This window comes from Streptomyces sp. NPDC058671, assembly GCF_042716475.1.
Taxonomy (GTDB): Bacteria; Actinomycetota; Actinomycetes; order Streptomycetales; family Streptomycetaceae; genus Streptomyces.
This window is the reverse complement of sequence record NZ_JBHXSA010000013.1, coordinates 85,096-140,902: the sequence shown is the minus strand read 5'-3', so window position 1 is coordinate 140,902 and position 55,807 is coordinate 85,096. Positions and strand designations below refer to the sequence as shown.

Sequence of the window (55,807 nt, the reverse complement as noted above, 5' to 3'; positions counted from 1 at the left end):
CCGCAACACCATCATCCAGTGGGTGCAGGCGAAGGGGACGGTCGACCCGGGCCTGTTCGCCACGGTGGACTGGCGGCTGACCCGGGACGGCGTGCCGGTCTTCTAGGGCCTCACTGCTGTACGAGGGGCGTCAGCTTCTGGCTCTGGGCCGGGATGCTCGGCGCCTCTCGTGTCTCCAGGCCGAAGCTGGTGAAGGCGGTGCGGCGGGGCAGCGGGTACGGCTCCTTGCCGGTGATCGAGTTGAGGATGGTCGCGCTGCGCCAGGCGGCGAGGCCCAGGTCGGGGGCGCCGACGCCGTGGGTGTGCTTCTCGGCGTTCTGGACGTGGACGGCGCCGGTGACGGACGGGTCGAGGACCAGCCGGTACCGCTCGTCGATCCGGGCGCGGCCCGCCGAGTCGTGGCGGAGGTACGGGTCGAGGCCGGCGAGCATCCGGTCCACCGGGCGCTCCCGGTAGCCGGTCGCGAGGACGACGGCGTCGGTGGTGAGCCGGGAGCGGGTGCCCTGCTGGAGGTGCTCCAGGTGCAGTTCGACCTGGGTGGTGGCGACCCGGCCGGCGGTGCGGACGCGGACGCCGGGGGTGAGGACGGCGTCGGGCCAGCCGCCGTGCAGGGTGCGCCGGTAGAGCTCGTCGTGAATGGCGGCGAGGGTGTCGGCGTCGATGCCCTTGTGGAGCTGCCACTGGCGGGGGACGAGGTCGCCGCGTACCGGCTCGGGGAGGGCGTGGAAGTAGCGGGTGTAGTCGGGGGTGAAGTGCTCGAGACCCAGCTTGGAGTACTCCATGGGGGCGAAGGCCTCGGTGCGGGCCAGCCAGTGGATCCTCTCGGCTCCGGCGGGGCGGGCCCGCAGGAGGTCGAGGAAGACCTCGGCGCCGGACTGGCCGGAGCCGATGACGGTGACGTGCCGTGCGGCGAGCAGCTTCTCGCGGTGGGTCAGGTAGTCGGCGGAGTGGTGGACGGGGACGCCGGGGGCGTCGGCGAGCGGCTTGAGCGGCTCGGGGACGTACGGCTCGGTGCCGACGCCGAGGACGACGTTGCGGGTGTACGCCCGGCCCAGCGCCTCGGCCTCGCCGTCCGTGTCGAGCTGGGTGAAGTCGACCTCGAACAGGCGCCGTTCGGGGTTCCAGCGGACCGAGTCGACCTGGTGGCCGAAGTGGAGTCCGGGGAGCCGCTCGCTGACCCAGCGGCAGTAGGCGTCGTACTCGGCGCGCTGGATGTGGAACTTCTCGGCGAAGTAGAAGGGGAAGAGGCGTTCTCTGCTCTTCAGGTAGTTGAGGAAGGTCCAGGGGCTCGCCGGGTCGGCGAGGGTCACCAGGTCGGCGAGGAAGGGGACCTGGAGGGTGGCGCCGTCGATGAGGAGGCCCGGGTGCCAGTGGAAGGCGGGCCGCTGCTCGTAGAACGCGGTGGCGAGGCCGCCGGGGACGCCCTGGGCGAGGGCGGCGAGCGAGAGGTTGAAGGGGCCGATGCCGACGCCCACCAGGTCGTGGGGGCGGTCGAGGTCGTCCTTGGGGGTGCTGCCGGTCATCGGTGCGTGCCGCCTTCCGCGAGGGTGAGGAGCTGTGCCAGGTCGCCGGGGGTGGCGTGGGGGTTGAGCAGGGTGGCCTTGAGCCAGAGGCGGCCGTCGGCCTCGGCGCGGCCGAGGACGGCGCGGCCCTCGGTGAGGAGGGTGCGGCGGATCGTGGCGACGGTCCGGTCGTCGGCGCCGCTCGGCCGGAAGAGGACGGTGGTGAGGGTGGGGCGGGCCCGCAGGTCGAGTCCCGGAGCCTTCTCCACCAGGTCGGCGAGGTCCTGGGCGAGGTCCATGCACGTGTCGACGAGGGCGCCGAGGCCGGTACGGCCGAGGGCGCGGAGGGTGACGGCCGTCTTGAGGACGTCGGGGCGGCGGGTGGTGCGCAGGGAGCGGCCGAGGAGGTCGGGGAGGCCGGCCTCGGTGTCGTCGTCGGCGTTGAGGTAGGCGGCGGTGTGGCCGAGGGCGGCGAGGTCGGCGGTGTCGCGGACGGCGAGGAGTCCGGCGGCGGCCGGCTGCCAGCCGAGTTTGTGCAGGTCGACGGTGACGGTACGGGCGCGGTCGAGGCCGTCGAGGAGGTGGCGGTGGGTCCGGCTGAGGAGGACGGGGCCTCCGTAGGCGGCGTCGACGTGGAGTTCGGCGCCGTGGGCGGCGCAGGTGTCGGCGAGTTCCGGCAGCGGGTCGATCAGTCCCGCGTCGGTGGTGCCGGCGGTGGCGGCGACGAGGGCGGGGCCTTCGGTGCGGGCCAGGGCCTCGGCGAGGGCGGCGGGTTCGATCGTGCCGTTCGGGGTGGGGACGGTGACCGGCTCGGGGAGGCCGAGGAGCCAGGCGGCGCGGTGGAGGGAGTGGTGGGCGTTCGCGCCGACGACGGTACGGAGGGCGGGGCCGTGGCGTTCTCTCGCCAGGAGCAGGGCGATCTGGTTGGACTCGGTGCCGCCGGTGGTGACGAGGGCGTCGGGGGCCGCCGCCGCGGGGAAGACCTCGGCGGCGAGGGCCGCCGTGACCTCCGCTTCGAGGACGGAGGCGGCGGGCGCCTGGTCCCAGGAGTCCATGGACGGGTTGAGCGCGGAGGCGGCGAGGTCGGCGGCGGCCGCGAGGGCGAGGGGCGGGGTGTGGAGGTGGGCGGCGCAGAGGGGGTGGGCGGGGTCGGCGGCGCCTTCCGCGAGGAGGCGGACGAGGGTACGGAGGGCCTCGTCCGGGCCGGTACCGCGCTCCGGCAGGGCCTCGCCGAGGGCCTCTCGCACCTGGCGCGCCACGGCTTCGGGGCCGCCGGCCGGGAGGGGGCCGCCCCTGGCCTGCGCTCCTTCGCGGAGGGCGTCGAGGGCGGTGCCCAGGTAGCGGCTGAGGGGGGTGGGGTCGACGGCGAGGGGTGGGGGTGCGGCACGCATGGACGACAGGGTGGCGGGCCGTGGTGGGGGCTGTCCGGAGAGTGGGGGGTTGTGACCCGAACGGGGGACACGGACCTGGCCGGGGCGCGTCGGTCCGTCCCGTGGGGCCGGTGGTGGAGTGCCCGGTGTGCGGCCCGGCCACCGGGCGGGTCGGCCGTCGCGCCCGCACCGTCGGGGCCCGGAAGACCCCTCCTCGTCCGAGACGATCGTCAGGGGCGACCGTGCCAGTCGAGGCACACCACCATGGCGTCGTCGTCCGCGTCGATGGGGCCGCGGTGGCCGGAGAGCTCCTGCAGGACGGCGCGGGGTACCTGAGAGGGCGGGAGGAGACGCGTGTTGGCCATCGCGCGGATCAGAGCACGTTCGCTGTACCGCTCTCCCGCCGGGGAGGCCACGTCGTAGACACCGTCACTCACGAAGAGCAGCCGGTCTCCCGGCTCCATCCGGAGGCGCTGCACGCTGTAGATGGAGTCTTCGAACATGCCCAGCGGAAGCTGCGCGTCGAGTTCGATCAGTTCTGCCCTGCCGTGCCTCAGGCGCCACATCTTGGGAGAACCGGCGTCGATGATCTCCGTCTCCCCGGTCTCCAGGTCGAACCTCAGATGGAGGACGGAGAGGTGCACGGCCCCGTGGTAGTGGCCGTAGACCGCCTGGTCGGCCAGGCACACCTGGTCGGTGAGCGAGAGGCCGGCGCGGCGGGCGTTGCGCAGGGAGTTGATGGCGAGGTTGGTGAGCAGGGCGGCCTCGATGCCCTCGCCCATGCCGTTGGTCACGGTGAGGGTCAGGTGGTCGGCGGAGGTCGACCAGTCGAAGTTGTCGCCGTAGATCGCGTACGCCGGTTCGAGCTGCGCCCCGAGTTCGTATTCGGGGCGGGAGCAGGAGCGGCCGGGCAGGAGTTGCCACTGCATCTCGGCGGCGAGGGTGAGGCGGTCCGCGCGGCGGGCCTGGAGGTAGAGGTCGGTGTCCCGCTCGGCGACCACGATCCCGTAGCCCAGTACTTCGGCGACGTCCTCCAGTTCCCGGGCGGTGTCCGCGTCGTAGGAGTCGGCCGGAAGCCGCACGCTGAGGATGCCGATGCGGTCGCCCCGCACGCTGACGGGCAGGTGGGCGGTGACCCGGTCGGTGCCCTTGACGGTTTCCACGTGGGGTTCCTGGGCGCCGAAGGCTCTGCCGGGCGCGCTGGTGTGGACGGGGATCGGCTCGGCGGTGTAGGGGAGGGCGCTGACGGGTTGCAGTATGGTCATCGCGTAGTCGGCCATGAGCAGGTCGACGGATTCGGCGGCGTAGTGGGCAGTGAGCGCGTCCTGCACCGCTTCGAGGAGGGCGTGGGGCGCGGCTCTGCGGAGGGAGCGTTCCACCGCTGTGAATCTGTCCACCGTTCGGTTACCACCTGTTCGGAAATAGCGGGAAAAAGAGCGGATGGTCTTTCATGGTTCAGCGACTGACAGGACCATTGCGAAGTGTCACAGTTGGGGACATGCATTCCCCACCTTCCCCGGGCGGCGATCGGGATGCTGCCGCGCAGGCGACGCGCGAGGTCATCGAGCTGCTGGAAGTGCTCTGGAGCCAGGCCCGGGACATGACGCCGACGGCCCCGGTGTCGCCGTCGCAGCTTCGGGTGCTGTACACGCTGGACCGCCATCACGGGATCAATCTGCGCACCTTGGGAGAGGCGCTCAGCTCGACGCCTTCGTCGGTGAGCCGGATGTGCGACCGTCTGCACGCCCTGGGATTCATCAAGCGGTCCCTCAGCTCCGCCAGTCGCCGCGAGCTCGAGCTGCGCCTGTCGAGCCGAGGGGAAAACTACCTCAGGGACCTGAGGGCGCGTCGCGAACACGTGCTTCTCGAGATCATCTCCGACATGACGGTGGAGGAACGGGCCGCGCTGACGAAGGGGCTGGCCGGTTTCAGCCGGGTCGCAGGTGACACCAGCCCGCCGGGCGAGGAGCCCGGGGACAACGCTGTGGAATCGGCCTGATCCCCTGCACGGCCGAGCGCGTCGACCGGATCACCATGCTCCTGGCTTCCCGCTGCCCACGCCTGCCCGGGGGGTGCACGCCCCGCGGGCGGCCTGCGCTGCGGCTCCGCCCCTGTCCGAGGGCGCATGTTCTCGCGATGCCGGGTTACCAAATCTCTGCGCGGCGGCCGGGGACGCACGGCCGCGCGGAGAGCGCCCCGCGTCCCCGCCGGCCGTCCCGTGCCGTGCCCATGCCGTGCCGTGCCGCAGCGCCCTCCGGGACCGGCAGCCTTTCGCTTGACACCACCGCTCCGCTAACATTTGTCGCGCAACAACAATTGCGAAGGCGGATTAGCGATGACCACCCCAGAACGCGAGGCCCGGCTCCGAGTAGGTGAGGCTCTGCGTACGCGGAGCGAGGCAGTGGCCGACCGGTGGGTGCAACTGCAGTGGGAACGGGCAGTCCTCGGAGCCGGCATCACCGAGGCCGAGCTGCGCGAGGAGGCGGACCTGCTCGTCGAGGCGCTGCGTGCCGCACTCGAGACCGACCAGCCGGCGGAGCGCGTCGTCAGCTCCCACCCGGGGCTGCGTCAGGCGATCACCGACCTCTCCCTGCGTCGTGCGCGCGGCGGGGCGAACCCGACGTCCACCTCGCTGGCCGTCCTCGCCCTCAAAGAGGCGCTGCTGGAAGCGGTGCAGCACGAGACCCGCGAGGGAGACACCCTGTTCCAGGCGGCGCTGTTGATCAACAGACTCCTCGACGCCGCCGGGGCCCTGTCCTTCTCCACCTATGTGGAGGGCCGCGAGGAGATCATCCGGCGCCAGAGCCGACAGCTCCTGGAGATCTCCACTCCGGTGGTCCGGCTCTGGGACAGGGTGCTGGCCGTCCCCCTGATCGGCACCCTCGACACCGCGCGGACCCAGATCGTCATGGAGAACCTGCTGGAGGCCATCCAACGGGAGGAGGCGCAGGTGGCGATCATCGACATCACCGGCGTGCCCACCGTGGACACCGCTGTCGCGCACCACCTGATGCAGACGGTCAACGCCGTCCGGCTCATGGGCGCGGACTGCGTGATCAGCGGCATCCGGCCACCGATCGCGCAGATCATCGCTCAGCTCGGCATCGACCTCTCCGCCATCCTGACCCGCGGGACACTCGCCGACGCCCTCGCCGCGGCCATCCCCATGACCAACCGCCCGACACCCCGGTCCCCCTACGCGGCCGCCCTGTGACGGGCGCCCCCAGCGGACGTGTCCCGATCCTGCGGCTGGGTGACGTGCTGGTCACCGGTCTTCTCGACGAGCTCGACGACAAGAGCGCCGTCGCCTTCACCGAGGAACTCACCGAGCGCATCGTCGCCGACCGAGCGCGCGGCGTCCTCGTAGACGTCTCACGGCTCGAGAGCGTCGACTCGTTCGTGGCGCGCACCCTGATGGAACTGGCCACGACCGCCCGCCTCCTCGGCTCGCGAGTCGTGGTGGCCGGCATGCGCCCGGCCGTGGCGATCACCCTGGTGGAACTCGGTCTGCGCCTCCCCGGCGTGGAGACCACCCTGAACGCGGAGCAGGGCATGATCGCACTCGGTTGGCGACAAGCCCCGTATCCCCCAGAGGGGGCCCCCGATGTCGCTCTACGGTGAGTCCCGCCTGACCCACCTCGTCTCCCCCCGCGCGTCCACCGGCGGCGAGAGGGACGAGGACGGAAGAGTGACGCGCGAGATCCGCGCCGAGGAGGACCTGCTCGCCGCCCGCCACGCCGTACGCGAGGCCACCGTGCGCGTCGGCTTCGGACTGGTGGACCAGACCCGTATCGTGACGGCGGCCAGCGAGGTGGCCCGCAACGCGTACGTCCACGGCGGCGGCGGCTCCCTCACCATCGAGACGGTCCACCAGGCGGGGCGGCAAGGGCTGAGGTTCTCCGTTGCGGACCAAGGACCCGGCATCGCCGACCTCGAAACCGCGTTCCTCGACGGATACACCACGGGCGCAGGTCTGGGCCACGGCCTCGGCGGGGCCCGTCGCCTCATGGACGAGTTCCACGTCCACACCGTCCCGGGCCAGGGCACGACCGTGACCGCGCTGCGCTGGAAGACCCGACCGTGATCGACGGCACCCTGCCGGGGACGCTCCACGTCCGCATCGACCACCACAGCGCCGTCCAGGCGGCTGCCGACCAGGCCCGCGCCCTCGCCGTGCACCTCCGTATGCCCGGGGCCCAGCCCGACCGGGCGGCCGTCCTCGCGAGCGAACTCGCCAGCAACATCAGCAAGCACGCGCACAACGGAGCGATCTTCCTCCAGCCGGCCCCCCTGGGGACCGGCCTGGACGTCATCGCCGTGGACCACGGCCCCGGCATCGGCGACATCGGCCTCAGCCTCACCGACGGCTACAGCACCACCAGGACGCTGGGAGCCGGTCTGGGAGCGGTACGCCGCATAGCCACCGACTTCGACATCCGCTCGGACCCCCGGCACGGCACCCTCGCGCACGCCCGGCTCATGCTTCCCGGGAGCCCGAGGCCGACCGTCGACATCGGTGCCCTGTGCCTGCCCGCCGACGGCCAGCCCGTCTGCGGCGACGGCTACGCGCTCGCCCACCACGGCGACGCCCGGACAGCGCTCGTGGTCGACGGACTGGGCCACGGGCCGGACGCGGCGGCAGCCACCCAGCGGGCCCTGCGAACCTTCCGGTCCTGCTCCGGCGCGCCGCTCCCCCACATCATCAGCGCCCTCCACAAGGCGCTGAGGCACACCAGGGGCGCGGCGGCGGCAGCCCTCAGGACCGCGTCCGGACGCGCCGAGTACTGCTGCGTCGGCAACATCCGCGCCGCGGTCCTCTCGCCCCGGGGAGTCCGGCAGCAGCTCACCGGACAGCCCGGCATCGTGGGGTACCACCACCCCCAGCCCCAGAGCCGGACCTTCGAGCTCACCCCCGGCACCACCGTGGCCCTCTACACCGACGGCATCGACCACCGGTGGACGCACGCTCCCTCCCCCGCCCACCTGAGCCTGCCCCCTGCCCTGCTCGCGGCCTCACTGGCCCACACACGTCGGCGAAGCCGGGACGACGCCACGGTCCTGGCCTTCGGCGCCTCCCTGGGGATCACATGAACAGCGACACCTTCCACACCCCGGCCGCTCTGCGGCGCGCCGTACGGAGCATCGCGCTCGCGCACCGGTTGCCCGCGGACGACAGGGCCCGTCTCGTCCTGTCCGTGAGCGAAGCGGCCGCCCCCTCGCTGAACGCCGGGCGCCACGTCGTCCTGACCCACACCTACGAACCGGCCGACGGCGACGGCTGCGGCCGGCTGACCGTCACCCTTCGCCTGCCCCGACGGACTCCCGCCGCCCCGAGGGCGGAGAAACGGCCTCTGCTGCCGGTCGAGATCACCGCCGACCACCGCATGCTCTGGCGCGTACCGACCCCCGCCGCCCCGGGCCACGGGCCCCCGACGGATGTCTACAGCGACCACGTGCTCGTCGAGGAGGAACTGCGCGCGGCGCTCGACAGGACCGACGGCCTCGCCGCGGAGCACCGCAAGCTCAAGCACGAACTGGCCGAGACCAACAGCGGCGTCCTGGCCCTCTACGTCCAGCTCGAAGAGCGGGACGAGGAGCTGCGCCGGGCCCACGGCCGCACCCTGCGCGCCCTGGAGGACGCCCTGCGGCCGCCACCCCTCCATGTCGACGGTCTCGAGATGGCCGTGCACTACGCCCCCGCCGGTGACGACGACCCCACCGGAGGGGACCTCTACGACTGGTTCGCCCTCCCCGACGGAACCATCCACATCACCGTCGTCGACGCCCTCGGCCACGGCGTCACCAGCACCCGCACCGCGCTGACCGTCACCCACGCCGTGCGCACCCTGGCCCTCGAGGGTCACCCCGTCGGCAGCATCGTCGCGCGCACCGACAGCATTCTCGCGCCCCTGGCCCACAGCGTCATGGCAACGCTCCTGCTGACCCGGGTGAACCCGTCGACCGGTGAGGTCGGCCTCGCGAACGGGAGCCACCCGCCGGCGCTCCTCGTACGCGCCGACGGCACCGCCGGCTACCTCGAAGCCCGCGGCCGGGGTGTCGGCTATCCCCTCCCCGGCAGCGAGCGCGTCGTCACCGCCACGCTGCGCCCCGGCGACCTGCTCGTCCTCTACACCGACGGCCTGACGGAGAGCCGCAGAGACACCTACGAGGGGGAGAGCCGGCTGCTCCGGTCCGCTCGCCGTCATCGAGGGCGGCCCACGGATCAGATTCCCGCCGCCATCGCCCGCGACATGCTCACCGACGTCCTCCACAAGGACGACACCCTCGCGATCGCCGTTCGCCTGCCCTGACGTTCCGTGCCCGGCCTGCGGCTCCGCCGACGTCCGCGTCAGGACGAACGGACCGCCAGCGCCCTTCGCAGGTCGTCGAGCTGGTCGACCAGCTTGCGGTGGAGGGCCGGGATCAGGGTGTCGTCCTTCAGGTGGTGTTCGCCCAGCGACAGGGATTCGGGGTCGATGGCGTACGCCGGGAAGGCGTAGCGGCCCGCCGCCTCGGCCATGGCGGGGCCCCGGCGGGCGCCCAGCGCGGTCGCGGCGGCGTAGAAGCGGGGCACGTACTCCCGTACGAGTTCGGTCTGTTCGGGCTGCCAGAAGCCCTGGGCGGTGGCGGTGAAGAGGTAGTTGGACAGGTCGTCGGAGTCGAAGAGCGCCGACCAGGCCTCGGCCTTCGCGTCCGGGGTCGGGAGGGAGGCCCGGCAGCGGGCCGCGCCTTCCCGGCCGGTGGCGCTGGGGTCCCGTTCGAGTTCTGCGGCGATCACCGTCTCGTCGGTGGCGCCGAGGACGGCGAGGCGGGCCAGGATGCGCCAGCGCAGCTCGGGGTCGAGTTCGGGGCCGCCGTGGACGGTGCCGTCGTCGAGCCAGGAGGCAATCTTGGCGGGGGTGGTGGCGCTGTCGACGAACGCGCGGACGGCGGTGAGGCGCAGGCCGGGGTCCTCGCCGTCCTCGGTGCGGCGGAGCAGGGCGCGGGCGATCTCGCCGATCCCGGCGAGGGCGGCGGGGCGCTCGTCCTCGGTGACGTAGCGGTCGGCGATCTGGGTGCGGGCGAAGCCGAGGACGCCCTGGACGATGGCGAGTTCGGTCTCGTCGGTGAGGTGGGCGCGGGCGATCTCCAGGTACGTGCCGGGTTCGAGGTCGCCGTCTCGGACCATGTCGCGCAGCGCGTTCCAGATCACGGCCCGGGTGAGCGGGTCCGGGACGCGGGAGAGGCCGCGCAGGGCGGTCTCCTCGGAGACGTCGTCGAAGCGGAGCTTGCTGTACGTGAGGTCGCCGTCGTTGAGGACGACGAGGGCGGGGCGCGGGCCGGTCAGCTCGGCGGGTGCCTCCTGCGGGACGTCGAGCGCGCGGCGCTCGCGCAGGGCGAGTTCGCCGTCGGGCTCCCGGTCGTAGACCCCGACCTCGACGCGGTGCGGGCGGCTGCCCTCGTGGTCGACGGTCAGCCGCCAGCGGGCGCCCTCTCCGTCGAGGCGGGGGGTGAGGGTGTCGACACCGGTGGTGCGCAGCCACTGTTCGGCCCAGCGGTGGACGTCGCGGTCGGTGGCGGCGGCCAGGTTGTCGATGAAGTCGGCGAGGGTGGCGTTGCCGAAGCGGTGTCGCTTGAAGTGGATGTTGATGCCGGCGAGGAAGTCCTTCTCGCCGAGCCAGGCGACGAGCTGGCGGAGGGCGGAGGCGCCCTTGGCGTAGGAGATGCCGTCGAAGTTGAGGAGCGCGGAGGCGGTGTCGGGGACGGCTTCCGGGTCGGGGGCGACGGGGTGGGTGGAGGGCCGCTGGTCGGCCTCGTACCCCCAGGCCTTCCTGGCGATGCCGAAGTCGACCCAGGTGTCGGGGAAGAGGTCGGCGCAGGCTTCGTTGACGGTCTGGAAGCCCATGTACTCGGCGAAGGACTCGTTCAGCCAGATGTCGTCCCACCAGCGGAGGGTGACGAGGTCGCCGAACCACATGTGGGCCATCTCGTGGGCGATGACCATGGCGCGGGTCTGCCGTTCGGTGACGGTGACGGCGGAGCGGAAGACGAACTCGTCGCGGAAGGTGACGAGGCCGGGGTTCTCCATGGCGCCCGCGTTGAACTCGGGGACGAAGGCCTGGTCGTAGGAGTCGAAAGGGTACGGCTCGTCGAACTTCTCGTGGTACCGGTCGTAGCAGGCCCTGGTGACGGCGAGGATCTCGTCGGCGTCGGCGTCGAGGTGGGGGGCGAGGGAGCGGCGGCAGTGGATGCCGAAGGGCAGCCCGGCGTGCTCCGTGCGGACCGAGTGCCAGGGGCCGGCGGCGACGCAGACGAAGTAGGTGGAGAGCAGGGGGGTGGGGGCGGCCTTCCAGCTGCCGTCGGTCCCCTGCTCGGTGACGCCGTTGGAGAGGACGGTCCAGCCGTCGGGGGCGGTGACGGTCAGCTCGAAGACGGCCTTCAGGTCGGGCTGGTCGAAGGCGGCGAAGACGCGCTGGACGTCCTCCATGAAGAGCTGGGTGTAGACATACGACTCGCCGTCGGTGGGGTCCGTGAACCGGTGCATGCCCTCGCCGGTGCGGGAGTAGCGCATGGTGGTGGTGACGCGCAGCTCGTGCTCGCCCTCGGTGAGGCTCAGCGGGAGCCTGTTGCCGGTGAGGGAGGCGGGGTCGAGGGCCTGTCCGTCGAGGGTGGCGGAATGCAGGGTGACGGGCTTGAGCTCGACGAAGGTGTCCCCGGCGGCGCGGGCGGCGAACCGGACGGTGCTGGTGGACTCGAAGGTCTCTGCGCCCGTGGTGAGGTCGATGTCCACCAGGTAGCGGTGGACGTCGAGGAGCTGGGCACGGGTCTGCGCTTCGTCGCGCGTCAGTACGGACATGGGCCCTATGCTGCCCGATCGTCCGGTCGGCGGGCAGGGGTGGTGCGGGATACGCCTCAGGCGAGGCCCGAGCCGTCCAGGTGGGCGAAGGCGGCCGTGATGCGGGGGCGGTCGTAACCGCTGGGGCCGGCCGCGCCGCTGGAGAGCAGGGTGTGGAGCAGGATCCGGGCCTTGGCGGGGTCGAGGGGGCCGGCGGGGATCAGTCCGTGGTGGAGCAGGTCGTACTCGGAGCCGGGGCCGCGGTAGGTGTCCGAGAGGGTCGTGCCGCCGCCCGTACGGGAGGCCAGGACGACCGGGATGCGGCGGGCGAGCTCGGCGAGCGGGCCGACGAGCCACGCGGGGGCGTGTCCGGCACCGAAGGCGGCGACGACGAGGCCCTGGAAGCGGTCGTCGACGGCGTCGAGGAGTTCGCCGCGGTCGCCCTGGGAGAGGGTGACGAGCGCCACCCGGACGCCGGGGTCGAACCGCAGGGGGCAGGGCGCGGCGGGGACGGCGGGGCGGAGCAGGATGCGGGGTTCGCCCTCGACGACGCTGCCGATGGGTCCGGCGCCTGGCGAGGCGAAGGTGGCGACGGAGGTGGTGTGGGTCTTGCGGGCGAAGCGGGCGGTGTGGATCTCGTCGGCGAGGACGACGAGGACGCCGAGGTTCCGGCAGGCCGGGGCGGCGGCGACCGCGAGCGCGGCGGCGAGGTTGGCGGGGCCGTCGGCGCCCGGCAGGTCGGGGCGGCGCATGGCGCCGGTGACGGCGATCGGCTGCTCGGTGGTGCAGAGCAGGTCGAGGAGGAAGGCGGTCTCCTCCAGGGTGTCGGTGCCCTGGACGACGACCACGCCGGAGCCGGCGGCGACGGTGGCGCGGACCTCGGCGGCGAGGGCGGCGAGGTCCTCGTGGCTGAGGGTGGAGCTGGGGACGCGGCGGAAGTCGTTCAGGACGACGTCGTGGCCTCCGCCGAGCTCGGCGAGGACCTCCTGGCCGCTCATGCGTGCCGCGTCACCGCCTCGTGCGGAGATGGTTCCCCCGAGGGTGAAGACCGTGACGCGGGCCATCAGCGTGCTCCGTCCGCAATCGTCTCGTGGTGGCGGATGACCTCGGCGATGATGAAGTTGAGGAGTTTCTCCGCGAAGGCCGGGTCCAGTTTCGCGTTCTCGGCGAGTTCCCGCAGCCGGGCGATCTGACGTGACTCGCGGGCCGCGTCGGCGGGCGGCAGCTGGTGCCTGGCCTTGAGGACGCCGACCTGCTGGGTGCACTTGAAGCGCTCGGCGAGCATGTGCACGACCGCCGCGTCGATGTTGTCGATGCTTTCGCGCAACCGGGTCAGTTCGGCCCGTACGGACTCGTCGATGGCGTGGGGATCGGTGGGGTCACTCATGATCTGCGAGCTTAGACGGATCCGGGAAGGATCGTGGGCGGGTGTTCGGGATCCGGAACGCGGTCGCTCCAGCCGCCGTGCACGGACCGTCCTTGCTGCTCACGGAAGCGGATGGGGGCGGTGCCGACCCGGCGGGTGAACAGGCGGGAGAAGTAGGCCGGGTCGTCGTAGCCGACGCGGCGGGCGACGGCGGCGACGGGCAGGTCGGTGGCGGCGAGGAGTTCCTTGGCGCGGCCGAGGCGGACGGTGAGCAGGTAGTCCTTGGGGCTGCATCCGGCGGCGCGGCGGACGGCGGTGCGCAGTTCGGCGGCGGTCATGCCGTGCCGGGCGGCGTGGTCGGCGACGGTGAGGGGCCGGCAGGCGTCGCGGGCGAGGGCGGCGAGGACGGGGTCGCCGTCGGCGTGGGCGTCGGTGCGGGCGCGGCGCAGGGCGACGAGGAGTTCGTGGACGGCGGCCCCCGTCTCGACTTCCAGGAGGGGGTTGCCGGGGCGGGCGGCGCGGGCGATCCGGCTGATGGCGGCGCGGGCGGGAGCGGCGTCGGAGAGGGGGACGACGGGCCGGTCGGGTTCGATGTAGCCGAGTTCGGTGTACGTGGTGGTGGCGGGTCCGGCGAAGTCGACGAAGGCCTCGTCCCAGCCGGTGCCGGGGTCGGCGCCGTAGTGGTGGGGGACGCCGGGGGTCAGCCAGAGCAGGGCGGGTGCGGTGACGGTGGCGCGGCGCCCGTCGGCGGCCCGGTACCAGCCGCCGCCGGCGGAGACGACGACGGCCACGTGGTGGTCGAGGGTGCGGGGGCCGACGGTGGGCAGGGTGCCGTGCTGGAGTCCGACGCCGAGGCAGACCAGGCCGAGGCGGTGGTGGACCGGGCTGGGCGTGAAGTAGCGCATCCAGGTGTGGTACATGCGGTGGGCCCCTTCCCGGGGCCCGGCGGGCGGGCGGGCCCTAACGTCCAAACTGCGACGATCTTTGTCCATGGACCGGTCCGCCGCCAAGGGGCGAGGGTGCTGCCATGAGCGTGTTCGCTGTGGGTGACGAGGACTTTCTGCTCGACGGGCGGCCGGTGCGGCTGCTGTCGGGGGCGCTGCACTACTTCCGGGTGCGCGAGGAGCAGTGGGGGCACCGGCTCGGGATGCTGCGGGCGATGGGCCTCGGCTGTGTCGAGACGTACGTGCCGTGGAACCTGTACGCGCCGGAGCCGGGCCGGTACGGGGACGTGGAGGCGCTCGGCCGGTTCCTGGACGCGGTGGAACGGGCCGGGATGCGGGCGATCGTGCGCCCGGGACCGTACATCTGCGCCGAGTGGGAGAACGGTGGTCTGCCGCACTGGCTGACCGGACCGCTCGGGCGGCGGGTGCGGACCCTCGACCCGGAGTTCCTGGCGCCGGTGGAGACCTGGTTCCGGCGGCTGCTGCCGCAGGTGGTGGAGCGGCAGGTCGACCGGGGCGGGCCGGTGGTCCTGGTCCAGGTGGAGAACGAGTACGGGAGTTACGGCAGCGACCGGGGCTATCTGGAGTGGGTCGCGGAGCTGCTGCGTGACTGCGGGGTGAGCGTGCCGCTGTTCACCTCGGACGGACCCGAGGACCACATGCTGACGGGTGGTTCGCTGCCGGGGGTGCTCGCGACGGCGAACTTCGGTTCGGGGGCCCGGGAGGGTTTCGCGACGCTGCGGCGCCATCAGCCCTCGGGGCCGCTGATGTGCATGGAGTTCTGGTGCGGCTGGTTCGACCACTGGGGCACGGAGCACGCGGTGCGGGACGCGCAGGACGCGGCGGCGGCGCTGCGGGAGGTCCTGGAGTGCGGGGCTTCGGTCAATGTGTACATGGCGCACGGGGGCACGAACTTCGCGGGCTGGGCGGGCGCGAACCGGGCCGGTGAGCTGCACGACGGGCCGTTGCGGGCGACGGTGACCTCGTACGACTACGACGCTCCGGTGGACGAGGCGGGGCGGCCGACGGAGAAGTTCTGGCGTTTCCGCGAGGTGCTCGCGGCGTACGCGGAGGGGCCGCTGCCGGAGCTGCCGGAACCCCCGGCGCGGCTCGGGGCCCCGGTGCGGGGCGCCTTCGACGGCTGGGCGGAGCTTGACGCGGTCCTGGAGGTGCTGGGCGACGAGGAGTCGCTGACGCCGGTGCCGCCGACCTTCGAGGAGCTGGGCGTGGACCGGGGTCTGGTGCGCTACCGGGTGGCGGTGCCGGGGCCTCGGCAGCCGTACCCGCTGGGGGTGACGGGGCTGCGGGACCGGGCGGTGGTGTACGTCGACGGGGCCCTGGCGGGGGTGCTCGACACGGAGGAGGCGGTGCTCGCCGAGCCGGTGCCGGGGTCGGTGACCGTCGACCTGTGGGTGGAGTCGCTGGGCCGGGTCAACTACGGTCCCCGGCTCGGGGAGTCGAAGGGGATCACCGGCGGCGTACGGCACGAGCGGCAGTATCTGCACGGGTTCCGGGCGCGGGGGCTGCGGCTGGACGCGTTCGGGGCGGCGGCGGTGGAGAAGGTGTCGTTCGAGCCCGCGGCGGACCGGGGCGGACCGGGCCTCTACCGGGGGACGCTGGAGGTCGCGGGCGCCGGGGACGCGGTCCTGCGGCTGCCGGGAGCGACCCGGGGCTTCGTATGGGTGAACGGTTTCTGCCTGGGCCGGTACTGGGCGGCGGCCGGCCCGCAGGAGACGCTGTTCGTGCCGGGTCCGGTGCTGCGGGAGGGGGCGAACGAGGTGTGGGCGCTGGAGCTGGAGGGGGACGGTGTGCAGGGCGTCGAGCTCGGCGTCCTGTGAGTTCGCGGGGCGGATGACGGGGTCACGCGCATGCGGGTGCCCCGGAGCCGAGGCCGCTCCGGGGCACCCGTCCACGTGTCGCCGTTACAGCGTGGCCGCGGCCGACTTGATCGCGGCGGCGAAGGTCGAGACCTCCGTGTAGACACCGGGGTAGCCGGCCCGGGCGCAGCCCTCGCCCCAGCTCACGATGCCGACCTGGATCCAGGCTCCGGCGTTGTCCTTGCGGAACATCGGGCCGCCGGAGTCACCCTGGCAGGTGTCGACCCCGCCCTGGTTGTAGCCGGCGCAGATCTCCTCGGAGGGGACGAGGTCGCTGCCGTACGACGCCTGGCAGGAGGCGTCGGAGACGAACGGGACGTTCGCCTTGAGCAGGTAGCGCTGCTGCGACCCGCCCTCACGGGCGGCGCCCCAGCCGGCGACCGTGAAGGTGCCGCTGTTGTACGCCGTGGTCTCGGCGATCTTGAGGTTGGGCAGCGACGTGATGGGGCTGGCGAGCTTGATCAGCGCCCAGTCCTTGCCCTTGCCGTTGTAGCCGGGGGCCTGGAGGACCTTGGTGGACCGGACCTTGATGGCGCTGCTGCTCTGCAGGTCCACGACACCGGCGGTGGCGGTGATGCTGGTGTTGTTGCCGGAGCCGTTCACGCAGTGGGCCGCGGTGAGCACGATCTGCGGGGTGATCAGCGAGCCGCCGCAGCCCATGGAGAGCCTGACCATCCAGGGGAACTCGCCCTGGGCGGCGCGGACGCCGCCGACGACGGGGGCGGGGGCGGCGGAGGCCGTGGTGGTGGGCTGGAGGCTGACGGCCGCCAGGACGACGGCGCCGGCCGCGGCGAGCTTCTGCAGCGCGCGGACCATTCTGTTCTGCTTCACGTGTCTGCCTTCTTTCATGGGGGGTTGAGCCGACGGGGCAATGACATGCGCCCGTCAAGTCATGTCGGATTATGGGCGGGGTCCAACTGCCGCCACAAGAAAGCCTTTTCGGCCAGATCCAGCGGCGGGACCGTACAGTGGAGGAGAGGGGGGAATCCGGCATGCCGAACCGTCAGGAGGGCGACAGCGTCGCCCACGGCTTTCCGCACCGCGCCAGGATCGGGGCCTCGCTCACGGCGCTCTACCGGCGCCTCTCGGCGGACGGCGTGCACCGCTGTCCGACGAGCGTGCCGGCCGCCGACGTGGCCTTCGACGGCACCGAGGACCTCCACCTCGGCACCCAGCGGGTGGCCAGCGCCCTCGTCCGGCACCTGCGGCTGCCCGAGGCACGCATGGTGGTGAGCTTCCGGCCGATGGAACACGCGGCGACCGTCGAACTCGCCGCGGGCCCCGAGTACTTCGTGGAACTCAACGACCGTTTTCGGACCCGTCGCCGAGACATCGGCGCCGCTCTCGCCCACGAGATCACCCATGTTCTGTTGCACCGGCTCGGACTCGGCTTCCCCGATACCGAGGAGAACGAGATCCTCACCGATGTCGTCACCACCTATCTGGGTGCCGGATGGCTGCTGCTCGACGCCTACCGCCAGGACGGCGTGGAGAGCCAGAAGCTGGGCTATCTGACCCCGGAGGAGTTCGGCTACGTCCTCGCCAAACGGGCCGACGTGTTCGGCGAGGACCCCTCGCCGTGGTTCACCAGCGCGGTGGCGTACGAGGCATGGGTACGGGGCCGGGCGGAGGCGGACCGGGAGCGGACCCCGCCGCCGCTCGCCGGGGCGGGCTGGGCGGAGCGCCGGCGCTACGGCAGGGAGCGGCGACGGGGGCGGGCGGCCCCCGGCGCCCCGTACGCCTTCGAGGGCGGAGCACCGGCGACCGGCGTCTCGTTCCCCTGCCCGGTCTGCCGCCAGCGCCTGAGAGTCCCGGCGGGACGGCCGCTGCGGGCCAGGTGCGGGGTGTGCGGCACGGTGCTGGAGTGCGTGGGGTAGAGCGTGCGTGCCGGGCGCCGCGAGCCGTGCGGGACCTTCCCCCTGGAGAACGAGGGCTCTGGTGGGAGAGAAGGTCCTCGGCGCCGCCCGGGATGCCCGGCATGCGCAGGACGGGGCCGGTCTCCCCGCGTCCGTGCCGTCGGCGGACGAGGCGGTGGCCACGGCCGCGCACCTGCGGGAATCCGGGGGACGTGGCGGGGAATCGGATTTGCGCCGGACCTGCACGGCGGGTCAGGGTCGGCGCATGAGCATGTTGTTCGACGCCATCCGCGACGGGGACGAGGACGGGGCCGTACGGGCCCTGAGGGACGGGGTCGACCCCGAGTCCCGGGAGGACGGGGAGACCGCCCTGTACCGCGCGGCCGTCGGCGACGAGGCCGGAATCGTACGGGTGTTGCTGGCCGCGGGGGCGGACCCGGGCCGGGGCAGCGGTGAGGACGGCGGCGACCTGCCGCTCTGCGGGGCGGCCGTCGGCGGGCACGCCGAGGTGGCGCGGGCCCTCCTCGCGGCGGGCGCGGCGGCGGACCAGGAGGAGGCGTACGGTTTCACGGCCCTCGCGTGGGCCCTGCGGCTCGGGCACGCCGACACGGCCCGGGTGCTCCTGGAGTTCGGGGCCGATCCCGACCGGCGCGGACCCGACGGGATCCTCCCGCTCGTCGCGGCCGCCCGGCGCGGCTCCACCGGCTGCGTCAGGGCGCTCCTCGACCACGGCGCGACGGCGCGGGAGGCGGCGCTGCGGGAGGCCCGGCGGTGGATCGGCGCGGACATCGCCGCCGAGCTGCGGCGAGGGCTCGTCGCCGGGAACGAGGGCGGGCAGACGTACGAGGCCGTGGTCCGCCGGATACGGGAGGACGGTGGCGTGACGGTCGTCGTGGACCTGCTGCGGGAGGACGGCTCCCCCGGGCGCGGCGACGACCGCCAGACCGGCCACGCGGCCATCGCCACGCTCCTGGAGTCGGCGCTCGGACTGCGCACGTCCCACGAGGAGCTGGCGGCGCGGGCCCTGCGCTGCGGCGACCCGGAGCTCGACGACTGGACGACGGCGGTGGCCGAACTGGCCGACCGCGCCGACGAGGAGACCTTCGTGGCGGCGGCCGCGTGGTGCGCCTACCGCGACCCGCTGCGCCGGGCCCTGGGCGCGCGGGTCCTCGGCGCCCTGCCCGGCTTCGCGGCGAGCGCGGTCCCCGTGCTGCGGCGGCTCGCGGCGGAGGCGGCGACCCCGGCGCGGGAGCCGGCGCTCTCGGTGGTGTCGGCGCTCGGAGAGTGCGGGGACCCGGCCGCCGTGCCCGACCTCCTCGCGGCGGCCGGGCATCCCGACGCGGCGGTACGGCGGGCCGTCGCCGGGGCCCTCGCCGGGATCGTGCCGGCCGGGCACGTGGAGGCGCTCGGAGTGCTGCTCACCCTGAGCAGGGACGGTGACGCGCGGGTCCGGGACTGGGCGACGCTCGCGCTGGCCGAACTGCCGGACGACACCCCGCTCGTACGGGAGGGACTGGCGGAACGGCTCGGCGACCCCGACCCGGAGACGGCGGCGGAGGCGGCACGAGGGCTCGCGATCCGTCAGGACCCCCGCGCCGTGGACGCCCTGGCGTCGGCCCTCGCGGACGGCGACCCGGAGGGCCCGGCACGGGAGACGGCCCTCGCCGCCCTCGAGTACGTCCACGACCCCCGGGTCAGGACCCGCCTGGAATGGACGACACCGCGACGCGCGTGAGAGCTCCGGGGGGGGAGGCGGCTGCCTGTGGGCGCGGGGGGGGCGGGACGCGGGGGCCCTCGTCGTCCGCTGTCGGGCGGGTACGGCCGTACCGGAGCCGGGAGCACTGCGAGCGGGCGCCGTACGGCACCACCGCGCCGTACCGCACCACCGCGCCGTACGGCACCGCCGGGGCCCTCGCGGGTCCCCGGCGGTCACCTCTCCCGTACTGCGGGAGTCTCCCTCGTTACGAGTCGGTCGACCTCGGTCGGGAGCTGCGGGTGGCGCCGGCGCTCCGTGCGCGGCCGGTACCCGAGGTCTGACGGCCCGCGCGACCGGCGCCGGCCGCGGTGCCGCGGCCGGCGCCCGTGCCGGAACCCCGGCCCGAGCCGGAAGCGCGCCCCGCACCCGCGGTGGAACCCGCGGCGCGGCCCGAACCCGTACCCGTGGCGCCGGAACGCCCGGAGCCCGAGGCCGTACCGGTCGTCCCGCCGGCCGGGGCCGGACGGCGTCGCCGACGGTTGCCACCGCCGCCGCCCGCGCCGCCGGACGCCGCCGCCTTGCGCGGCGGGGTCGGCTGCGGGGTCTCGATGACGATCGGGACGCCCGAGGGCACCCGCGCGCCCGTCAGCTCGGCCAGCTCGTCGTCGCTGGACTTGATCTGGGCCGTACGGGGGCTGATGCCCGCGTTCGTCATCAGGCGGCCCATGTCGCGCTTCTGCTCCGGCAGGACCAGGGTGAAGACGCTGCCGGACTCGCCGGCGCGGGCGGTCCGGCCGCCGCGGTGCAGGTAGTCCTTGTGGTCCATGGGCGGGTCGACGTTGACGACCATGTCGAGGTCGTCGACGTGGATGCCGCGCGCCGCCACGTTCGTCGCGACGAGGGCGGTCACCTGCCCGGTCTTGAACTGGTCCAGGGTCCGGTTGCGCTGCGGCTGCGAACGGCCGCCGTGCAGGCCGGAGGCGCGTACGCCGTTGGCGAGGAGTCGCTTGACCAGCCGGTCCACGGACCGCTTGGTGTCCATGAAGAGGATCGTCCGGCCGTCGCGGGCCGCGATCCGCAGCGTGACGGCCTTCTTGTCGGTCTCGTCGGCCACGTACAGGACGTGGTGCTCCATGGTGGTGACCGCGCCGGCCGAGGGGTCGACGGAGTGCACGACCGGGTCGTCGAGGAACATCTTGACGAGCCGGTCGATGTTCCGGTCGAGGGTGGCCGAGAACAGCAGCCGCTGCCCGCCCGGCTCGACCTGCTTGAGCACCTTCGTGACCTGCGGCAGGAAGCCCATGTCGGCCATCTGGTCGGCCTCGTCGAGGACGGTGACGGCGACCTGGTCGAGCCGGCAGTCGCCCCGGTCGATGAGGTCGTGAAGCCGGCCGGGCGTGGCGATGAGGATCTCGGCGCCGCGCCGCAGCGCGGAGGACTGCCGGCCGATCGACATGCCGCCGACGACCGTGGTGATCCGCAGCCGCAGCGCGTTGGCGTACGGGGTGAGGGCGTCGGTCACCTGCTGGGCGAGCTCGCGCGTGGGCACCAGGACCAGGGCGAGGGGCGCGGTGGGCTCGGCGCGTCGGCCCGCGGTGCGGGCGAGGATCGCGAGTCCGAAGGCGAGGGTCTTGCCGGATCCGGTACGCCCCCGGCCGAGCACGTCACGTCCGGCCAGCGCGTTCGGAAGGGTCGCGGCCTGGATCGGGAACGGCTCCGTGACGCCCTGCTCGCCCAGGGTCCGCAGCAGGCCCTCGGGCATGTCGAGGTCGGCGAAGGCGGCCACCGCGGGGAGCGCGGGCGTCAGCGTCTCCGGCGGCGTGAACTCGCTCGGCGGCGGGGGCGCGGTGGGGCGGCGCCCACCGCGCGGGCCCTTCGGCTGCGACGTGGACTTCGCCTGGGCGGTGCGGGGGCCGCGCTTGGGGGCGCGTTCGGAGCGGGTCATGCGTGCCTTTCTGGCCGGTGCTCGCGGCGCAGCGGGGGCCCGCACCTGCACGGTGCGGGCCCCGGCTGCTCTACCCGGAACACGCGATACGGGCCCCGGATGCCTCTCCCGGAACACGCGGTGCGAGCCCCGGACACTGCTCCCGGGGCACGTGATAGGGGCCCCGGCTGTTCTCCCGGGACGCACGATACGGATCCCGGATGTCTCTACAGGAACAATAGTGCGCGTCGGGAGCTTCCCGCCCCGCCCGACCGATGTCTGGACGGATCAGACCTGACCAGAGCCCCGCGACGTGGGCGACCTCACAGCCGTACGGCCGTCAGGAGGGGTGTCGTGCGGGTCGCACCTCTCAAATGACTCGGTGACGCGGCTTCCGGTGCCGGTCCTCCGGCAGGGGCTCCGGGCGCGGCGGGCTGTCGTCGTCGCCGCGCCGGAAGAGCCGCGTCGGACGCCCCCGCACCCAGCTGTGCAGGACGATCTCGTCTCCGTCCACCCAGGTCCGTACGACCTCGGTCGGCTCCACCCGGAAGAGGTGGAACGGCAGGGGCGCGCCCGCGTCGGCGGCGTACCGGTCCACGGTCCCGGGGTCGGTGACCTCGACCGCCCGTCCGGAGATCCGGACGTCGCCGCCGCCCATGCCGGTGCCGGAGCCCGGGTTGGCGAGCAGCGAGAACCGGGGGTCGCGGCGCAGGTCGAGGGCCTTGCGGGAGTTCGGCATCATGCCGAGCCAGAGCTCGCCGGAGCGGAAGTCGGCCTCGATGCCGCTGAGCCGCGGCGAGCCGTCCTTCCGTACGGTGGCGAGGGCGTGGTGGGTGTACTGCCCGAAGCGCTCGCGCACGGTCGCCGCGAGGTCGGGTTCGGCGGCCTCGAAGGCCGACCAGGTGGTTCCGGTGTCTCCCATGCGTCCAGGAAACACCGGATACCGGACAGCCACTGTCCGGATTACTCCGGACGTTCCGGCCGCCCGGATCCCTTGGGATCTCTCGGACGTCTCGGAGCCCTCACGCGGTGGCGGCGCGCTCGGCCGCGCTGCGCTCGACGCAGAACTCGTTGCCCTCCGGGTCCCCGAGGGTCGCCCAGCCGGTGCCGTCCGGGTTCCGCCGGTCGTCGAGCAGGGTGGCGCCGAGCCCGAGCAGCCGCTCGACCTCCTCGTCACGGGTCCGGTCCTGCGGCTGGAGGTCCAGGTGGACGCGGTTCTTGACCGCCTTCGGCTCCGGGACCTGGATGAAGAGGAGGTTCGCCCCGGCCGACTCGACGAGCGCCTCCTCGTCCCCGGGCAGATCGTCGTCGGAGACCTTGGCGTCCAGCGCCTGGGCCCAGAAGGTGGCCAGGGCGTAGGCGTCGGCGCAGTCGATGGTCACGTGTCGTACGAGAGAACTCATGGCGTCATGGTCCCCTGGCGGCCGGCCCGTCGGCCAGCGAATAACTCCCGGGCCGGGAAGGCCCGGTCACCTGACCGGCTGACCGGCCCGCACCCGCGCGGGAACGCGCCGCGGCGCCCACCCAGTCGTCCGGTCGGGGACATTCGGGGGGCGCCGCGCTCAGTTCCGCACGTCGTTGTACGGGACGTCTTGGTGATCCGTCGGGATCAGACCGTCAGGGAGCGGTCCGTCGGGCGGATCGGGGCCGGCAGGGAACTGGCGCCGGTCAGGTAGCGGTCCACGCCACGGGCCGCGGAACGGCCCTCGGCGATGGCCCAGACGATCAGCGACTGGCCCCGGCCGGCGTCTCCGGCGACGTAGACGCCGTCGACGTTGGTGGCGAAGTCCGCGTCACGGGCGATGTTACCCCGTTCGTCGAGGGCCAGACCGAACTGGGCGACCAGGCCGTTCTCGACGTCCGTGCCGGTGAAGCCCATGGCGAGCGTGACCAGCTGGGCCGGGATCCTGCGCTCCGTGCCCGGCTTCTGGGTCAGCTTGCCGTCGACGAACGCGACCTCGACGAGGTGGAGGAACTGGACGTTGCCGTCCTCGTCGCCCTCGAAGTGGGTGGTGGAGACGGAGTAGACCCGCTCGCCGCCCTCCTCGTGCGCGGAGGTGACCTTGTACAGCATGGGGAAGGTCGGCCAGGGCTGGCCGGCGTTCCGCTCCTCGCCCGGACGGGGCATGATCTCCAGCTGCGTGACCGACGCCGCGCCCTGGCGGTGGGCCGTACCGACGCAGTCGGCGCCGGTGTCGCCGCCGCCGATGACGACGACGTGCTTGCCCTCGGCGGTGATCGGCGGGGTCACGAAGTCACCCTCGACGACCTTGTTCGCGAGCGGCAGGTACTCCATCGCCTGGTGGATGCCGGCCAGCTCGCGGCCCGGGACGGGCAGGTCGCGGGCGGTGGTGGCGCCGGCGGCGATGACCACGGCGTCGAACCGCTTGCGCAGGTCCGTCGACGTCAGGTCGCGGCCGATCTCGATGCCGGTGCGGAACTTGGTGCCCTCCGCGCGCATCTGCTCGATGCGGCGGTTGATGTGCCGCTTCTCCATCTTGAACTCGGGGATGCCGTAGCGCAGCAGGCCGCCGATGCGGTCGGCACGCTCGTACACGACCACGGTGTGACCGGCCCGGGTCAGCTGCTGGGCGGCGGCGAGACCCGCCGGGCCCGAGCCGATGACGGCGGCGGTCTTGCCGGACAGGCGCTCGGGCACCTGCGGCTTGACGTCGCCCCCGTCCCAGGCCTTGTCGATGATGGAGACTTCGACGTTCTTGATGGTGACGGCCGGCTGGTTGATGCCGAGCACGCACGCCGACTCGCACGGCGCGGGGCACAGGCGGCCGGTGAACTCCGGGAAGTTGTTGGTGGCGTGCAGGCGCTCCTGCGCCGCCGACCAGTCCTCGCGGTAGGCGTAGTCGTTCCACTCGGGGATCAGGTTCCCGAGCGGACAGCCGTTGTGGCAGAACGGGATGCCGCAGTCCATGCAGCGGCCGGCCTGCTTGCTGATGATCGGCAGCAGGGAGCCGGGGACGTAGACCTCGTTCCAGTCCCGGACGCGCTCGGCCACGGGGCGGGTCTCGGCGACCTCGCGCCCTGTGGTCAGGAAGCCCTTGGGGTCAGCCATGGGTCGCCGCCTCCATCATCTTCTCGGTGGTCTCGGCCTCGGAGAGACCGGCGAGCTCAGCGGCGTCCTTGGCGGCGAGCACTGCCTTGTACGTGGTGGGGATGATCTTGCTGAACCGGTCGGCGTTGGCGTCCCAGTCGGCGAGCAGCTTCTCGGCGACCGTCGAACCGGTCTCCTCGTGGTGGCGGCGCACGACGTCGTGCAGCCACGCCTTGTCGGTGTCCGAAGGGGCCTCGATCGCGCCCAGGTTGCCGGAGTTGACGTTGTCCCGGTCCAGGTCGACGACGTAGGCGACGCCGCCGGACATGCCGGCCGCGAAGTTGCGGCCGGTCTCGCCGAGGACGACCGCGGTGCCGCCGGTCATGTACTCGCAGCCGTGGTCGCCCACGCCCTCCGAGACGACGAGGGCGCCGGAGTTGCGGACGCAGAAGCGCTCGCCGGTGCGGCCGCGGAGGAACAGCTCGCCGCCGGTCGCTCCGTACCCGATGGTGTTGCCCGCGATGGTGGAGTACTCGGCGAGGTGGTCGGCGCCCCGGTCGGGGCGGACGATCACCCGGCCGCCGGAGAGGCCCTTGCCGACGTAGTCGTTGGCGTCGCCCTCCAGGCGGAGGGTGACACCGCTCGGCAGGAACGCGCCGAAGGACTGGCCGGCCGAGCCGGTGAAGGTGATGTCGATGGTGTCGGCCGGGAGGCCGGCGCCGCCGAACTTCTTCGTCACCTGGTGGCCGAGCATGGTGCCGACCGTGCGGTTGATGTTGCGGATGGCGACCTGGGCGCGGACCGGCTGGGCCTCCTCGGCGGAGGCGGCGTTCAGGGCCTCGGCGGCGAGCTGGATCAGCTCGTTGTCGAGGGCCTTCTCCAGGCCGTGGTCCTGCTCGATCAGGGCGTGGCGGACCGCGCCCTCGGGCAGCTCCGGCACGTAGAAGAGCGGCTCCAGGTCGAGTCCCTGCGCCTTCCAGTGGGTGACGGCGCGGCTGGTGTCGAGCAGCTCGGCGTGGCCGACGGCCTCTTCGAGGGTGCGGAAGCCCAGCTCGGCGAGGAGCTCGCGGACCTCCTCGGCGATGAACTCGAAGAAGTTGACGACGAACTCGGCCTTGCCGGAGAAACGGTCCCGCAGGACCGGGTTCTGAGTGGCGATGCCGACCGGGCAGGTGTCCAGGTGGCAGACGCGCATCATGACGCAGCCGGAGACGACGAGCGGCGCGGTCGCGAAGCCGAACTCCTCGGCGCCGAGGAGCGCGGCGATGACGACGTCACGGCCGGTCTTGAGCTGGCCGTCGGTCTGGACGACGATCCGGTCGCGCAGGCCGTTGAGCAGCAGGGTCTGCTGGGTCTCGGCGAGGCCGAGCTCCCAGGGGCCGCCCGCGTGCTTCAGGGAGGTCAGCGGGGAGGCGCCCGTTCCGCCGTCGTGGCCGGAGATGAGGACGACGTCCGCGTGGGCCTTGGAGACACCGGCGGCGACCGTGCCGACGCCGACCTCGGAGACCAGCTTCACGTGGATGCGGGCGACCGGGTTGGCGTTCTTGAGGTCGTGGATCAGCTGGGCCAGATCCTCGATGGAGTAGATGTCGTGGTGCGGCGGCGGCGAGATGAGGCCGACGCCGGGCGTCGAGTGACGCGTCTTGGCGACCCACGGGTAGACCTTGTGGCCGGGCAGCTGGCCGCCCTCGCCGGGCTTGGCGCCCTGGGCCATCTTGATCTGGATGTCGTCGGCGTTGACCAGGTACTCGCTGGTGACGCCGAAGCGGCCGGAGGCGACCTGCTTGATCGCGGAGCGGCGGGCCGGGTCGTAGAGGCGGTCCGGGTCCTCGCCGCCTTCACCGGTGTTGGACTTGGCGCCCAGCTGGTTCATGGCGACGGCGAGCGTCTCGTGCGCCTCCTTGGAGATGGAGCCGTACGACATGGCACCGGTGGAGAAGCGCTTGACGATCTCGGAGACCGGCTCGACCTCGTCGAGCGGGATCGGCTCCCGGGCGGTGGAGAACCCGAAGAGGCCGCGGAGCGTCATGAGGCGCTCGGACTGCTCGTTCACCCGCTCGGTGTACTGCTTGAAGATGTCGTACCGCTTGTTGCGCGTGGCGTGCTGGAGGCGGAAGACGGTCTCCGGGTCGAACAGGTGCGGCTCGCCCTCGCGGCGCCACTGGTACTCGCCGCCGATGTCCAGGGCGCGGTGCGCCGAGGCGACGCCGGAGACGGGGTACGCCTTGGCGTGGCGGGCGGCGACCTCCTTGGCGACGACGTCGAGACCGGCTCCGCCGATCTTGGTGGCCGTGCCGTTGAAGTACGTGGCGACGAAGGTCTCGTCGAGGCCGACGGCCTCGAAGACCTGGGCGCCGCGGTAGGAGGCGACGGTGGAGATGCCCATCTTGGACATGACCTTGAGGACGCCCTTGCCGAGGGCGTAGATCAGGTTCCGGATGGCCTGCTCGGGCTCCAGGCCCTCGATGAAGGTGCCGGCGCGGACGAGGTCCTCGACGGACTCCATGGCGAGGTACGGGTTGACCGCCGCGGCGCCGTAGCCGATGAGCAGGGCCACGTGGTGGACCTCGCGGACGTCACCGGCCTCGACGAGCAGGCCCACCTTGGTGCGCTGCTTGGTGCGGATGAGGTGGTGGTGGACGGCCGCGGTGAGCAGCAGCGAGGGGATCGGCGCGTGCTCGGCGTCGGAGTGCCGGTCGGAGAGCACGATGAGGCGGGCGCCGCCCTCGATGGCGGTGTCGGCCTCGGCGCAGATCGCGTCGATGCGGGCGGCGAGGGCCTCGCCGCCGCCGGAGACCCGGTAGAGGCCGGAGAGGGTCGCGGCCTTCATGCCCGGCATGTCGCCGTCGGCGTTGATGTGGATGAGCTTGGCCAGCTCGTCGTTGTCGATCACCGGGAAGGGCAGGGTGACGCTGCGACACGACACGGGGGTCGGTTCGAGCAGGTTGCCCTGGGGACCGAGCGAGGAGCGCAGGGAGGTCACGAGCTCTTCGCGGATCGCGTCGAGCGGCGGGTTCGTGACCTGCGCGAAGAGCTGGGTGAAGTAGTCGAAGAGGAGCCGCGGGCGGGCGGAGATGGCCGCGATCGGCGAGTCCGTGCCCATGGAGCCGAGGGGCTCGCCCGCGGTGCGGGCCATCGGGGCGAGGATGAGGCGGAGCTCTTCCTCGGTGTAGCCGAAGGTCTGCTGGCGGCGGGTGACCGAGGCGTGGGTGTGCACGATGTGCTCGCGCTCGGGGAGGTCGGAGAGTTCGATCTCGCCGGTCTCCAGCCACTCCGCGTACGGGTTCTCGGCGGCGAGGGCGGCCTTGATCTCGTCGTCCTCGACGATGCGGTGCTCGGCGGTGTCGACGAGGAACATCTTGCCGGGCTGGAGGCGGCCCTTGCGGACGACCTTGGCGGGGTCGATGTCGAGGACGCCGACCTCGGAGGAGAGGACGACGAGGCCCTCGTCGGTGACCCAGTAGCGGCCGGGGCGCAGACCGTTGCGGTCGAGGACCGCGCCGACCTGGACGCCGTCGGTGAAGGTGACGCAGGCCGGGCCGTCCCAGGGCTCCATCATCGTCGCGTGGTACTGGTAGAACGCGCGGCGGGCCGGGTCCATGGTCTCGTGGTTCTCCCACGCCTCCGGGACCATCATCAGGACGGCGTGCGGCAGCGAGCGCCCGCCGAGGTGGAGGAGCTCCAGGACCTCGTCGAAGGACGCCGAGTCGGAGGCGTCCGGGGTGCAGATCGGGAAGATCCGCTCCAGGGGGCCCTCGCCGAGGACGTCGGAGGAGAGCTGGGCCTCGCGGGCCGTCATCCAGTTCCGGTTGCCCTTGACGGTGTTGATCTCACCGTTGTGGGCGACGAAGCGGTACGGGTGGGCCAGCGGCCAGCTCGGGAAGGTGTTGGTGGAGAACCGGGAGTGGACCAGGGCCACGGCGGTGGCGCAGCGGCGGTCCGACAGGTCCGGGAAGAAGGGCTCCAGCTGGCCGGTGGTCAGCATGCCCTTGTAGACGATGGTGCGGGCGGAGAGCGACGGGAAGTAGGTCGCGGCCTCGCGCTCGGCGCGCTTGCGCAGCACGAAGGCCTTGCGGTCCAGCGCGATGCCGGTGGCGGCGCCGTCGGCGTCCGCGACGAACAGCTGCCGGAAGATCGGCATGGTGGAGCGGGCGGAGGCGCCGAGCAGCTCGGGGGCGACGGGGACGTCGCGCCAGCCGAGGACGGTCAGGCCCTCTTCGGCGGCGATCGCCTCGATCTGCTCGACGGCCTGTGCGGGGCCGTCGGCGGGGAGGAAGGCGATGCCGACGGCGTAGGCGCCCGCGTCGGGGAGCGCGAAGTCGGTGACCTCGCGGAGGAAGGCGTCCGGGACCTGGAGCAGGATGCCGGCGCCGTCACCGGAGTCGGGCTCGGAGCCGGTGGCGCCGCGGTGCTCGAGGTTGCGCAGTACGGTCAGCGCCTGCTCGACCAGCGCGTGGCTGGCTACACCGGTGAGGGTGGCCACGAACCCGACACCACAGGCGTCGTGTTCGTTACGGGGGTCGTACATCCCCTGCGGAGCGGGGCGACCGTCCATGGGCGACCAGGCGTCGGAACGCATCGGCTCTCCCGTCGTCGTATTGGCATATGCAGCTGCCGAGGGACGACGTTGGCCCTCCGCGAAATTTCGTGCAGGTTACATGATGGCTGGCTTCTCGCGAAGTGGATAGCTCATTCCAGCATGCGGACACCGCGGACACGCAGCGGTGGTCGTGGTTCACCTGTGGAGTGCGGGCGCGCACGCCGTCCCGCGGGGGACGGATCGAGGTGGCCCGGACGATCTCCGGGTCTACGGCGACCCGTCATGAGTGGGCTTCGTTGCCCACTGACGCTCATGCCTCATTCCCGTTGGTCACGGGTTCGAAACCGCCGGGTAACCGGCTACCTATGTGGCGTCCTGCATAGTGTCTCATCGCCGCGGCGGATCGGACCAGGGATATACGTCACAGCCGTTCCGCGGCTTACCTGCCGATACGACGGTGGCCCCCGGCCAGGGGGGCCACCGCCTCACACGTACGAGCAGATCGTTCGCCCGGACGGACGCGTCAGGGTCACGGGGCTACAGCGCGGCCCCGAAGAACATGCCGAGCCCGTACGTGACGGCCGCGGCGGCTCCGCCGAGGACGAGCTGGCGCAGTCCGCTGAAGAGCCAGCCACGGGCGGTCACCCGGGCCACGAGCGCACCGCAGGCGAACAGGCCGACGAGCGAGAGCAGCACGGCGGGCCAGAGCGCGGTCGCCCCGAGCAGATAGGGCAGTACGGGGAGCAGCGCGCCGAGCGCGAAGGAGCCGAAGGACGAGACCGCGGCGACGGTCGGCGACGGGAGGTCGTCCGGGTCGATGCCGAGCTCCTCGCGCGCGTGGATCTCCAGGGCCTGCTCGGGGTCCTTCGACAACTGCATCGCGACCTCGCGGGCGAGCGCGGGCTCGACTCCACGGGAGACGTAGAGCGCGGCGAGCTCCTCCATCTCGTCGACGGGGTGCTTGCGCAGCTGGCGCCGCTCGACGTCCAGTTCCGCCTGGACGAGTTCACGCTGCGAGGCGACGGAGGTGTACTCGCCGGCCGCCATCGAGAAGGCACCGGCCGCGAGTCCGGCGAGGCCGGTGATGACGACGGTCCCCGAGGAGACCGCGCCGCCGGCGACACCCGTCATCAGGGCGAGGTTGGACACGAGGCCGTCCATCGCGCCGAACACGGCGGGGCGCAGCCAGCCGCCGTTCACGTCGCGGTGCGTGTGGTTGTCCCGGTGGGCCTCGTGCAGCGGTGCCTGGGCTTCGATGATGGACATGGCTCTCCCTCGTTCCGACGGGCCGGGTCTCACCCGCCTCCCCCAACACCTCGAAAATACGCGCGATGTAAGGGTCGTGCCAGCAAGGCAGGCCGTACTTACTAAGGTCTGCCTTGCTGCGTGAACCGGGTCCGGCGTGGAGTCAGGCGGGTGACAGAGACGTTTCTTCGGCGAGTTCGCGGCCCGTGGTGGCACAGATCCAGGCATCGGGGCGCCATGGGTGCGCCTCTCCCGAGGAAGGGGCCGCGCAATGGCGACCACCACGGCATGCGACACGCGTGAACGGGCGAGAGGGGCACTCCTCGGCCTCGCCGTCGGCGACGCGCTGGGCGCGCCCGCCGAGAACATGCGGCCGTCCGAGATCCGCCGCCGCTGGGGCCGGATCGAGGGCTTCGTGACGGACAGCCCGGCCGGCACCGACGACACCGAGTACGCCATCTTCTCGGCGCTGCTCCTCGCCCGGCACGGCTCCGCCCTCACCGTCCAGCACGTCGAGCGGGCCTGGCACCACTGGATCGCCGACCTCGACGAGGGCCCGTTCCGCGGTGCGGGCTTCTCGGAGCGCGGAACCCTCGAGAACCTCCGCCGGGGCCTCGCCGCCCCCATCTCCGCCCAGCACCGGCACGCCTGGAGCGACGGTCTCGCCATGCGCGCGGCGCCCTTCGGGGTGTTCGCCGCCGGACGCCCGGCGGAGGCGGCCCGACTCGTCGCGATCGACGGCAGCGTCAGCCACGACGGCGAGGGCATCTACGGCGGGCAGGCGGTCGCGGCGGGCGTCGCGGCTGCGATGACGGGGGCGGGCGTGACCTCGGTGATCGCGGCGGCCCTCTCGGTCGTCCCGATGGACTCGTGGACGGCCCGCTCGCTGCGCCGCGCGGTGGTGGCCGCCCAGCGTGTCCAGCAGGACCCGCTCACCCGTGAACGCCAGGTCCGCTCGGCGGTCGTCATCGGCGGCTACCCCTGGACGGACCTCGCCCCGGAGGCGGTGGGCCTGGCGTTCGGCGCGTTCGCCGCGGCGCGCGGCGACTTCCGCACGGCGGTCCTGACGGCCGTCAACATGGGCCGCGACGCCGACACCACGGCGGCGGTGGCGGGCGCGCTGGCCGGCGCGGCCGGCGGCCTGCGGTCGATCCCCGAGGACTGGGCCTCGGCCATCGCCCCGGTCACGGGCAGTTGCCTCCCGTCGATGCGCGGCTACCACGTCCTGGACGTGGCGGACCTCCTGACCCCGGACGGAGAGTCCTGATGAGCGGGGACACGACGACCGCCACGATGGACGACGCCCCCACCTCCGTGGGCCCTCGCTCCACAGGGCGGAACGACGGGGCACAGCACCCACCGCCGGATTCCGGCACCCGGTTCGGTACCCGCCAGGGCCTGGCGCCGCCGGTGCCGGACGCCGGCTCGCCGGACCTCGCACCGGAGGCTCCCGCCCCGCCCCACGCCACCGGTTCACGGGGCGGCGCCCCCGAAGCCCTGGCCCCACCCCCGGCGCAGGCCGCACAGACCCGGCCCGACCGGGACGCGATCGAAGGCCTCCTCCTCGGGCTCGCCGCGGGCGACGCCGCCGGGTGGCCCGCCGCCAGGCACCGCGCCGCCCGCATGCCCGAGTGGACCCGCCGTCTCACGCGCGAGCTCGACACCTTCGCCGAGCAGAACGCCACGACCACCCTCCCCGTCCCCATCGCCCTCAACCAGCCCCCCGAGCCCCTCCGTCTCGGCCCCTCCGACGACGCCGAATGGGCGGTCTTCACGGCCGAGGCGGTTCTCACCTCCTCCGGCCCGGTCTTCGCCGGCCTCCCCCCGGAGCGCCGTCTGCGCGCCGCCGTCGACCTCGCCTGGAACGCCCTGGCCGACCAGGTCGCCGCCGCCGCCGACCGCGCCCCCGAGGTCGAGTCGGCGATCCTCCCCCTCCGCGCCCGGATCTCCGTCCGCGCGGGCCTCGGCAACCTCGCCACCGGCCTGCGTCCCCCCGCCACCGGCCACGACAACCCGCACTTCTTCGACGACGCCGCCTGCGTACGGGCCGCGGTGCTCGCCCTCGTCCACCCCGGTGACCCGCGCGCCGCCGCCGCGCTGGCCGAGTTCGACGCCCGGTACACCCAGGACGGCGACGGCGTCCACGGCGCCCGCGCGGTGGCGGCGGCCCTCGCGGCGGCCTTCGGCGGGGCGACGGTCGACGAATGCGTCGAGGCGGCCCTCGACGAACTCCCGCCCGTCACGGAGATCGGCCGCAACGCCCGGTACGCGGTGAAGCTGGCCCAGACCGCCGGTTCGGCCTTCGAGCTCGTCCCGCTCCTGGAGCACCAGATCGTGGACCACGTCTACAGCTACGGCATCGCCGCCGCCGAGACCGTCCCGGTGGCGCTCGCGCTCGCCACCGCCGCGCGGGGCGAGATGACGGCCGCCGTACCGGCCGCCGTCTGTCTCTCGCGGGTCGCCGACTCCGCCCCCGCGCTCGCGGGCGCGCTCACCGGGGCGCTGGGCGGCGGCCGTTCGGTGCCGCCGACCTGGCGCGAGGCGTGCCGGACGCTCGCGGGCTGCGCGCTGCCGCGGCTCGCGGGGACGGATCTGGTCGAACTCGCCGGGCTCCTCGCAGCCACGGAACCGGCCGCCCCGGGTGGACAATTCCGACATGACACCCACACTGGATGACCGGATCACCGGCAGTCTCGTCGGGGCCGCCGTCGGCGACGCGCTCGGCGGCCCCGTCGAGGGCTACACCCCCGAGCAGATCCTGGAACGCCACGGCGGCCGCGTCACCGGGATCGTCGGCCCCTGGAACGGCGGCGAATGGCGCACCGCACGCCCCATCGCCCCGTACCACAAGGGCGACGGGCACGTCACCGACGACACCTTGATGACCCACGCCCTGATCCGGGTGTACGAGAAGGTCCGCGGCCACCTCGACGCGTACGCGGTCGCGGACCACCTCGTCCCCGAACTCATGGGATCCCCCGTCTGGATCCCCGAACTGGAGGCGGAGGCGCTGCCGCTCCAGCGGATCTTCCTGGCCGAGAAGTGGATCGTGACCCGGCTCCACTACGGCCATGTGGACCCGCGCGAGGCCGGCAGCGGCAACATCGTCAACTGCGGCGCCGCGATGTACATGGCGCCCGTCGGGCTCGTCAACGCCGCCCATCCGGAGGCCGCGTACGCCGAGGCCCTCGACGTCGCGGGCGCGCACCAGTCCTCGTACGGCCGTGAGGCGGCCGGCGTGTTCGCGGCGGCGGTGGCCGCGGCGTGCGCGCCGGGCGCCACGGCGTCCTCGGTGGTGGGGACGGCCCTGGCCCTGGCGAAGGACGGCACACGGTCGGCGATCGAGGCGGTCGCCGAAGTGGCCGGGCGGCACACGGACTTCGAATCGGCCCTCACCCCCCTCCGCAAGGCGGTGGCCCCCTTCGACTCGGTCGGCCCCGACTACCGCTCCCCCTCCCTCGGTGCCCGTCGCCCCTCCCGCCTGCACGCGATCGAGGAACTCCCCGTCGCCCTCGGCATGCTCCTCGTCGGCGAGGGCGACTACCGCCGCACGGTCCTCGGCGCGGTCAACTACGGCCGTGACTGCGACTCGATCGCCACGATGGCGGGTGCGATCGTGGGCGCGCTGCACGGCGAGTCCGCGGTGCCCGCCGACTGGACGAAGCGGGTGGCGGAGGCGAGCCGTCTCGACCTCCACGCCCCGGCGCGGGCGCTGACCGAGGTGACCCACGAGGTGTTCGCGCGGGACGCGGAGCGCCGCCGGGCCCATGAGTCGGCGTTCGCGGCGCTGACGAGCGGCGCCCGGTGAACCTCCGGCTGACGTGGGTCCAGCCGGAGGACCTGGTGGGCCACGAGCTGCGCCAGGCGGCGGAGGACGGCCGCGACGCGACCGCCCTCGCGGCCCGCTGGGCGGCGGCGGGCGGCCCTCCCGCCCCTGCGGCGGCCGGCGCGTCCGGGACACCCCGCCCGGACCTCCGCCCGCTGGCGACGGAACTCCTGGACGCCCTGGCGGCCCTGCCGACGCCCCTCGCGGGACGCGAACCGACCGCGCTCGCCGACATCCAGGACGCGACGACCCCCCACGCCGCTCCCGCCCCCGGCCCTGACGGGACCCGGACCTGCGCCCCCGCACCCCGGCCGCCCGGTGCCGGCCGCCGCCCCCCGCCCACAACGACCGGGCTCGGCGGGCCCCGGGGACTCGCAGGGCTCGGTCGGGGAGCCCCCGTGGGCCTCCGCGACCGTCTGCACGCCGCCTGGCTCGGCCGTGCCGTCGGGTGTCTGCTCGGCAAGCCCGTCGAGAAACTGCCCCTGTCGGCGATCCGCGACCTCGGCCGCGCCGCCGGCAACTGGCCCCTGTCCGGCTGGTTCACCGCCCGTGGCGTGCCCGCCGAACTGCTCGCCGCGCACCCCTGGAACCGTCGCTCCGCCACCACCTCCCTCGCCGAGAACATCGACGGCATGCCCGAGGACGACGACCTCAACTACCCCCTGCTCAATCTGCTGCTCCTCCAGCGGCACGGCCGCGACTTCACCACCGCCGACGTCGCCCGCCTCTGGCTCGACGAGCTTCCCGCAGGCCGCACCTTCACGGCCGAGCGCGTCGCCTACCGCAATCTCCTCGACGGCGTGGAACCCCCGCTGACCGCCGTCCACCGCAACCCCTTCCGGGAGTGGATCGGCGCCCAGATCCGGGCCGACGTCCACGGCTGGACCCGTCCGGGCGATCCGGTCGCCGCCGCCGGACAGGCCTACCGGGACGCGGTGCTCACCCACACCGCGAACGGCGTCTACGGCGCCATGTTCGTCGCCGCCACCCTCGCCACCGCCGCGACCGGCACCGCCGACGTCCACCGGTCGCTCGCCGCGGGCCTCGGTGTGATCCCGCCGCGCTCACGTCTGGCCGGGGCGGTCCGTCTCGGCATCGAGTCCGCCCGCCGCACGCCCGACTTCGAGGCGGTCGTCGACCGGCTGCACGCCGAACTCGGCGGGTACCACTGGGTGCATGCCGTCCCGAACGCCGCTCTGCTCGCCGCCGCTCTCACCCACGCCGACGGCGACTTCTCCCGTTCCGTCTGCGCGGCCGTCTCCGGCGGCTGGGACACCGACTCCAACGGCGCCACCGCCGGCTCCGTCGCCGGACTGCTCGCCGGTCACCCCGACCGTCTCCCCGAGCACTGGACCTCCCCCCTCAAGAACCGTCTCTCGACCTCGGTCCCGTCCTTCGACGGCATCGGCTTCGACACCCTGGCCGAACTGACCCACCTGGAGGCAGTACGCCCATGACCAGCATCGTCGTACTCGGCAGCACCAACATGGATCTCGTCGCCTACGTGCCGAGGGCCCCGGCCCTCGGCGAGACCGTCACCGGCCGTTCCTTCCGCACCGTCCCGGGCGGCAAGGGCGCCAACCAGGCCGTCGCCGCCGCCCGCGCCGGCGGTGAGGTGGCGATGATCGGCGCCGTCGGCGCCGACGACTTCGGGGTGCGGCTCCGGGCCACCCTGGAGCACTGCGCGGTGGACACCGACCTGCTGCGCACCGCCACGGGCTCCTCGGGCACCGCGCACATCGTGGTGGACGACGACGGCGGCAACGCGATCGTCGTCGTCCCCGGCGCCAACGGCACCGTCACCTCCCTGACCCACGGCGACGAGGCGCTGATCGGCACCGCGGACACCCTGCTCCTCCAGCTCGAACTCCCCCTCTCCGTCGTCGTGGAGGGCGCCGCGACCGCCCGCCGTCTCGGCGTCCGCACCGTCCTCACCCCCGCCCCCGCCCAGCCGCTTCCCCCCGAACTGCTCGCCTCCGTCGACCTGTTGGTGCCCAACGAGCACGAGGCCGCCGCGCTCACCGGACTGACCGACCCGCGCGAGGCCGCCCAGGCCCTGCTCCGGCACGTCCCCGAGGTGGTCGTCACCCTGGGGGCGGCCGGCAGCCTCTACGCGGCGCGCGGCGCCGATCCGATCGCGGTGCCCGCCCCCCGCGTCCGGGCCGTGGACACCACCGGGGCCGGCGACACCTTCGTCGGCGCCCTCGCCGTGGCCCTCGGCGAGGGCCGGCCCGCCCCCGAGGCCCTGGCCTGGGCGCAGGCCGCCGCCGCGCTCTCCGTGCGGCGCGAGGGCGCGTCGACCTCGATGCCGTACCGCGTGGAGATCGAGGCGACCTTCCTCTCCCCCGACACCCTGGAGGCCGACCCCGTATGACCGTCCCCGCACCGGCCACCGCGCCCGCCACCCCCGCTCCGCCCTTGCACGGGCTGCGCGTCCTGGATCTCGCGACCCTCTTCGCCGGCCCGCTCGCGGCCACGATGCTCGGGGACTTCGGCGCCGACGTCGTCAAGGTCGAGCATCCCCGCAAGCCCGATCCGTCCCGTGGCCACGGCCCGGCCAAGGACGGCGTCGGACTGTGGTGGAAGGTCCTCGGCCGCAACAAGCGGGCGATCACCCTCGACCTCTCCTCACCCGGAGGCCGTGACACCCTCCTGGCGCTCGCCGCCGACGCCGACGTGATCGTGGAGAACTTCCGCCCCGGCACCCTGGAACGCTGGGGTCTGGGCTGGGAGGAGCTGTCCACCGTCAACCCGCGTCTGGTCCTCGCCCGCGTCACCGGCTTCGGCCAGTTCGGCCCGTACGCCCACCGCCCCGGCTTCGGCACCCTCGCCGAGGCGATGAGCGGCTTCGCCGCCATCACCGGCGAGCCCGACGGACCGCCGACCCTGCCCCCCTTCGGTCTGGCCGACTCCATCGCCGCCCTGGCCACGGCGTACGCGGTGATGACCGCGCTCACCGCGAGGACGGCGACCGGCCGCGGCCAGGTCGTCGACATGGCGATCATCGAACCGATGCTCTCGGTCATCGGGCCCCACCCCCTCTGGTACGACCAGCTCGGCTACGTCCAGCCCAGGACCGGCAACCGCTCGCGCAACAACGCCCCGCGCAACACCTATCGGACCGCCGACGGCTCCTGGGTCGCCGTCTCCACCTCCGCCCAGTCGATCGCCGAGCGGGTGCTGCGGCTCGTCGGTCGCCCGGAACTGATCGACGAGCCGTGGTTCGCCGACGGGACGGGCCGGGCCGAGCACGCGGACGTCCTGGACGAGGCCGTCGGGACCTGGATCGCCCGTCACACCCGGGACGAGGCGATGGCGGCCTTCGAGAAGGCGGAGGCGGCCATCGCCCCCGTCTACGACATCCGGGACGTCGTCGACGACCCCCAGTACCGGGCGCTCGGCACGATCACCGAGGTGGAGGACCCCGAACTCGGCCCGATCAAGATGCAGAACGTCCTCTTCCGCCTCTCCGAGACGCCGGGAGCCATCCGCTGGCCCGGCCGCCCCCACGGCACCGACACCACCGCCGTCCTCACCGAACTCGGCCTCACCCCCGCCGAGATCGACCGCCTCCGCGACCAGGGGGCGGTATGAGCGCCGTGACGGAGATCGAGGGTCTCCACCGGGCCCGCACCCCCCTCACCTGGCTGTACGCCCCCGGCGACCGGCCCGACGTCGTCCGCAAGGCCCTGGCCTCCGGCGCCGACGTCGTGATCGTCGACCTGGAGGACGCGGTCGCCCCGCACCGCAGGGCGTACGCCCTCGACGCCACGGCCGATCTGCTCGCGGACCCCCACCCCGTCCCGGTCCACGTCCGCGTCCACTCCCCGCGCGACATCCCCACCCTGGCCCCCCTCCCCGGCCTCTGCGGTCTCCGGGTACCCAAGGTGACACACGCCACTGACATCCGCCGGATCGCCGGCCTCGCCCCGGGCGTCCCCCTCTACCCGCTCCTGGAGAACGCCCTCGCCGTGGAGCACGCCTACGCCATCGCCGCCGCCCACCCCGCCGTGCGCGGCATCGCGCTCGGCGAGGCAGACCTCCGCGCCGACCTGGGGGTACGGGAGGACAGCGCCCTCGACTGGCCGCGCGGCCGGGTGGTGGTCGCGGCCCGCGCGGCCGCCCTCCCGCCGCCGGCCCAGTCGGTCCACCCCGACATCGGCGACCTGGACGCGCTGGCCGCCGGCTGCGCCCGGGGCCGGGCCCTGGGATTCTTCGGCCGGGCGGCCATCCACCCCCGCCAGCTCCCGGTCATCGAGCGCGCCTACCTCCCCACCCCGGAGGAGATCGACGCGGCACGGGAGGTCGTCGCGGCGGCCGGCACCGAGCGGGGCGCGCTCGCCCTGCCGGACGGCCGGTTCGTCGACGCGGCGGTGGTCGAGGGCGCCCACCGGCTCCTCTCCCTCGCGTCCCGGACGGGCTGACGCCTCCCCCGCGACAGGCGAAAGGGCCGCCGGGACCTCATGGTCCCGGCGGCCCTCGGCCCGCTACGAACGGATCAGCTCTTGGCGGCGGACCCGGCGCCGTTGCCGGCGCCGTGCTCCGCGTCCTCGTCGGAGTCCGCGTCCGGCGTGACGTCCTTCGGCTCGGCGTCCTCGACGACCCCGTCCTTCTCGGCCGCGTCCACGCCCTCAGCGTTCTCCGCCGTGAGCGTCTTCCCGCCCTTGACGTCCTCGTCGGCCCTCGGCTCCACGATCTGCTCGCGGCCCGGACGCATCCGCGCCGAGACCACGATGTAGACGACCGCGAGGAGGAAGACGACGATCGCCGTCCACACGTTCAGCCGCAGGCCGAGCACGTGGTGCGCCTCGTCGACGCGCATGTACTCGATCCAGGCGCGACCGGCGCAGTACGCGGCCACGTAGAGCGCGAAGGCACGGCCGTGGCCGAGCTTGAAGCGGCGGTCGGCCCAGACGACGAGGAGGGCGACGCCTACGCACCAGAGCGACTCGTACAGGAAGGTCGGGTGGTACGTCCCGGCCGCGCGGTTCGCGCTCTCGGTGATCTCCAGGGCCCAGGGCAGGTCGGTCGGCCTGCCGTACAGCTCCTGGTTGAACCAGTTGCCCCAGCGGCCGATGGCCTGGGCGAGGACGATGCCGGGGGCGATGGCGTCGGCGTACGCCGGGAGCGGGATGCCCCGGCGGCGGCAGCCGATCCAGGCACCCACCGCGCCGAGCGCGATGGCGCCCCAGATACCGAGGCCGCCCTCCCAGATCTTGAAGGCGTCGACCCAGTTCTCACCCTCGCTGAAGTACAGCTGGTAATCGGTGATCACGTGGTAGAGGCGTCCGCCGACGAGGCCGAAGGGCACCGCCCAGACGGCGATGTCGGCGACGGTGCCGGCGGTGCCGCCCCGGGCGATCCACCGCTTGTTGCCGTACCAGACGGCGACGAAGACACCGATGATGATGCAGAAGGCATAGCCGCGCAGCGGGATCGGTCCGAGATTGATCACGCCGGTCGACGGGCTGGGAATATAGGCAAGGTCCATGGCAGGTCCGACGCTACCCTGCCGGGCGGGCGGGGCGGCAGCCCGCCCGGCAACGTCTGGGTAACTAACCCGCCGAGGGCGAGGCCGTACCGGGCTTCTTGCCCTTGTTGGCCTCGGTGACCCACTTCTTCAGGTTCTCCGGGGAGATCTGCTCGTTCCCCTTGGTCGGGAAGATCGATTCTCCGTTGAGCAGGACGGACGGCGTGCCACGGAACCCGGCGTTCTGGAAGGCCTCGTTCGACTTGCCCACCCAGGTGTCGTGCGTCCCGTCCTGGACACAGCTGCGGAAGGCGGGCGTGTCGAGTCCCGGCACCTTCGCCGCCAGCTCGATCAGCTTCTCGTTCTTGCCGAAGGCGTCGTCCGTCTCCTGCGGCTGGTTGATGTAGAGCGTGTCGTGGTAGGCGGTGAACTTCCCCGCGTCCTGGGCGCACGCCGCCGCGTTCGCCGCGCGCAGCGAGCCGCTGCCGCCCATGTTCCCGTCGATGAGGGTCGCGAGGTGGTACTCGGTCCTGAGGGCCCCGGACGCCTCCAGCTCGTGGATCGCGTCCCGCATCACGTTCTCGAACTGGGCGCACGCCGGGCAGCGGAAGTCCTCCCAGATCGCGAGCGTCGACGGCGCGTCCGCCCTGCCCGTCGGGATGGCGGGCTTGCCGTCCTCGTCGGTCGCCCCGGTCGGCGCGACGACCGGTCCCGCCTTGTCCGACCCGCTGTCCTTGTCGCCTCCCGCGGCGATCACCCCGACGACCGCGGCCAGGCCGAGGACGCCGACCACCGCCGCCGACACGATCAGGACGCGTCGCTGCTTCTCGCGGCTCTTCTCCCGCTCACGCTGCTGTTGGAGGCGCTCCCGCGCGCTCCGGTTACCGTCACCACGGTTGTTCTCGCTCACGCCTCAGGAACGAACCGGGGAGGCACGCGCGTGCCTCCCCGGTCGCAGTCCACCCGAACGGGTTACGGAACGCGGCGCACACCCTCGGCGAGTTCGGCCGCCAGTTCCCTTACGGCGGCGAGTCCCGCGGCCTCGTCGCCGTCGGCGTCGAGGATCCGCTTCACGAACGCGGAGCCGACGATGACGCCGTCGGCGAAGGCCGCGACCTCCTTGGCCTGGGCGGCGTCGGAGACACCGAGCCCGACGCAGACGGGAAGGTCCGCCGTGGCCCGGGTGCGGCGGACGAGATCGGCGGCCTGCTCACCGACCGACGCGCGGGTGCCGGTGACCCCCATCAGGGAGGCGGCGTAGACGAAGCCGGAACCGGCGGCCGTGATGGTGGCGAGCCGCTCGTCCTTGCTGCTGGGCGCGACGACGAAGACGGTGGCGAGACCGTGCTTGTCGGCGTGCTCGCGCCAGAGGGCGGACTCCTGGACCGGCAGGTCGGGCAGGATGCAGCCGGCGCCGCCCGCGGCGGCGAGCTCCTCGGTGAAGCGCTCGACGCCGTACCGGTCGATCGGGTTCCAGTACGTCATGACGAGGACCGGCTTGCCGGTGGCCTCGTGGGCCTCCTTGACCGTACGCATGACGTCGGCGATCTTGACACCGCCGCGCAGGGCGATGTCGTCGGCGGTCTGGATGACCGGCCCGTCGAGGACCGGGTCACTGTGCGGGAGCCCCACCTCGACGACGTCCGCGCCGCCGTCGAAGACGGCCTTGATCGCCGCGATGGCGCCGTCGACGGTCGGGAAGCCGGCCGGGAGGTACGCGATGAGCGCGGCCCGGTCCTCCGACTTCGCCTTGGCGAGGGTGTCGCTGAGCAGCTGGATGGTGCCGGTCACTTGGAGTCCCCCTCGATCTCGGCGGTGGCGGCGGCGTCCGCCGCGACCTCGGCGTCGGTGTCGTACAGCCCGAAGTACCGGGCGGCGGTGTCCATGTCCTTGTCGCCGCGCCCGGAGAGGTTGACGAGCAGCAGGGCGTCCTTGCCCAACTCCCGGCCGACCTCCAGGGCCCCGGCGAGGGCGTGGGCCGACTCGATGGCCGGGATGATGCCCTCGGTGCGGGAGAGCAGCCGCAGCGCCTGCATGGCGGCGTCGTCGGTGACGGCGCGGTACTCGCCGCGTCCGCTGTCCTTGAGGTAGGCGTGCTCGGGTCCGATGCCCGGGTAGTCGAGGCCGGCCGAGATCGAGTACGGCTCGGTGATCTGGCCCTCCTCGTCCTGGAGGACGTAACTGCGCGAACCGTGCAGGATGCCGGGCTCGCCCGCGGTGAGGGTGGCCGCGTGCTCGCCGGTCTCGACGCCGTGGCCGGCCGGCTCGCAGCCGATCAGGCGCACGTCGGCGTCCGGGATGAAGGCGTGGAAGAGGCCGATGGCGTTGGAGCCGCCGCCGACGCAGGCGACGGCCGCGTCGGGGAGGCGTCCGGTGCGCTCAAGGATCTGGCGGCGGGCCTCGACACCGATGACCCGGTGGAAGTCGCGGACCATGGCGGGGAAGGGGTGCGGGCCGGCCACGGTGCCGAACAGGTAGTGGGTGCGGTCCACGTTGGCGACCCAGTCGCGGAACGCCTCGTTGATGGCGTCCTTGAGGGTGCGGCTGCCGGACTTCACGGCGACGACCTCGGCGCCGAGCATCCGCATCCGGGCCACGTTGAGGGCCTGCCGCTGGGTGTCGATCTCGCCCATGTAGATGGTGCAGTCGAGGCCGAAGAGGGCGCAGGCGGTGGCGGTGGCCACGCCGTGCTGGCCGGCGCCGGTCTCGGCGATGACCCGGGTCTTGCCCATGCGCTTGGTGAGCAGGGCCTGACCCAGCACGTTGTTGATCTTGTGCGAGCCGGTGTGGTTGAGGTCCTCGCGCTTGAGGAAGATCCGGGCGCCGCCGGCGTGCTCGGCGAACCGGGGGACCTCGGTGAGGGCGCTCGGACGGCCGGTGTAGTCGACCATCAGATCGTTGAGCTCACGGGCGAACTCGGGGTCGGACTTGGCCTTGTCGTATGCGACGGCGACCTCGTCGACGGCGGCGACGAGGGCCTCGGGGATGAACTTGCCGCCGTAGGCGCCGAAGTATCCCTCAGGACTGGGGACCTGGCCCTCCAGGTCGGGGATGAAGAACTCGCTGGACATGCGGCTGCTCCTCGCGGGGCGGGTGCCCCGGGTGACGTGCGGTCGATGGTCACGTTACGCGCGCGAGCCACAACGGACGGCCCCTGCGGGGCCCGGGCACCCGCGCCCGCGCCCTGGTGCGGGTCGAGGCAGGGAGCGGAGGCGCCGCTGAGGACACCGTCCCGTGTGCCCCCTTCCCGCTGCGGGACGATCGTCCACACGGGGAGACGGGGGGAACAGGGCGTGGCGGTGTCAGGTGGCGTCGGGGGCCGTGGGGAGTGTGCGCGCGGGGCGCGGGCGCCATCGCATGCCGTTGACCTGGCCCGGCTCGGAGCCGATGACGTACCGGACCCGGCGGCCGTGGACACGGCGGGCGGGGGCTCGGCAGCCACGCGGCCGGCAGCCGCGGGCCAGCGGGGCGTGGGCGGGGACGGACGCGGCGGTACGCAGCATGCGGCGCCGGCCCCCGGGGTTCGCCGACGGCGCGCCGACCAGGCCCGGGGAGGTGCCCCGGGAGGTCGGCGTGGCGCGGCGGAGGGTCACGGCGCGGTCAGCTCCGGCCGTGCCGGAGCGCCGGGTGGGCGCCGGCGGCGACCAGGTCGGCGACGGCGGCCTTCGGGTCGCGGCCGGTGACGAGGGACTCGCCGACCAGGACCGCGTCGGCGCCCGCGTTGGCGTAGGCGATGAGGTCGTGCGGGCCGCGGACGCCTGACTCGGCGATCTTGACGATGCCCGCGGGGATCTCGGGGGCGACGCGCTCGAAGGTGGAGCGGTCGACCTTCAGGGTCTTGAGGTTGCGCGCGTTGACGCCGATGATGCGGGCGCCCGCGTCGACGGCCCGCTCGACCTCGTCCTCGTCGTGCACCTCGACGAGCGGGGTGAGCCCGATGGACTCGGCGCGCTCGATGAGGGAGACCAGCGCCTCCTGCTCCAGGGCGGCGACGATGAGGAGCACGAGATCCGCTCCGTACGCCCGTGCCTCCCAGAGCTGGTACGCGGTGACGATGAAGTCCTTGCGCAGGACCGGGATGTCCACCCGGGACCGGACGGCCTCCAGGTCCGCGAGCGAGCCGCCGAAGCGACGCTCCTCGGTGAGGACGGAGATGACGGCCGCGCCGCCCGCCTCGTAGTCCGCGGCGAGTCCGGCCGGGTCGGCGATCGCGGCGAGCGCGCCCTTGGACGGGCTGGAGCGCTTGACCTCGCAGATCACCTTGACGCTGTCCCCGCGCAGTGCGGCGACGCCGTCCTTGGCCTGCGGCGCCTTGGCGGCGCGCTCCTTGAGCTCGTCGAGGGTGACCCGCGCCTGCCGCTCTGCGAGGTCGGCGCGTACGCCTTCGATGATCTCGTCGAGCACACTCACGCGAGGGGCCCCCTTCCGGGACGGTGATGGTCTTGATGAAGCAGGTTCAGCCACTTCGATCCTATCCGCAGGACGGCTCCGTACTCGCATCGGCCGGAGTGGCGTCCCAATAGCTGGGACTCCCTTCGGGGTCCCCCCGGTGCCCCGAAGGGCCCTCAGGGGGCGAGCGCGGAGCCGAAGGGAAGGTTCCGGACCAGGGTGAAGAGGGCGAGGACGGCCCCGATCCCCCACCACAGGGCCGGGGGGACCGCGAGGCGCATGGGCACCCCGCGGACGGCGCGAATCAGCCAGAGGACGATGAGGACGCCGAAGAGTCCGTAGCCGACGACGGCGAGGGCGTTGGCGCCGAGGGCGGCCGGGAGGTCGCCGTGGACGAAGGCGTGGGCGCTGCGGAGCCCGCCGCATCCGGGGCAGTGGATACCGGTGAAGCGGAGCAGGGGGCAGACCGGGTAGTGCCCGGGTTCGTTGGGGTCGACGGTCCCGACGTACGCGAAGGCGGCGGTGACCCCGCCGAGGACGGCGACCGGCGCGACCAGCCGCCGCGCGAGCGGCCTGGCGGGAGGCGGCGGTGCGGGAGCGCCGGGCCACGCGTGCGGGTGCGCCGGCGGTACGGGAGCGCCCGGCCACGCGTGCGCGTGCGGCCGCGCGGGAGTGCCCGGCGGTTCACCCGGCGGGGCGGGTCGGCCCTGGCGGGTGGGGGAAGCGTCGGTCACGGCTCCGGCCGTCGGCTGCGGGTCCACCCGGTGATTCTCGCCCCGGACGCGCGAGAGCGCAGCCCGGCGCGGCGGCCGGACTGCGCTCTCGGATGCGTCGTGGCGCGTCAGGAACGGGCCTGCAGGGTCGCGGCCTCGCGGGCGGCGGCGACCGCCTCCGACTCCTTCGGCATGCCGAGGCCCGCGATCTTCATCGCGCCGCCGATGATGCCGCCGAGGACGACGACACCCATGCCGGCCCAGAAACCCGGCCCGTTGGCGGCCACCATGAAGACTCCGGCGATGCAGAAGCCGATGAAGGAGATGATGACACCGGTCCAGGCGGCCGGGGTGTGTCCGTGGGCGCTGCCCGCCATGAGTTGCTCCTCGTTGCAGTTGCTCGATGGTGAGGTCTCGCGTGCGCGGACACTCTGCGCTCATTGTCCCGCACGCGGGCGCGCGAGGATGAATCGGGGGTACCGGGACGATCACGCGTCGCGGTCGGTCCCCCGTCATGCTCCCCGGGTGGGGTCCTCGCCGCGGTCGAGGGCCTTCCACAGGTCCTCGGGTCGGTCCGGGTCGGCGGTGGGGGTCCTGCGTCCCGCGCGGGGGGCTCCGGTGCGCTCGTAGCGGCCGCCCATCGCGGGCCAGCTCTTGCCGAAGCGCAGTGCGAACAGGCCGGCGAGCAGGATCAGGACGGCGCCGGCGGCGGTCACGTACGGCCAGACGGTGTGGCTGAGGCCGGCCACGGCGGCGGCGGTGTCGCCGCTGATCCGGGCGGCCTCGGCGTCGAGCGCGGCGCTGTCGGACGCGCCGAGGACGGCGGCGAGCGCGGCGCCGGCGCCGCTGAGCGCGAGGAGCGCGGCGACGAGGGTGCGGCCGGTGCGGCGGACGGCGAAGACGGCGAAGAGCGCGGCGAGACCGACGATCGCGAGAGCGGTCGGTACGCCGGTCACGCTGCCGCCGTCGGCCTCGACGGGGACGGTGCCGCCGCCGACGGACGCGGTGCCCTCCGCCCAGATCTGGCCGGCGGAGAGCAGGACGACGGTGGCGCCGAGGGCGCCGAGGAGGAGGGCCGCGGCCAGGCTGCGGCGGCCGCCGGTGGGGACGGCCGCGCGGGCGGCCCGGGGCTGGGGTACGGGTACGGCACTCACGTACCCCACTATCCCCTACGTGCCGGGTCGCCGTTCATCCGGTTGGCGGTGTGGACGGCGCGGAGGACGGCCGCGGCCTTGTTGCGGCATTCGTTGTCCTCGGCGACGGGGTCGGAGTCGGCGACGACACCCGCTCCGGCCTGCACGTACGCGGTTCCGTCGCGGAGCAGGGCGGTCCGGATGGCGATGGCCGTGTCCGCGTCCCCGGCGAAATCGAGATAACCGACACATCCGCCGTAGAGGCCGCGCCGGGAGGGTTCGAGCTCCTCGATGATCTGCATGGCGCGGGGCTTGGGCGCGCCGGAGAGCGTGCCCGCGGGGAAGCAGGCGGTCAGGACGTCGAAGGCGGTCCTGCCTTCACCGACCTCGCCGGTCACGGTGGAGACGATGTGCATGACGTGCGAGTAGCGCTCGACGGACATGAAGTCGACGACCTCGACGGAGCCGGGGGTGCAGACGCGGCCGAGGTCGTTGCGGCCGAGGTCGACGAGCATGAGGTGCTCGGCGCGTTCCTTGGGGTCGGCGAGCAGTTCCTCGGCGAGGTCGTGGTCCTCCTGCGGGGTGGCGCCCCGGTGCCGGGTGCCGGCGATGGGGTGGAGCATCGCGTGCCCGTCCTCGACCTTGACGAGGGCCTCGGGGCTGGAGCCGACGACGTCGAATCCGTTCTCGAAGCGGAACAGGTACATGTACGGGGACGGGTTCGTGGCCCGCAGGACCCGGTAGACGTCGAGCGCGGAGGCGGTGCAGGGGGTCTCGAACCGCTGGGAGGGCACGACCTGGAAGGCCTCGCCGGCCCGGATGCGCTCCTTCACGTCCTCGACGGCGTCCTGGTAGGCGGGGCCGCCCCAGAGCGCGGAGAACTCCGGCAGCTCGGAGTCCGGGAGAGCGGTGGGCGCGGTGGCGACGGGGCGGGCAAGGTCGGCCTCCATCGCGTCGAGGCGGGCGACGGCGTGCGCGTACGCCTCCTCGACGCCGGTCTCCAGGTCGTTGTGGTTGATCGCGTTGGCGATCAGCAGGACCGAGCCGTCCCAGTGGTCGAGGACGGCGAGGTCGCTGGTGAGGAGCATGGTCAGCTCGGGGAGCCGCAGGTCGTCGCGGCCGTGCTCACCGATCTTCTCCAGGCGGCGGACGATGTCGTAGCCGAGGTAGCCGACCATGCCGCCGGTGAACGGGGGCATGCCGGAGGAGAGGTCGCGCGGGGTGTGGAGGGTCTCGACGGTGGTGCGCAGGGCCTGGAGCGGGTCGCCGCCCGTGGGAACGCCGACGGGCGGGGTGCCCAGCCAGTGGGCCTCGCCGTCCCGCACGGTCAGGGTGGCGTCGCTGCGGACGCCGATGAAGGAGTAGCGGGACCAGCTGCGCCCGTTCTCCGCGGATTCCAGGAGGAAGGTGCCGGGCCGTTCGGCGGCGAGCTTGCGGTAGAGCCCGACCGGGGTGTCGCCGTCCGCGAGGAGTCTGCGGCTGACGGGGATGACGCGGCGGTCGGCCGCCAGCTTGCGGAAGGTGTCGAGATCCATGGCGCCAGACCCTACTCGGATACGGGGAGCACGTCGGCGTCGAAGCAGGTCCGGGCGCCGGTGTGGCAGGCGGCCCCGACCTGGTCGACCTTGACGAGGACGGTGTCGGCGTCGCAGTCGAGGGCGACGGACTTGACGTGCTGGACGTGCCCGGAGGTGTCGCCCTTGACCCAGTACTCCTGGCGGCTGCGGGACCAGTAGGTGCAGCGGCCGGTGGTGAGGGTGCGGTGGAGGGCCTCGTCGTCCATCCAGCCGAGCATCAGCACCTCACCGGTGTCGTACTGCTGGGCGATGGCGGGGACGAGCCCGTCGGGGCCGCGCTTGAGCCGGGCGGAGAGGGCCGGGTCGAGATTGCTGCTCATGGCGCCATTGTGCCGCGCCCCGGGGTGGTGTCCGGTGGAGCGTCCACTGGGCGGACCGGCCGCGACCGCCGTACGCTGGCGGTCATGTCGACCCATGCCAAACGTGAACGGCTTCTGCTCGCCGACCTGTTGGAAGCGGCCGGTCCGGACGCTCCGACGCTCTGCGAGGGGTGGCGGACCCGGGACCTCGCGGCCCATGTCGTGGTGCGGGAGCGGCGGCCGGACGCGGCGGCCGGCTCCGTTGTACCGGCGCTGAAGGAGCGGCAGGACCGGGTGCAGGCGGAGTTCGCCGCCAAGCCGTACGAGGAGCTGATCCAGCTCATCCGCACGGGGCCCCCGCGGTTCTCCCCGTTCACCATCAAGCAGGTGGACGAGGGGGCGAACGTCGTCGAGTTCTACGTCCACGCCGAGGACGTGCGCCGGGCCCAGGCCGACTGGTCGTCGCGCGAGCTCGACCCGGTCTTCGCGGACGCCCTGTGGTCCCGGCTGGAGCGCACCGCGCGTCTCCTGGGCCGCAAGGTCCCGGTGGGCCTGGTGCTGCGCCGCCCGAACGGCCAGACGGTGGTGGCCCACCGGGGCACGCCGGTGGTGACGGCCTCCGGGGAGCCGGGTGAGCTGACGATGTACCTGTACGGGCGTCAGGCCGCGGCCAAGGTGGCGCTGGACGGGGAGCCGGAGGCGATCGAGCGGCTGAGCGGGACCAGGCGGCTGGGGCTCTGACCCCGGCCACGGCGTGACCCGCGGACCCCGGACTAGTGGGGCAGTTCGGCGCGGCGGAGAGCGGGGACCGCGAGGGCGTACACGCCGGAGAGGGCGCAGACCGCCGCGCTGACGACGAAGACCGGGCCGGGGCCCCACAGGCCGATGGCGGCGCCGGCCAGGGGGAAGCTCAGCGGGGCGATGCCGAGGCTGCCCAGGCCGGAGACGGCGCTCACCCGGCCCAGGTACGCGGGGTCGCACGCGGTCTGGACGAGCGCGCCGCACAGGACGCCGGAGAGTCCCGCGAGCAGACCGACGCAGAGGGCGAGGCCCACCGCGACCGGCAGTCGCGGGGCGTGGGCGAGTGCGCCGATCGCCACGGCGCCGAGGACGACGGTCCAGCCGAGGACGGTGCCGGCCCGGGGTATGCGGCCCTTGACGGTCAGCAGCAGGGACGCGGCACCCGCGCCCGTACCGAATCCGGCGAGGATCCAGCCGATGCCGGCGGCGCCCCAGCCGCGCTGGTCGGCGAGGATCGCGAGGCCGACGTTGAGGGGGCCGGCGAAGCCGAGGTCGCCCAGGAGCACGACGATCATCAGCGGGCCGAGGACGCGGTGGCGGCGGAGGTAGCGCAGGCCGTCGCCGAGGTCGCGCAGGGCCGTGCCGCCGGCGGTCGTCCGGTCCGGGCCGGGCAGCGGGCGGAGCCGGAGGGCGGAGAGCAGCGGCAGGGAGAGGGCGAAGAGGATCCCGGCGATGCCGAAGGCGGTGGCGGAGCCGCCCACGGCGACGGCGAGGCCGCCGAGGGGGGCGCCGAGGACGGGGCCGAGGCGCTGGGCGATGCCGCGCATGCCCTGGACGCGGGCGAGCTGGTCGCGGTCGGTGATCCGGGGCGGAAGGGCGCCGACGGCCGGCAGGAAGAGGGCGTCGACGACGCCGAAGACGAAGGCGACGGCGGCGAGGGCCCCCAGGCCGGGCGAGGCGAGGAACAGGGTCGCGGCGAGGCCGAGGGCGACGAGGCAGCGGACGGCGTCGGAGGCGATGACGACCCGGCGCGGGCCGAGACGGTCGGCGATCACTCCCCCGACGAGCATGAGCAGCGCGCGGGGTACGGCGGAGACGGCCATGACGAGTCCGGCCTGGGCCGGGGTGCCGCTGCTGACGGCGGCCCAGGAGAGGGAGAGGTAGTAGACGCTATCGCCGAGGGTGGAGGCGGTGTAGGCCCCGAGCCAGCGCAGGACCTGGGGGTCGCGGTGGGCGGGGCGGCTCGCCGGCGCGATCAGGGTGGCGGTCATGAGCGGTACGGGAAGGCGTGGAGGTGGACGGCGACGTTCTCGCGGCCTTCGGTGTCGCCGGCCGCTTCGGCGGCGCGGGCCGCCTGGTCGTACTTCGTGAGGACGGCTTCGAGCTCCTGGCCGAGGGCGGTGAGTTCGGCGGCGGTGAGGCGGGGCAGCCACTCGGCACTGACGGAGGCGGAGCGCCACTCACCGGACCAGGTGAGCCTCTCGTCCAGGAAGCGGCGGTGGAGTGCGACGCGCTGTTCGTTGACGGTCCGCCCGAAGGCGTCGCTCGCGGCGACCAGTTCGGGGGCGCCGCGGACGTCCTCCTCCTGGATGCTGAAGCCGTACGAGCTGGGCTTCCACCAGCGTTCGCGGCCGTCCGTCGACTGGGTCTCGGCCTCCTCGATCAGACCGTGGTCGGCGAGCTTGCGCAGGTGGTAGCTGACGAGGGAGACGGCTTCGTCGACCTGGTCGGCGAGCTGGGAGGCGGTGGCGGTGCGGGCCACGAAGAGGGCGCGGTAGAGGCGCATCCGCAGCGGGTGCGAGATTGCTTTGAGGGTGCCGAGATCGGTGATCCGGCGGTTCTCCGACGAGGTCATGCACCGACCCTAGATACAAAAGAAAAGTTGCGCAATGGAAATTGCACAAATAATCCTGCACGTCTTGCGGAGAAGAAGGGCCCCCGAAGGGGCCCTTCGGACGGCGTCGCTTAGCGGACCGGTCGGCCCGCCTCCCGCAGCGCGTCCTTGACCTGCGAGATCCGCAGATCGCCGAAGTGGAAGACGGAGGCCGCGAGCACCGCGTCCGCGCCCGCCGCCACGGCCGGCGGGAAGTCGGCGAGCTTCCCCGCGCCGCCGGAGGCGATCACCGGGACCGTGACGTGCTTGCGCACGGCCGCGATCATCTCGGTGTCGTAGCCGTCCTTCGTCCCGTCCGCGTCCATCGAGTTGAGCAGGATCTCCCCCGCGCCGAGCTCGGCGGCCCGGTGCGCCCACTCGACGGCGTCGATACCGGTGCCCTTGCGGCCGCCGTGCGTCGTCACCTCGAAGGAACCCGACGCGGTACGCCGGGCGTCCACCGACAGGACGAGCACCTGGCGGCCGAAGCGCTCCGCGATCTCCTGGATCAGTTCGGGGCGCGCGATGGCGGCGGTGTTGACGCCCACCTTGTCGGCCCCGGCCCGCAGCAGCCGGTCGACGTCCTCGGCCGCGCGGACCCCGCCGCCGACCGTGAGCGGGATGAAGACCTGCTCGGCGGTGCGGCGCACCACGTCGTAGGTGGTCTCCCGGTTGCCGGAGGACGCGGTGATGTCGAGGAAGGTCAGCTCGTCGGCGCCCTCGGCGTCGTACAGCTTGGCCATCTCGACGGGGTCGCCCGCGTCCCGCAGGTTCTGGAAGTTGACGCCCTTGACGACCCGGCCGTTGTCGACGTCCAGGCAGGGGATGACCCGTACGGCGAGACTCATGCCACGTCACCCCGGTAGGCCTCGACCTCGACCTCGACGACCAGGCTGGGGTCGACGAAGCCGGAGACGATGATCATGGAGGCGGCGGGACGGACGGCGTCGAACAGCTCCTTGTGCGCGCGGCCGACCTCCTCCACGTCCCGGGCGTGGGTGATGTACATCCGGGTCCGCACGACGTGCTCCGGGCCCAGGTCCAGCTGCTTCAGCGCCGCGAAGGCCACGGCGAAGGAGTTCATCGTCTGCTCGTAGGGGCCGCCCCCGGCGATCTGGCCGCCGACCACCGACGTACAGCCGGAGACCAGGACCAGACCGTTCGGCAGCTCCACCGCGCGGGAGTAGCCGAACTGGTCCTCCCAGGGAGCGCCGGTCACCACCTTGCGGACCCCGGAGGTCACGAGGCCACCGCCGCGAGCGCCTCTTCCAGGGTGAACGCCTCGGCGTACAGCGCCTTGCCGACGATCGCGCCCTCGACGCCCAGCGGGACCAGGCCGGACAGGGCCCGCAGGTCGTCCAGGGAGGAGACGCCGCCGGAGGCGACGACGGGCTTGTCGGTGGCCGCGCAGACGTTCTTCAGGAGCTCCAGGTTCGGGCCCTGGAGGGTGCCGTCCTTGGCGATGTCGGTGACGACGTACCGGGAGCAGCCCTCGGAGTCGAGGCGGGCCAGCGTCTCGTAGAGGTCGCCGCCGTCGCGGGTCCAGCCCCGCCCGCGCAGGGTCGTGCCGCGTACGTCGAGACCGACGGCGATCCTGTCGCCGTACTCGGCGATGACCTTGGCGACCCACTCGGGGGTCTCCAGGGCGGCGGTGCCGAGGTTGACGCGGGTGCAGCCGGTGGCGAGGGCGGCGGCGAGGGAGGCGTCGTCGCGGATGCCTCCGGACAGCTCGACCTTGATGTCCATGGCCTCGGTGACCCGGCGGACCAGGTCGCGGTTGTCGCCGGTGCCGAAGGCGGCGTCCAGGTCGACCAGGTGGAGCCACTCGGCGCCCGCGCGCTGCCAGGCCAGGGCGGCCTCGAGCGGGGCGCCGTAGGAGGTCTCGCTGCCGGACTCGCCGTGGACGAGCCGGACGGCCTGGCCGTCGCGGACGTCGACGGCGGGGAGGAGTTCGAGAGTGCTCACAGGGTTCCGATCCAGTTGGTGAGGAGCTGGGCGCCGGCGTCGCCGGACTTCTCGGGGTGGAACTGGGTGGCCCACAGGGCGCCGTTCTCGACGGCGGCGACGAAGGGCTCGCCGTGGGTGGCCCAGGTGACCTTGGGGGCGCGGATGTTCTTGTTGCCGACCTCCAGGGTCCACTCGCGCACCGCGTAGGAGTGCACGAAGTAGAACCGGTCGTCGGCGTCGAGGCCCGCGAACATCTCGGTGTCCTCGGGCGCGTCGACCGTGTTCCACCCCATGTGGGGGACGACGGGGGCGTTCAACGGTTCGACCGTACCGGGCCACTCGTCGAGGCCCTCGCTCTCCACGCCGTGCTCGATGCCCTGCGCGAAGAGGATCTGCATGCCGACGCAGATGCCCATCACCGGGCGGCCGCCGGAGAGCCTGCGGCCGACGATCCAGTCGCCGCGGGCCTCCTTGAGCCCGCGCATGCAGGCGGAGAAGGCGCCCACGCCGGGGACGAGGAGCCCGTCGGCGTTCATGGCCCTGTCGTAGTCGCGGGTGATCTCGACGTCGGCGCCCACGCGGGCGAGCGCGCGCTCGGCGGAGCGGACGTTTCCGAAGCCGTAGTCGAAGACGACGACCTTCTTGGGCGTGCTCACGGTGCTCATTCCCAGATTCCCTGGATCCGCAGGACGCCGGCGACCAGGCACAGCACGGAGGCGATGGCGAGGACGGCGATCACGCCCTTGGGCAGCTTCTGCTTGGAGAAGGAGTACACACCGCCGGCGAGGAAGAGCCCGACGACGATGAGGATGGTGGAGAGGCCGGTCATGGAGTTAGAGCGCGCCCTTCGTGGAGGGGAGGATGCCGGCGGCGCGCGGGTCACGCTCGGAGGCGTAGCGCAGGGCGCGGGCGAGGGCCTTGAACTGGCACTCCACGATGTGGTGCGCGTTGCGCCCGTACGGGACGTGGATGTGCAGCGCGATCTGGGCCTGGGCGACGAAGGACTCGAAGATGTGCCGGGTCATCGTCGTGTCGTACGAGCCGATCATCGGCGCCATGTTCTCGGGCTCCTCGTGCACGAGGTACGGGCGGCCGGAGAGGTCGACGGTGACCTGGGCGAGCGACTCGTCCAGGGGGACCGTGCAGTTGCCGAAGCGGTAGATGCCGACCTTGTCGCCGAGGGCCTGCCTGAAGGCGGCGCCGAGGGCGAGGGCGGTGTCCTCGATGGTGTGGTGCGAGTCGATGTGGAGGTCGCCGTCGGTCTTGACGGTCAGGTCGAACAGACCGTGCCGGCCGAGCTGGTCGAGCATGTGGTCGTAGAAGCCGACCCCGGTCGACACGTCGACCTTTCCGGTGCCGTCGAGGTCGATCTCGACGACGACGGAGGTCTCCTTGGTGGTGCGCTCAACGCGGCCTACGCGGCTCATCGCTCCTGCTCCTTCATCAATTCACGAACCGCGTCGAGGAACGCGTCGTTCTCTTCGGGGGTGCCGGCGGTGACCCGCAGCCACCCGGGTACGCCGTTGTCCCGGACCAGGACGCCCCGGTCGAGGATGCGCTGCCAGGCCGCGTGCGTGTCGGGGAACTTCCCGAACTGCACGAAGTTGGCGTCCGAGTCGGTGACCTCGCAGCCGATCGCGCGCAGCTCGGTGACGAGCCGGTCGCGCTCGGCCTTGAGCTGTTCGACGTACCCGAGGAGGGTGTCGGTGTGCTCGAGGGCGGCGAGCGCGGTCGCCTGGGTGACGGCCGAGAGGTGGTACGGCAGACGGACCAGCTGGACGGCGTCGACCACGGCCGGGTGGGCTGCGAGGTAGCCGAGGCGCAGGCCCGCGGCGCCGAAGGCCTTGGACATGGTCCGGGAGACCACCAGGTTCGGGCGGCCCTCGATCAGGGGCAGCAGCGAATCGCGGTGGCTGAACTCCACGTACGCCTCGTCGACGACCACCAGCGAGGGCTTGGCCGCCTGGGCCGCCTCGTACAGGGCGAGGACGGTGTCGGCCGCGACCGCGGTGCCGGTGGGGTTGTTGGGCGAGGTGATGAAGACGACGTCCGGGCGGTGCTCGGCGATCGCCTTCCCGGCCGCCGCCACGTCGATGGTGAAGTCCTCGCGGCGGGGGCCGGAGATCCAGCCGGTGCCGGTGCCGCGGGCGAGCAGGGCGTGCATGGAGTACGAGGGCTCGAAGCCGATCGCGGTCCGGCCGGGGCCGCCGAAGGTCTGGAGCAGCTGCTGGAGGACCTCGTTGGAGCCGTTGGCCGCCCACACGTTCTCGACGGCGACCGGGTGCTTGCCGGTGCGGGTGAGATAGCGGGCGAGTTCGGTACGGAGCTCGATCGCGTCCCGGTCGGGGTAGCGGTTGAGGCCGCGGGCGGCCTCGGCGACCCGCTCCGCGATCCGGGCCACCAGGGGCTCGGGCAGCGGGTAGGGGTTCTCGTTGGTGTTCAGCTGGACGGGGACGTCGAGCTGGGGCGCGCCGTAGGGGGACTTGCCGCGCAGCTCGTCCCGGACGGGGAGGTCGTCGATGCCGGTCACCGCTGCGGCACCTTCCATCCGAAGCGGGCCTTGATCGCGGCGCCGTGCGCGGGCAGGTCCTCGGCCTCGGCGAGGGTCACCACGTGGTGGGCGACGTCGGCGAGCGCGTCGCGCGTGTAGTCCACGATGTGCACCCCGCGCAGGAAGGACTGCACGGAGAGGCCCGAGGAGTGGCAGGCGCAGCCGCCGGTGGGCAGCACGTGGTTGGAGCCGGCGCAGTAGTCGCCGAGCGAGACGGGGGCCCAGGGGCCGACGAAGATCGCGCCCGCGTTGCGGACCCGGTCGGCGACCGCGGCGGCGTCGCGGGTCTGGATCTCCAGGTGCTCGGCGCCGTACGCGTCGACGACCTTGAGGCCGTCGGCGAGGTCGCGGACGAGGACAATCGCGGACTGGCGGCCGGCCAGGGCCGGGACGATCCGGTCGTCGACGTGCTTGGAGGCGGCGACCTGGGTCTTGAGCTCGGCCTCGGTGGCCTCGGCCAGCTCGTCGGAGTCGGTGACGAGGACGGAGGCGGCCATCGGGTCGTGCTCGGCCTGGCTGATGAGGTCGGCGGCGACGTGGACCGGGTCGGCGGTGGAGTCCGCGAGGATCGCGATCTCGGTGGGGCCCGCCTCGGCGTCGATGCCGATGCGGCCCTTGAGGAGGCGCTTGGCGGCGGCGACGTAGATGTTGCCGGGGCCGGTGACCAGGTTGACGGGGGCGCAGCCGTCCGGGCCCTCCGTGCCGTACGCGAACATGGCGACGGCCTGGGCGCCGCCGGCCGCGTAGACCTCGTCGACGCCGAGCAGGGCGCAGGCGGCGAGGATCGTGGGGTGCGGGAGCCCGCCGAACTCCTTCTGCGGCGGCGAGGCGAGGGCGACGCCCTCGACACCGGCCTCCTGGGCGGGGACGACGTTCATCACGACGGAGGACGGGTAGACGGCGCGGCCGCCGGGCACGTACAGGCCGACGCGCTCGACCGGGATCCACTTCTCGGTGACCGTGCCGCCGGGCACGACCTGAGTGGTGTGGGTGGTGCGGCGCTGCTCGCGGTGGACGAGGCGGGTGCGGCGGATGGACTCCTCGAGGGCGGCGCGGACGGCCGGGTCGAGCTCGTCGAGAGCGCGGGAGAGCTCCTCGACGGGG

At 73.2% G+C, this 55,807-nt stretch carries 53 protein-coding genes (2 of these 53 running past the window's edge); 18 read left to right on the top strand and 35 right to left on the bottom strand.

Annotation, left to right across the window (positions count from 1 at the left end):
* Window positions 1-106, top strand: partial view of a bifunctional metallophosphatase/5'-nucleotidase gene (locus ACFWV2_RS18365; protein ID WP_384406061.1) — the final stretch only. The gene continues 1,691 nt to the left of window position 1, outside the view; the window shows 106 of its 1,797 coding nt (coding positions 1,692-1,797); the start codon falls outside the window, past its left edge; its stop codon occupies window positions 104-106.
* Between the two features lie 4 nt (window positions 107-110).
* Here the strand turns inward: ACFWV2_RS18365 and ACFWV2_RS18360 are convergent, their stop codons facing one another.
* From ACFWV2_RS18360 to ACFWV2_RS18350, 3 genes are all read right to left on the bottom strand, one after another.
* Entirely contained in the window at window positions 111-1,523 is a 1,413-nt protein-coding gene (locus ACFWV2_RS18360) for a lysine N(6)-hydroxylase/L-ornithine N(5)-oxygenase family protein (protein WP_384406060.1), read from the bottom strand.
* The gene (locus tag ACFWV2_RS18355; RefSeq protein WP_384406059.1) at window positions 1,520-2,893 is read right to left on the bottom strand and encodes a pyridoxal phosphate-dependent decarboxylase family protein; all 1,374 of its coding nucleotides are present in this window, start codon (window positions 2,891-2,893) and stop codon (window positions 1,520-1,522) included. The genes ACFWV2_RS18360 and ACFWV2_RS18355 overlap by 4 nt, the downstream gene beginning before the upstream one ends.
* Before the next feature lie 209 nt (window positions 2,894-3,102).
* Window positions 3,103-4,269, bottom strand: a complete 1,167-nt coding sequence (locus ACFWV2_RS18350) for a PP2C family protein-serine/threonine phosphatase (RefSeq protein ID WP_384406058.1) — start codon at window positions 4,267-4,269, stop codon at window positions 3,103-3,105.
* A gap of 101 nt (window positions 4,270-4,370) precedes the next feature.
* On the opposite strand from ACFWV2_RS18350, the gene ACFWV2_RS18345 reads away from it, so the two are divergent.
* The 6 genes from ACFWV2_RS18345 to ACFWV2_RS18320 all read left to right on the top strand — a co-directional run bounded on the left by ACFWV2_RS18345 (window position 4,371) and on the right by ACFWV2_RS18320 (window position 9,183).
* Complete coding sequence (locus ACFWV2_RS18345) at window positions 4,371-4,871, top strand: MarR family winged helix-turn-helix transcriptional regulator (protein WP_384406057.1); 501 nt, start codon at window positions 4,371-4,373, stop codon at window positions 4,869-4,871.
* A 336-nt stretch (window positions 4,872-5,207) separates the two neighbouring features.
* Entirely contained in the window at window positions 5,208-6,086 is an 879-nt protein-coding gene (locus tag ACFWV2_RS18340; RefSeq protein WP_384406056.1) for an STAS domain-containing protein, read from the top strand.
* The gene (locus ACFWV2_RS18335) at window positions 6,083-6,493 is read left to right on the top strand and encodes an STAS domain-containing protein (RefSeq protein ID WP_384406055.1); all 411 of its coding nucleotides are present in this window, start codon (window positions 6,083-6,085) and stop codon (window positions 6,491-6,493) included. The genes ACFWV2_RS18340 and ACFWV2_RS18335 overlap by 4 nt, the downstream gene beginning before the upstream one ends.
* Entirely contained in the window at window positions 6,477-6,956 is a 480-nt protein-coding gene (locus ACFWV2_RS18330; protein WP_384406054.1) for an anti-sigma regulatory factor, read from the top strand. The genes ACFWV2_RS18335 and ACFWV2_RS18330 overlap by 17 nt, the downstream gene beginning before the upstream one ends.
* The gene (locus ACFWV2_RS18325) at window positions 6,953-7,963 is read left to right on the top strand and encodes a SpoIIE family protein phosphatase (RefSeq protein ID WP_384406053.1); all 1,011 of its coding nucleotides are present in this window, start codon (window positions 6,953-6,955) and stop codon (window positions 7,961-7,963) included. The genes ACFWV2_RS18330 and ACFWV2_RS18325 overlap by 4 nt, the downstream gene beginning before the upstream one ends.
* Complete coding sequence (locus ACFWV2_RS18320) at window positions 7,960-9,183, top strand: PP2C family protein-serine/threonine phosphatase (protein ID WP_384406052.1); 1,224 nt, start codon at window positions 7,960-7,962, stop codon at window positions 9,181-9,183. Before ACFWV2_RS18325 ends, ACFWV2_RS18320 begins: the two co-directional genes overlap by 4 nt.
* Window positions 9,184-9,221: 38 nt before the next feature.
* Here the strand turns inward: ACFWV2_RS18320 and pepN are convergent, their stop codons facing one another.
* From pepN to ACFWV2_RS18300, 4 genes are read right to left on the bottom strand one after another with little or no spacing between them, the layout of a single operon-like run.
* Window positions 9,222-11,708 carry an aminopeptidase N gene (gene pepN, locus ACFWV2_RS18315; protein WP_384406051.1) on the bottom strand — a complete coding sequence of 829 codons (2,487 nt, stop codon included), beginning with the start codon at window positions 11,706-11,708 and terminating at the stop codon, window positions 9,222-9,224.
* A gap of 56 nt (window positions 11,709-11,764) precedes the next feature.
* Window positions 11,765-12,751: an asparaginase gene (locus tag ACFWV2_RS18310; protein ID WP_384406050.1), complete on the bottom strand. Its 987-nt coding sequence runs from the start codon at window positions 12,749-12,751 to the stop codon at window positions 11,765-11,767.
* A complete protein-coding gene (locus ACFWV2_RS18305; protein ID WP_384406049.1) occupies window positions 12,751-13,074 on the bottom strand; it encodes a chorismate mutase in 324 nt (107 codons plus the stop codon). Before ACFWV2_RS18305 ends, ACFWV2_RS18310 begins: the two co-directional genes overlap by 1 nt.
* A gap of 11 nt (window positions 13,075-13,085) precedes the next feature.
* Window positions 13,086-13,973, bottom strand: a complete 888-nt coding sequence (locus tag ACFWV2_RS18300) for an AraC family transcriptional regulator (protein WP_384406048.1) — start codon at window positions 13,971-13,973, stop codon at window positions 13,086-13,088.
* Window positions 13,974-14,080: 107 nt separating this feature from the next.
* Here ACFWV2_RS18300 and ACFWV2_RS18295 point away from each other — a divergent pair, with 107 nt between their 5' ends.
* Window positions 14,081-15,835 (top strand): glycoside hydrolase family 35 protein, encoded by a 1,755-nt coding sequence (locus tag ACFWV2_RS18295; RefSeq protein ID WP_384406047.1) that lies wholly within the window; start codon window positions 14,081-14,083, stop codon window positions 15,833-15,835.
* Window positions 15,836-15,919: 84 nt separating this feature from the next.
* Here ACFWV2_RS18295 and ACFWV2_RS18290 read toward each other — a convergent pair whose 3' ends face one another.
* Window positions 15,920-16,690 (bottom strand): S1 family peptidase, encoded by a 771-nt coding sequence (locus ACFWV2_RS18290; protein ID WP_384406105.1) that lies wholly within the window; start codon window positions 16,688-16,690, stop codon window positions 15,920-15,922.
* A 176-nt stretch (window positions 16,691-16,866) separates the two neighbouring features.
* Here ACFWV2_RS18290 and ACFWV2_RS18285 point away from each other — a divergent pair, with 176 nt between their 5' ends.
* Together ACFWV2_RS18285 and ACFWV2_RS18280 are read left to right on the top strand one after the other, a co-directional pair.
* The gene (locus ACFWV2_RS18285; protein WP_384406046.1) at window positions 16,867-17,751 is read left to right on the top strand and encodes a hypothetical protein; all 885 of its coding nucleotides are present in this window, start codon (window positions 16,867-16,869) and stop codon (window positions 17,749-17,751) included.
* 244 nt (window positions 17,752-17,995) lie between these two features.
* Window positions 17,996-19,465 (top strand): ankyrin repeat domain-containing protein, encoded by a 1,470-nt coding sequence (locus ACFWV2_RS18280; RefSeq protein ID WP_384406045.1) that lies wholly within the window; start codon window positions 17,996-17,998, stop codon window positions 19,463-19,465.
* A gap of 226 nt (window positions 19,466-19,691) precedes the next feature.
* Here the strand turns inward: ACFWV2_RS18280 and ACFWV2_RS18275 are convergent, their stop codons facing one another.
* The 6 genes from ACFWV2_RS18275 to ACFWV2_RS18250 form a co-directional block, all read right to left on the bottom strand.
* Window positions 19,692-21,371 carry a DEAD/DEAH box helicase gene (locus tag ACFWV2_RS18275; RefSeq protein ID WP_384406044.1) on the bottom strand — a complete coding sequence of 560 codons (1,680 nt, stop codon included), beginning with the start codon at window positions 21,369-21,371 and terminating at the stop codon, window positions 19,692-19,694.
* Between the two features lie 349 nt (window positions 21,372-21,720).
* A complete protein-coding gene (locus tag ACFWV2_RS18270; RefSeq protein WP_384406043.1) occupies window positions 21,721-22,272 on the bottom strand; it encodes a pyridoxamine 5'-phosphate oxidase family protein in 552 nt (183 codons plus the stop codon).
* Window positions 22,273-22,372: 100 nt separating this feature from the next.
* The gene (locus ACFWV2_RS18265; protein WP_384406042.1) at window positions 22,373-22,753 is read right to left on the bottom strand and encodes a VOC family protein; all 381 of its coding nucleotides are present in this window, start codon (window positions 22,751-22,753) and stop codon (window positions 22,373-22,375) included.
* Between the two features lie 206 nt (window positions 22,754-22,959).
* Window positions 22,960-24,420: a glutamate synthase subunit beta gene (locus ACFWV2_RS18260; protein ID WP_384406041.1), complete on the bottom strand. Its 1,461-nt coding sequence runs from the start codon at window positions 24,418-24,420 to the stop codon at window positions 22,960-22,962.
* The gene (gltB, locus tag ACFWV2_RS18255) at window positions 24,413-28,978 is read right to left on the bottom strand and encodes a glutamate synthase large subunit (RefSeq protein ID WP_384406040.1); all 4,566 of its coding nucleotides are present in this window, start codon (window positions 28,976-28,978) and stop codon (window positions 24,413-24,415) included. Before gltB ends, ACFWV2_RS18260 begins: the two co-directional genes overlap by 8 nt.
* Window positions 28,979-29,476: 498 nt before the next feature.
* A complete protein-coding gene (locus ACFWV2_RS18250) occupies window positions 29,477-30,205 on the bottom strand; it encodes a VIT1/CCC1 transporter family protein (protein ID WP_384406039.1) in 729 nt (242 codons plus the stop codon).
* Between the two features lie 250 nt (window positions 30,206-30,455).
* On the opposite strand from ACFWV2_RS18250, the gene ACFWV2_RS18245 reads away from it, so the two are divergent.
* From ACFWV2_RS18245 to ACFWV2_RS18215, 7 genes are read left to right on the top strand one after another with little or no spacing between them, the layout of a single operon-like run.
* Window positions 30,456-31,451, top strand: coding sequence for an ADP-ribosylglycohydrolase family protein (locus ACFWV2_RS18245; RefSeq protein ID WP_384406038.1), 996 nt, complete (start codon window positions 30,456-30,458; stop codon window positions 31,449-31,451).
* Complete coding sequence (locus ACFWV2_RS18240; protein WP_384406037.1) at window positions 31,451-32,860, top strand: ADP-ribosylglycohydrolase family protein; 1,410 nt, start codon at window positions 31,451-31,453, stop codon at window positions 32,858-32,860. The genes ACFWV2_RS18245 and ACFWV2_RS18240 overlap by 1 nt, the downstream gene beginning before the upstream one ends.
* A complete protein-coding gene (locus ACFWV2_RS18235) occupies window positions 32,841-33,992 on the top strand; it encodes an ADP-ribosylglycohydrolase family protein (RefSeq protein ID WP_384406036.1) in 1,152 nt (383 codons plus the stop codon). The genes ACFWV2_RS18240 and ACFWV2_RS18235 overlap by 20 nt, the downstream gene beginning before the upstream one ends.
* Complete coding sequence (locus ACFWV2_RS18230; RefSeq protein WP_384406035.1) at window positions 33,989-35,467, top strand: ADP-ribosylglycohydrolase family protein; 1,479 nt, start codon at window positions 33,989-33,991, stop codon at window positions 35,465-35,467. Before ACFWV2_RS18235 ends, ACFWV2_RS18230 begins: the two co-directional genes overlap by 4 nt.
* A complete protein-coding gene (rbsK, locus tag ACFWV2_RS18225) occupies window positions 35,464-36,384 on the top strand; it encodes a ribokinase (protein WP_384406034.1) in 921 nt (306 codons plus the stop codon). The genes ACFWV2_RS18230 and rbsK overlap by 4 nt, the downstream gene beginning before the upstream one ends.
* Complete coding sequence (locus ACFWV2_RS18220) at window positions 36,381-37,604, top strand: CaiB/BaiF CoA transferase family protein (protein ID WP_384406033.1); 1,224 nt, start codon at window positions 36,381-36,383, stop codon at window positions 37,602-37,604. Before rbsK ends, ACFWV2_RS18220 begins: the two co-directional genes overlap by 4 nt.
* Entirely contained in the window at window positions 37,601-38,434 is an 834-nt protein-coding gene (locus ACFWV2_RS18215; protein ID WP_384406032.1) for an HpcH/HpaI aldolase/citrate lyase family protein, read from the top strand. The genes ACFWV2_RS18220 and ACFWV2_RS18215 overlap by 4 nt, the downstream gene beginning before the upstream one ends.
* Before the next feature lie 74 nt (window positions 38,435-38,508).
* On the opposite strand, the gene lgt is transcribed toward ACFWV2_RS18215, so the two are convergent.
* From lgt to hisI, 11 genes are all read right to left on the bottom strand, one after another.
* Complete coding sequence (gene lgt / locus ACFWV2_RS18210) at window positions 38,509-39,501, bottom strand: prolipoprotein diacylglyceryl transferase (RefSeq protein WP_384406031.1); 993 nt, start codon at window positions 39,499-39,501, stop codon at window positions 38,509-38,511.
* A gap of 64 nt (window positions 39,502-39,565) precedes the next feature.
* Entirely contained in the window at window positions 39,566-40,390 is an 825-nt protein-coding gene (locus ACFWV2_RS18205) for a DsbA family protein (RefSeq protein WP_384406030.1), read from the bottom strand.
* Between the two features lie 62 nt (window positions 40,391-40,452).
* Window positions 40,453-41,271: a tryptophan synthase subunit alpha gene (gene trpA / locus ACFWV2_RS18200; protein ID WP_384406029.1), complete on the bottom strand. Its 819-nt coding sequence runs from the start codon at window positions 41,269-41,271 to the stop codon at window positions 40,453-40,455.
* Entirely contained in the window at window positions 41,268-42,551 is a 1,284-nt protein-coding gene (gene trpB / locus ACFWV2_RS18195; RefSeq protein ID WP_384406028.1) for a tryptophan synthase subunit beta, read from the bottom strand. Before trpB ends, trpA begins: the two co-directional genes overlap by 4 nt.
* A gap of 231 nt (window positions 42,552-42,782) precedes the next feature.
* Entirely contained in the window at window positions 42,783-42,983 is a 201-nt protein-coding gene (trpM, locus tag ACFWV2_RS18190) for a tryptophan biosynthesis modulator TrpM (RefSeq protein ID WP_384406104.1), read from the bottom strand.
* 97 nt (window positions 42,984-43,080) lie between these two features.
* A complete protein-coding gene (gene trpC / locus ACFWV2_RS18185; protein WP_384406027.1) occupies window positions 43,081-43,890 on the bottom strand; it encodes an indole-3-glycerol phosphate synthase TrpC in 810 nt (269 codons plus the stop codon).
* 155 nt (window positions 43,891-44,045) lie between these two features.
* A complete protein-coding gene (locus ACFWV2_RS18180; protein WP_384406026.1) occupies window positions 44,046-44,630 on the bottom strand; it encodes a DUF2752 domain-containing protein in 585 nt (194 codons plus the stop codon).
* 80 nt (window positions 44,631-44,710) lie between these two features.
* Window positions 44,711-44,959: an HGxxPAAW family protein gene (locus ACFWV2_RS18175; protein WP_360783003.1), complete on the bottom strand. Its 249-nt coding sequence runs from the start codon at window positions 44,957-44,959 to the stop codon at window positions 44,711-44,713.
* Between the two features lie 135 nt (window positions 44,960-45,094).
* On the bottom strand, window positions 45,095-45,745 hold the full coding sequence (locus ACFWV2_RS18170; protein ID WP_384406025.1) for a TIGR02234 family membrane protein: 651 nt from the start codon (window positions 45,743-45,745) through the stop codon (window positions 45,095-45,097).
* Entirely contained in the window at window positions 45,745-47,250 is a 1,506-nt protein-coding gene (locus ACFWV2_RS18165; protein ID WP_384406024.1) for an anthranilate synthase component I, read from the bottom strand. The genes ACFWV2_RS18170 and ACFWV2_RS18165 overlap by 1 nt, the downstream gene beginning before the upstream one ends.
* 11 nt (window positions 47,251-47,261) lie before the next feature.
* A complete protein-coding gene (gene hisI / locus ACFWV2_RS18160; RefSeq protein WP_384406023.1) occupies window positions 47,262-47,612 on the bottom strand; it encodes a phosphoribosyl-AMP cyclohydrolase in 351 nt (116 codons plus the stop codon).
* Window positions 47,613-47,696: 84 nt separating this feature from the next.
* On the opposite strand from hisI, the gene ACFWV2_RS18155 reads away from it, so the two are divergent.
* Complete coding sequence (locus ACFWV2_RS18155; RefSeq protein ID WP_384406022.1) at window positions 47,697-48,332, top strand: TIGR03085 family metal-binding protein; 636 nt, start codon at window positions 47,697-47,699, stop codon at window positions 48,330-48,332.
* Window positions 48,333-48,364: 32 nt separating this feature from the next.
* Here the strand turns inward: ACFWV2_RS18155 and ACFWV2_RS18150 are convergent, their stop codons facing one another.
* The 10 genes from ACFWV2_RS18150 to hisD all read right to left on the bottom strand — a co-directional run.
* The gene (locus ACFWV2_RS18150; RefSeq protein ID WP_384406021.1) at window positions 48,365-49,603 is read right to left on the bottom strand and encodes an MFS transporter; all 1,239 of its coding nucleotides are present in this window, start codon (window positions 49,601-49,603) and stop codon (window positions 48,365-48,367) included.
* Window positions 49,600-50,187: an ArsR/SmtB family transcription factor gene (locus tag ACFWV2_RS18145; RefSeq protein ID WP_384406020.1), complete on the bottom strand. Its 588-nt coding sequence runs from the start codon at window positions 50,185-50,187 to the stop codon at window positions 49,600-49,602. The genes ACFWV2_RS18150 and ACFWV2_RS18145 overlap by 4 nt, the downstream gene beginning before the upstream one ends.
* A 110-nt stretch (window positions 50,188-50,297) precedes the next feature.
* Complete coding sequence (hisF, locus tag ACFWV2_RS18140; RefSeq protein ID WP_360783023.1) at window positions 50,298-51,053, bottom strand: imidazole glycerol phosphate synthase subunit HisF; 756 nt, start codon at window positions 51,051-51,053, stop codon at window positions 50,298-50,300.
* Entirely contained in the window at window positions 51,050-51,448 is a 399-nt protein-coding gene (locus tag ACFWV2_RS18135) for a RidA family protein (RefSeq protein WP_384406019.1), read from the bottom strand. Before ACFWV2_RS18135 ends, hisF begins: the two co-directional genes overlap by 4 nt.
* Window positions 51,445-52,170 carry a bifunctional 1-(5-phosphoribosyl)-5-((5-phosphoribosylamino)methylideneamino)imidazole-4-carboxamide isomerase/phosphoribosylanthranilate isomerase PriA gene (priA, locus tag ACFWV2_RS18130; protein WP_360783029.1) on the bottom strand — a complete coding sequence of 242 codons (726 nt, stop codon included), beginning with the start codon at window positions 52,168-52,170 and terminating at the stop codon, window positions 51,445-51,447. The genes ACFWV2_RS18135 and priA overlap by 4 nt, the downstream gene beginning before the upstream one ends.
* Entirely contained in the window at window positions 52,167-52,817 is a 651-nt protein-coding gene (gene hisH / locus ACFWV2_RS18125; RefSeq protein WP_384406018.1) for an imidazole glycerol phosphate synthase subunit HisH, read from the bottom strand. The genes priA and hisH overlap by 4 nt, the downstream gene beginning before the upstream one ends.
* Window positions 52,814-52,981 (bottom strand): hypothetical protein, encoded by a 168-nt coding sequence (locus ACFWV2_RS18120; protein ID WP_360783035.1) that lies wholly within the window; start codon window positions 52,979-52,981, stop codon window positions 52,814-52,816. Before ACFWV2_RS18120 ends, hisH begins: the two co-directional genes overlap by 4 nt.
* 4 nt (window positions 52,982-52,985) lie before the next feature.
* Complete coding sequence (gene hisB, locus ACFWV2_RS18115) at window positions 52,986-53,579, bottom strand: imidazoleglycerol-phosphate dehydratase HisB (RefSeq protein WP_360783038.1); 594 nt, start codon at window positions 53,577-53,579, stop codon at window positions 52,986-52,988.
* Window positions 53,576-54,682: a histidinol-phosphate transaminase gene (locus ACFWV2_RS18110; protein ID WP_384406017.1), complete on the bottom strand. Its 1,107-nt coding sequence runs from the start codon at window positions 54,680-54,682 to the stop codon at window positions 53,576-53,578. Before ACFWV2_RS18110 ends, hisB begins: the two co-directional genes overlap by 4 nt.
* Window positions 54,679-55,807: the 3' portion of a histidinol dehydrogenase gene (gene hisD / locus ACFWV2_RS18105; protein WP_384406016.1), read on the bottom strand. It continues 203 nt past the right edge of the window; the window shows 1,129 of its 1,332 coding nt (coding positions 204-1,332); the start codon falls outside the window, past its right edge; the stop codon is at window positions 54,679-54,681. Before hisD ends, ACFWV2_RS18110 begins: the two co-directional genes overlap by 4 nt.

Coding starts and splice junctions, on each gene's coding strand:
- ACFWV2_RS18245 (WP_384406038.1), top strand. CDS start 30,456: ATGGCGACCACCACGGCATGCGACACGCGTGAACGGGCGAGAGGGGCA.
- ACFWV2_RS18295 (WP_384406047.1), top strand. CDS start 14,081: ATGAGCGTGTTCGCTGTGGGTGACGAGGACTTTCTGCTCGACGGGCGG.
- ACFWV2_RS18215 (WP_384406032.1), top strand. CDS start 37,601: ATGAGCGCCGTGACGGAGATCGAGGGTCTCCACCGGGCCCGCACCCCC.
- ACFWV2_RS18145 (WP_384406020.1), bottom strand. CDS start 50,187: ATGACCTCGTCGGAGAACCGCCGGATCACCGATCTCGGCACCCTCAAA.
- ACFWV2_RS18320 (WP_384406052.1), top strand. CDS start 7,960: ATGAACAGCGACACCTTCCACACCCCGGCCGCTCTGCGGCGCGCCGTA.
- ACFWV2_RS18175 (WP_360783003.1), bottom strand. CDS start 44,959: ATGGCGGGCAGCGCCCACGGACACACCCCGGCCGCCTGGACCGGTGTC.
- hisH (WP_384406018.1), bottom strand. CDS start 52,817: ATGAGCACCGTGAGCACGCCCAAGAAGGTCGTCGTCTTCGACTACGGC.
- hisF (WP_360783023.1), bottom strand. CDS start 51,053: ATGAGTCTCGCCGTACGGGTCATCCCCTGCCTGGACGTCGACAACGGC.
- ACFWV2_RS18250 (WP_384406039.1), bottom strand. CDS start 30,205: ATGTCCATCATCGAAGCCCAGGCACCGCTGCACGAGGCCCACCGGGAC.
- ACFWV2_RS18305 (WP_384406049.1), bottom strand. CDS start 13,074: ATGAGTGACCCCACCGATCCCCACGCCATCGACGAGTCCGTACGGGCC.
- ACFWV2_RS18265 (WP_384406042.1), bottom strand. CDS start 22,753: ATGAGTTCTCTCGTACGACACGTGACCATCGACTGCGCCGACGCCTAC.
- hisB (WP_360783038.1), bottom strand. CDS start 53,579: ATGAGCCGCGTAGGCCGCGTTGAGCGCACCACCAAGGAGACCTCCGTC.
- rbsK (WP_384406034.1), top strand. CDS start 35,464: ATGACCAGCATCGTCGTACTCGGCAGCACCAACATGGATCTCGTCGCC.
- trpB (WP_384406028.1), bottom strand. CDS start 42,551: ATGTCCAGCGAGTTCTTCATCCCCGACCTGGAGGGCCAGGTCCCCAGT.
- ACFWV2_RS18330 (WP_384406054.1), top strand. CDS start 6,477: ATGTCGCTCTACGGTGAGTCCCGCCTGACCCACCTCGTCTCCCCCCGC.
- pepN (WP_384406051.1), bottom strand. CDS start 11,708: ATGTCCGTACTGACGCGCGACGAAGCGCAGACCCGTGCCCAGCTCCTC.
- ACFWV2_RS18240 (WP_384406037.1), top strand. CDS start 31,451: ATGAGCGGGGACACGACGACCGCCACGATGGACGACGCCCCCACCTCC.
- ACFWV2_RS18155 (WP_384406022.1), top strand. CDS start 47,697: ATGTCGACCCATGCCAAACGTGAACGGCTTCTGCTCGCCGACCTGTTG.
- ACFWV2_RS18150 (WP_384406021.1), bottom strand. CDS start 49,603: ATGACCGCCACCCTGATCGCGCCGGCGAGCCGCCCCGCCCACCGCGAC.
- ACFWV2_RS18275 (WP_384406044.1), bottom strand. CDS start 21,371: ATGACCCGCTCCGAACGCGCCCCCAAGCGCGGCCCCCGCACCGCCCAG.
- ACFWV2_RS18260 (WP_384406041.1), bottom strand. CDS start 24,420: ATGGCTGACCCCAAGGGCTTCCTGACCACAGGGCGCGAGGTCGCCGAG.
- gltB (WP_384406040.1), bottom strand. CDS start 28,978: ATGCGTTCCGACGCCTGGTCGCCCATGGACGGTCGCCCCGCTCCGCAG.
- ACFWV2_RS18340 (WP_384406056.1), top strand. CDS start 5,208: ATGACCACCCCAGAACGCGAGGCCCGGCTCCGAGTAGGTGAGGCTCTG.
- trpM (WP_384406104.1), bottom strand. CDS start 42,983: ATGCTGCGTACCGCCGCGTCCGTCCCCGCCCACGCCCCGCTGGCCCGC.
- hisI (WP_384406023.1), bottom strand. CDS start 47,612: ATGAGCAGCAATCTCGACCCGGCCCTCTCCGCCCGGCTCAAGCGCGGC.
- ACFWV2_RS18280 (WP_384406045.1), top strand. CDS start 17,996: ATGAGCATGTTGTTCGACGCCATCCGCGACGGGGACGAGGACGGGGCC.
- ACFWV2_RS18345 (WP_384406057.1), top strand. CDS start 4,371: ATGCATTCCCCACCTTCCCCGGGCGGCGATCGGGATGCTGCCGCGCAG.
- ACFWV2_RS18310 (WP_384406050.1), bottom strand. CDS start 12,751: ATGGCCCGCGTCACGGTCTTCACCCTCGGGGGAACCATCTCCGCACGA.
- ACFWV2_RS18165 (WP_384406024.1), bottom strand. CDS start 47,250: ATGGATCTCGACACCTTCCGCAAGCTGGCGGCCGACCGCCGCGTCATC.
- ACFWV2_RS18285 (WP_384406046.1), top strand. CDS start 16,867: ATGCCGAACCGTCAGGAGGGCGACAGCGTCGCCCACGGCTTTCCGCAC.
- ACFWV2_RS18300 (WP_384406048.1), bottom strand. CDS start 13,973: ATGTACCACACCTGGATGCGCTACTTCACGCCCAGCCCGGTCCACCAC.
- ACFWV2_RS18360 (WP_384406060.1), bottom strand. CDS start 1,523: ATGACCGGCAGCACCCCCAAGGACGACCTCGACCGCCCCCACGACCTG.
- ACFWV2_RS18120 (WP_360783035.1), bottom strand. CDS start 52,981: ATGACCGGCCTCTCCACCATCCTCATCGTCGTCGGGCTCTTCCTCGCC.
- ACFWV2_RS18235 (WP_384406036.1), top strand. CDS start 32,841: ATGACACCCACACTGGATGACCGGATCACCGGCAGTCTCGTCGGGGCC.
- ACFWV2_RS18290 (WP_384406105.1), bottom strand. CDS start 16,690: ATGGTCCGCGCGCTGCAGAAGCTCGCCGCGGCCGGCGCCGTCGTCCTG.
- ACFWV2_RS18220 (WP_384406033.1), top strand. CDS start 36,381: ATGACCGTCCCCGCACCGGCCACCGCGCCCGCCACCCCCGCTCCGCCC.
- ACFWV2_RS18355 (WP_384406059.1), bottom strand. CDS start 2,893: ATGCGTGCCGCACCCCCACCCCTCGCCGTCGACCCCACCCCCCTCAGC.
- lgt (WP_384406031.1), bottom strand. CDS start 39,501: ATGGACCTTGCCTATATTCCCAGCCCGTCGACCGGCGTGATCAATCTC.
- ACFWV2_RS18270 (WP_384406043.1), bottom strand. CDS start 22,272: ATGGGAGACACCGGAACCACCTGGTCGGCCTTCGAGGCCGCCGAACCC.